At 63.7% G+C, this 52,200-nt stretch carries 47 protein-coding genes and 3 riboswitches (1 of these 50 only partly in view); of the genes, 28 read left to right on the top strand and 19 right to left on the bottom strand.

The features are described from left to right. Positions 1–350: 350 nt before the first annotated feature. Positions 351–3,596, top strand: coding sequence for an ATP-binding protein (locus IZV00_RS18600; RefSeq protein WP_196227075.1), 3,246 nt, complete (start codon positions 351–353; stop codon positions 3,594–3,596). A 71-nt stretch (positions 3,597–3,667) separates the two neighbouring features. Here IZV00_RS18600 and IZV00_RS18595 read toward each other — a convergent pair whose 3' ends face one another. Further along, positions 3,668–5,512, bottom strand: coding sequence for a CocE/NonD family hydrolase (locus tag IZV00_RS18595; protein ID WP_196227074.1), 1,845 nt, complete (start codon positions 5,510–5,512; stop codon positions 3,668–3,670). Between the two features lie 272 nt (positions 5,513–5,784). On the opposite strand from IZV00_RS18595, the gene IZV00_RS18590 reads away from it, so the two are divergent. Beyond that, entirely contained in the window at positions 5,785–8,103 is a 2,319-nt protein-coding gene (locus IZV00_RS18590) for a TonB-dependent receptor (RefSeq protein WP_196227073.1), read from the top strand. A 97-nt stretch (positions 8,104–8,200) separates the two neighbouring features. Here the strand turns inward: IZV00_RS18590 and IZV00_RS18585 are convergent, their stop codons facing one another. The 12 genes from IZV00_RS18585 to IZV00_RS18530 form a co-directional block, all read right to left on the bottom strand. Continuing rightward, positions 8,201–8,980 (bottom strand): enoyl-CoA hydratase-related protein, encoded by a 780-nt coding sequence (locus IZV00_RS18585; RefSeq protein WP_196227072.1) that lies wholly within the window; start codon positions 8,978–8,980, stop codon positions 8,201–8,203. Then, positions 8,970–10,040 carry an enoyl-CoA hydratase/isomerase family protein gene (locus IZV00_RS18580; RefSeq protein ID WP_196227071.1) on the bottom strand — a complete coding sequence of 357 codons (1,071 nt, stop codon included), beginning with the start codon at positions 10,038–10,040 and terminating at the stop codon, positions 8,970–8,972. The genes IZV00_RS18585 and IZV00_RS18580 overlap by 11 nt, the downstream gene beginning before the upstream one ends. 336 nt (positions 10,041–10,376) lie before the next feature. Continuing rightward, complete coding sequence (locus IZV00_RS18575; RefSeq protein ID WP_196227070.1) at positions 10,377–11,771, bottom strand: NAD(P)(+) transhydrogenase (Re/Si-specific) subunit beta; 1,395 nt, start codon at positions 11,769–11,771, stop codon at positions 10,377–10,379. A 3-nt stretch (positions 11,772–11,774) separates the two neighbouring features. Then, entirely contained in the window at positions 11,775–12,065 is a 291-nt protein-coding gene (locus IZV00_RS18570) for an NAD(P) transhydrogenase subunit alpha (RefSeq protein WP_196227069.1), read from the bottom strand. A gap of 279 nt (positions 12,066–12,344) precedes the next feature. Beyond that, positions 12,345–12,875 (bottom strand): bifunctional adenosylcobinamide kinase/adenosylcobinamide-phosphate guanylyltransferase, encoded by a 531-nt coding sequence (cobU, locus tag IZV00_RS18565; RefSeq protein WP_196227068.1) that lies wholly within the window; start codon positions 12,873–12,875, stop codon positions 12,345–12,347. Continuing rightward, positions 12,872–13,837, bottom strand: coding sequence for an adenosylcobinamide-phosphate synthase CbiB (gene cbiB, locus IZV00_RS18560; protein WP_443020084.1), 966 nt, complete (start codon positions 13,835–13,837; stop codon positions 12,872–12,874). The genes cobU and cbiB overlap by 4 nt, the downstream gene beginning before the upstream one ends. Beyond that, entirely contained in the window at positions 13,797–14,771 is a 975-nt protein-coding gene (locus IZV00_RS18555) for a threonine-phosphate decarboxylase (protein ID WP_196227067.1), read from the bottom strand. Before IZV00_RS18555 ends, cbiB begins: the two co-directional genes overlap by 41 nt. Further along, entirely contained in the window at positions 14,768–15,478 is a 711-nt protein-coding gene (locus IZV00_RS18550; RefSeq protein ID WP_196227066.1) for an adenosylcobinamide-GDP ribazoletransferase, read from the bottom strand. The genes IZV00_RS18555 and IZV00_RS18550 overlap by 4 nt, the downstream gene beginning before the upstream one ends. Further along, positions 15,475–16,041 carry a histidine phosphatase family protein gene (locus IZV00_RS18545; RefSeq protein ID WP_196227065.1) on the bottom strand — a complete coding sequence of 189 codons (567 nt, stop codon included), beginning with the start codon at positions 16,039–16,041 and terminating at the stop codon, positions 15,475–15,477. The genes IZV00_RS18550 and IZV00_RS18545 overlap by 4 nt, the downstream gene beginning before the upstream one ends. Further along, a complete protein-coding gene (gene cobT, locus IZV00_RS18540; protein ID WP_196227064.1) occupies positions 16,038–17,054 on the bottom strand; it encodes a nicotinate-nucleotide--dimethylbenzimidazole phosphoribosyltransferase in 1,017 nt (338 codons plus the stop codon). Before cobT ends, IZV00_RS18545 begins: the two co-directional genes overlap by 4 nt. Then, positions 17,051–17,458 (bottom strand): DUF1636 domain-containing protein, encoded by a 408-nt coding sequence (locus tag IZV00_RS18535; RefSeq protein ID WP_196227063.1) that lies wholly within the window; start codon positions 17,456–17,458, stop codon positions 17,051–17,053. Before IZV00_RS18535 ends, cobT begins: the two co-directional genes overlap by 4 nt. Before the next feature lie 160 nt (positions 17,459–17,618). Next, positions 17,619–17,806, bottom strand: a riboswitch (cobalamin riboswitch). Positions 17,807–17,854: 48 nt separating this feature from the next. Beyond that, on the bottom strand, positions 17,855–18,637 hold the full coding sequence (locus tag IZV00_RS18530; RefSeq protein WP_196227062.1) for a formate dehydrogenase accessory sulfurtransferase FdhD: 783 nt from the start codon (positions 18,635–18,637) through the stop codon (positions 17,855–17,857). A gap of 104 nt (positions 18,638–18,741) precedes the next feature. Then, positions 18,742–18,987, top strand: a riboswitch (cobalamin riboswitch). A gap of 171 nt (positions 18,988–19,158) precedes the next feature. On the opposite strand from IZV00_RS18530, the gene IZV00_RS18525 reads away from it, so the two are divergent. Genes IZV00_RS18525 through bluB form a run of 5 tightly spaced genes read left to right on the top strand, consistent with a single transcriptional unit; the run spans position 19,159 to position 26,179 of the window. Next, a complete protein-coding gene (locus IZV00_RS18525; protein WP_196227061.1) occupies positions 19,159–20,208 on the top strand; it encodes a HoxN/HupN/NixA family nickel/cobalt transporter in 1,050 nt (349 codons plus the stop codon). Further along, the gene (gene cobW / locus IZV00_RS18520; RefSeq protein WP_196227060.1) at positions 20,205–21,245 is read left to right on the top strand and encodes a cobalamin biosynthesis protein CobW; all 1,041 of its coding nucleotides are present in this window, start codon (positions 20,205–20,207) and stop codon (positions 21,243–21,245) included. The genes IZV00_RS18525 and cobW overlap by 4 nt, the downstream gene beginning before the upstream one ends. Continuing rightward, the gene (gene cobN / locus IZV00_RS18515; RefSeq protein ID WP_196227059.1) at positions 21,245–24,937 is read left to right on the top strand and encodes a cobaltochelatase subunit CobN; all 3,693 of its coding nucleotides are present in this window, start codon (positions 21,245–21,247) and stop codon (positions 24,935–24,937) included. The genes cobW and cobN overlap by 1 nt, the downstream gene beginning before the upstream one ends. After that, entirely contained in the window at positions 24,934–25,539 is a 606-nt protein-coding gene (cobO, locus tag IZV00_RS18510; protein WP_196227058.1) for a cob(I)yrinic acid a,c-diamide adenosyltransferase, read from the top strand. Before cobN ends, cobO begins: the two co-directional genes overlap by 4 nt. A gap of 1 nt (position 25,540) precedes the next feature. Next, positions 25,541–26,179 (top strand): 5,6-dimethylbenzimidazole synthase, encoded by a 639-nt coding sequence (bluB, locus tag IZV00_RS18505; protein WP_196227057.1) that lies wholly within the window; start codon positions 25,541–25,543, stop codon positions 26,177–26,179. Between the two features lie 113 nt (positions 26,180–26,292). Here the strand turns inward: bluB and IZV00_RS18500 are convergent, their stop codons facing one another. Then, positions 26,293–27,147: an alpha/beta fold hydrolase gene (locus IZV00_RS18500; RefSeq protein ID WP_196227056.1), complete on the bottom strand. Its 855-nt coding sequence runs from the start codon at positions 27,145–27,147 to the stop codon at positions 26,293–26,295. Positions 27,148–27,277: 130 nt separating this feature from the next. Next, a riboswitch (cobalamin riboswitch) is annotated at positions 27,278–27,501 on the top strand. 231 nt (positions 27,502–27,732) lie between these two features. On the opposite strand from IZV00_RS18500, the gene IZV00_RS18495 reads away from it, so the two are divergent. The 4 genes from IZV00_RS18495 to cobJ are packed head-to-tail and all read left to right on the top strand — an operon-like array spanning position 27,733 to position 30,882. Then, positions 27,733–28,788: a cobalamin biosynthesis protein CobG gene (locus IZV00_RS18495; protein ID WP_196227531.1), complete on the top strand. Its 1,056-nt coding sequence runs from the start codon at positions 27,733–27,735 to the stop codon at positions 28,786–28,788. Next, positions 28,788–29,417 carry a precorrin-8X methylmutase gene (locus tag IZV00_RS18490; protein WP_196227055.1) on the top strand — a complete coding sequence of 210 codons (630 nt, stop codon included), beginning with the start codon at positions 28,788–28,790 and terminating at the stop codon, positions 29,415–29,417. Before IZV00_RS18495 ends, IZV00_RS18490 begins: the two co-directional genes overlap by 1 nt. Beyond that, entirely contained in the window at positions 29,414–30,136 is a 723-nt protein-coding gene (cobI, locus tag IZV00_RS18485) for a precorrin-2 C(20)-methyltransferase (protein WP_196227054.1), read from the top strand. The genes IZV00_RS18490 and cobI overlap by 4 nt, the downstream gene beginning before the upstream one ends. Then, entirely contained in the window at positions 30,133–30,882 is a 750-nt protein-coding gene (gene cobJ / locus IZV00_RS18480) for a precorrin-3B C(17)-methyltransferase (protein ID WP_196227053.1), read from the top strand. Before cobI ends, cobJ begins: the two co-directional genes overlap by 4 nt. On the opposite strand, the gene IZV00_RS18475 is transcribed toward cobJ, so the two are convergent. Continuing rightward, on the bottom strand, positions 30,858–31,607 hold the full coding sequence (locus IZV00_RS18475; RefSeq protein ID WP_196227052.1) for a cobalt-precorrin-6A reductase: 750 nt from the start codon (positions 31,605–31,607) through the stop codon (positions 30,858–30,860). The two genes, cobJ and IZV00_RS18475, sit on opposite strands and share 25 nt — an antisense overlap. Here IZV00_RS18475 and cbiE point away from each other — a divergent pair. Genes cbiE through cobF form a run of 5 tightly spaced genes read left to right on the top strand, consistent with a single transcriptional unit; the run spans position 31,606 to position 35,987 of the window. Continuing rightward, entirely contained in the window at positions 31,606–32,808 is a 1,203-nt protein-coding gene (cbiE, locus tag IZV00_RS18470) for a precorrin-6y C5,15-methyltransferase (decarboxylating) subunit CbiE (RefSeq protein WP_196227051.1), read from the top strand. The genes IZV00_RS18475 and cbiE overlap by 2 nt on opposite strands. Continuing rightward, a complete protein-coding gene (locus tag IZV00_RS18465) occupies positions 32,805–33,161 on the top strand; it encodes a cobalamin biosynthesis protein (protein ID WP_196227050.1) in 357 nt (118 codons plus the stop codon). Before cbiE ends, IZV00_RS18465 begins: the two co-directional genes overlap by 4 nt. After that, complete coding sequence (cobM, locus tag IZV00_RS18460) at positions 33,158–33,943, top strand: precorrin-4 C(11)-methyltransferase (protein WP_196227049.1); 786 nt, start codon at positions 33,158–33,160, stop codon at positions 33,941–33,943. Before IZV00_RS18465 ends, cobM begins: the two co-directional genes overlap by 4 nt. Continuing rightward, positions 33,940–35,247 (top strand): cobyrinate a,c-diamide synthase, encoded by a 1,308-nt coding sequence (locus tag IZV00_RS18455; protein WP_196227048.1) that lies wholly within the window; start codon positions 33,940–33,942, stop codon positions 35,245–35,247. The genes cobM and IZV00_RS18455 overlap by 4 nt, the downstream gene beginning before the upstream one ends. Then, positions 35,244–35,987, top strand: coding sequence for a precorrin-6A synthase (deacetylating) (cobF, locus tag IZV00_RS18450; protein ID WP_196227047.1), 744 nt, complete (start codon positions 35,244–35,246; stop codon positions 35,985–35,987). Before IZV00_RS18455 ends, cobF begins: the two co-directional genes overlap by 4 nt. Positions 35,988–36,000: 13 nt before the next feature. Here the strand turns inward: cobF and IZV00_RS18445 are convergent, their stop codons facing one another. The 4 genes from IZV00_RS18445 to IZV00_RS18430 form a co-directional block, all read right to left on the bottom strand. Next, complete coding sequence (locus tag IZV00_RS18445) at positions 36,001–36,162, bottom strand: hypothetical protein (protein ID WP_230463429.1); 162 nt, start codon at positions 36,160–36,162, stop codon at positions 36,001–36,003. A 204-nt stretch (positions 36,163–36,366) separates the two neighbouring features. Continuing rightward, positions 36,367–37,908 carry a SpoVR family protein gene (locus IZV00_RS18440; RefSeq protein WP_196227045.1) on the bottom strand — a complete coding sequence of 514 codons (1,542 nt, stop codon included), beginning with the start codon at positions 37,906–37,908 and terminating at the stop codon, positions 36,367–36,369. Next, positions 37,905–39,218, bottom strand: coding sequence for a YeaH/YhbH family protein (locus tag IZV00_RS18435; RefSeq protein WP_196227044.1), 1,314 nt, complete (start codon positions 39,216–39,218; stop codon positions 37,905–37,907). The genes IZV00_RS18440 and IZV00_RS18435 overlap by 4 nt, the downstream gene beginning before the upstream one ends. Before the next feature lie 24 nt (positions 39,219–39,242). After that, a complete protein-coding gene (locus tag IZV00_RS18430) occupies positions 39,243–41,186 on the bottom strand; it encodes a PrkA family serine protein kinase (RefSeq protein WP_196227043.1) in 1,944 nt (647 codons plus the stop codon). Between the two features lie 346 nt (positions 41,187–41,532). Between IZV00_RS18430 and IZV00_RS21270 the strand changes: the two genes are divergently transcribed. The 12 genes from IZV00_RS21270 to IZV00_RS18375 form a co-directional block, all read left to right on the top strand. After that, positions 41,533–41,679, top strand: coding sequence for a hypothetical protein (locus IZV00_RS21270; protein ID WP_230463428.1), 147 nt, complete (start codon positions 41,533–41,535; stop codon positions 41,677–41,679). Positions 41,680–41,967: 288 nt separating this feature from the next. Then, positions 41,968–42,783 carry a universal stress protein gene (locus IZV00_RS18425; RefSeq protein ID WP_196227042.1) on the top strand — a complete coding sequence of 272 codons (816 nt, stop codon included), beginning with the start codon at positions 41,968–41,970 and terminating at the stop codon, positions 42,781–42,783. A 273-nt stretch (positions 42,784–43,056) separates the two neighbouring features. Beyond that, the gene (gene cpaB / locus IZV00_RS18420; protein WP_196227041.1) at positions 43,057–43,965 is read left to right on the top strand and encodes a Flp pilus assembly protein CpaB; all 909 of its coding nucleotides are present in this window, start codon (positions 43,057–43,059) and stop codon (positions 43,963–43,965) included. After that, the gene (locus IZV00_RS18415) at positions 43,962–45,116 is read left to right on the top strand and encodes a type II and III secretion system protein family protein (RefSeq protein WP_196227040.1); all 1,155 of its coding nucleotides are present in this window, start codon (positions 43,962–43,964) and stop codon (positions 45,114–45,116) included. The genes cpaB and IZV00_RS18415 overlap by 4 nt, the downstream gene beginning before the upstream one ends. Before the next feature lie 2 nt (positions 45,117–45,118). Further along, on the top strand, positions 45,119–46,279 hold the full coding sequence (locus IZV00_RS18410; protein WP_196227530.1) for an AAA family ATPase: 1,161 nt from the start codon (positions 45,119–45,121) through the stop codon (positions 46,277–46,279). Next, on the top strand, positions 46,276–47,610 hold the full coding sequence (locus tag IZV00_RS18405) for a CpaF family protein (protein WP_196227039.1): 1,335 nt from the start codon (positions 46,276–46,278) through the stop codon (positions 47,608–47,610). Before IZV00_RS18410 ends, IZV00_RS18405 begins: the two co-directional genes overlap by 4 nt. Beyond that, on the top strand, positions 47,607–48,506 hold the full coding sequence (locus tag IZV00_RS18400; RefSeq protein WP_230463427.1) for a type II secretion system F family protein: 900 nt from the start codon (positions 47,607–47,609) through the stop codon (positions 48,504–48,506). The genes IZV00_RS18405 and IZV00_RS18400 overlap by 4 nt, the downstream gene beginning before the upstream one ends. After that, on the top strand, positions 48,506–49,393 hold the full coding sequence (locus IZV00_RS18395; protein WP_196227038.1) for a type II secretion system F family protein: 888 nt from the start codon (positions 48,506–48,508) through the stop codon (positions 49,391–49,393). The genes IZV00_RS18400 and IZV00_RS18395 overlap by 1 nt, the downstream gene beginning before the upstream one ends. Beyond that, positions 49,390–49,998 carry a tetratricopeptide repeat protein gene (locus tag IZV00_RS18390; protein ID WP_196227037.1) on the top strand — a complete coding sequence of 203 codons (609 nt, stop codon included), beginning with the start codon at positions 49,390–49,392 and terminating at the stop codon, positions 49,996–49,998. Before IZV00_RS18395 ends, IZV00_RS18390 begins: the two co-directional genes overlap by 4 nt. Continuing rightward, positions 49,998–50,216, top strand: a complete 219-nt coding sequence (locus IZV00_RS18385; RefSeq protein ID WP_196227036.1) for a hypothetical protein — start codon at positions 49,998–50,000, stop codon at positions 50,214–50,216. Before IZV00_RS18390 ends, IZV00_RS18385 begins: the two co-directional genes overlap by 1 nt. Then, positions 50,213–51,973, top strand: a complete 1,761-nt coding sequence (locus tag IZV00_RS18380) for a TadG family pilus assembly protein (RefSeq protein ID WP_230463426.1) — start codon at positions 50,213–50,215, stop codon at positions 51,971–51,973. The genes IZV00_RS18385 and IZV00_RS18380 overlap by 4 nt, the downstream gene beginning before the upstream one ends. A 69-nt stretch (positions 51,974–52,042) precedes the next feature. Continuing rightward, positions 52,043–52,200 carry the 5' portion of a Flp family type IVb pilin gene (locus tag IZV00_RS18375; RefSeq protein WP_230463425.1) on the top strand. The gene runs 22 nt beyond the window's last position, so the window shows 158 of its 180 coding nt (coding positions 1–158); the start codon lies at positions 52,043–52,045; its stop codon lies beyond the right edge, outside the window.

Raw genomic sequence — 52,200 nt, 5'->3', positions numbered from 1 at the left:
TTTCCACATCCCCTCAGGGCCACTGGCATATTCCTCACCGACACTGGCTGCTGTTCCGCAGCGACAAATTGCGTAACGACCTGACTGTCGCGGACAGCGTCTCCTCTGCAAGTATGCTACCGTTAGGCATCCGCCCGCGAACCGCCTTACCTTTCCGTTGCGTTGCGACTAAAGTCAGGCAATGTTCCGGAACCGGGCAAGGATCGATACGGACCAATGACGGAGAGGCAACGGTGACGATGAGGCGATCATCCCTTGACGCGCGCAGCGTTCCCCCTCTTGGCGCACAGGAGATGCAGGCGCATCTAAATCAAGTGTTGATGAGCCCCGTCTTTGAACGCAGTCCCCGTATGCAGCGATTTTTACGCTATCTCTGCGAGGAGATGTTCGCGGGGCGTGGATCACTCCTGAAAGAATATAGTATTGCGCTAGGGGTTTTTGACAAGCCTCAGGATTTTGATCCCGGCACCAGCGCGACTGTCCGGGTTGAGGCAGGACGCCTTCGCCGCCTGCTGACAAGCTATCAGATCAACCATGGTCAATCCGACACCATTCAGATTATCATTCCTAAAGGAGGATATGTCCCAAGCTTCCAACGCAAGACGGAACAATCGGAAATTGTTGAGCGAGACGATGACGCTCCTGCAAAGGCTGCGACCCCGGATTTGCCTTCGCATATGGAACTGCGCAGGGTAACGGTCTTATCCTGCTCCTTCCGGTTAAGAGGCATTTCCCAACTGACGGCCGAGTTCCTTGAAGAATTCGACCGCTTCCACGCATATTTTTCCTCGATCGTGACGCAATTGGGCGGTGTCATGGAAAACAGCGCAACGGCCCGGCTCACCGTCTATTTCGGCTGGCCCACCTCGCTGGAAGATGCTTCGGGACGGGCCATGACGGCGGCAACGGAAATCATTGCCTATGCGCGGCGTGAACATGGAGGTAATTGTGAGGTCCGTGTGGCCATTGATACAGGCAGGGTTCTCTCACGACCCTGCCTGGAAAAGCCGCTGATATTGGGTGAAGTACCCACCATCGCTCTACAGATAGTCGATCACACGCCATGTAACGCAATTCTCGTTTCGGAAGAGACCCGCCAACATTCACGCACCGCATTTGAAACCATTCCGGCTGGAGCAATAGAAGGCGAGGATGGGCACCAAATTCTTCTTTGGCGTCTTCTGAGCCCTAGATCCACAACATGCTTTCTAGCAAAGCAAGATGCTCCGTCCGCCGACATCATCGGCCGGGGCGCTGAATTGGATCTTCTAGGCAACCGTTGGCTCCTGGCTTCGGCGGGAGAGGGACAATCCGTCATCGTCGAAGGCGAAGCGGGTATCGGCAAATCCTGTTTGTCCGAAGCATTGATAAAGAGGCTGCGGCCAAGGGGCTATCAAATTCGCCTGCAATGCTCTGCGCACCACAGCAACAGCGCACTTTATCCCGTTATCCAAATCCTCCGCCGGTTGTTGGCAGGGAACGATCCATCCAGCGCCGTATTGGGTCGATTTCTTGAGAGAGTCGGTCTGGACGGGCCGATCAACAGGGCGCTTCTTCAAACATTGCTCGCTCAGGCGGATGTGGACGAAAATATGGGGGGCATCCTTCCGTCGGCGAGTGAAAAGAAAGAGAAGACGCTTCAGCTTCTGATCGCCATCCTTTCTGCCTTATGTAACCGCAGACCAGTTATTCTTCTTGTCGAAGACATACATTGGGCGGATCCCACGACGCTGGAGCTGATTGGATTTGCCGCGTCGGCATGCCAGGATCTACGGCTCTACCTGCTGATGACGGGCAGGTCAGGGTGCGCGGCACTGTTTGGACCGGCACAACCGGTTACTGTTCTTCGTCTCACCCGATTATCCCGCCAGGATTGTAGCCGGATGATTGACGGCATTGCGGGGGATGCGGCGTTGCCAATCCCGACCCGGGACACGATTATCGACAAAGCCGACGGGGTGCCGCTCTATCTTGAGGAACTGACGAAGCTCCTGCTTGCCCAAAATGTTGGAAAAGGCGATCTGTCGACAGTGCCCGATAGCCTGAACGACCTGCTGGCATCTCAGCTCGGCTGCATGGGCTTTGCACGCCGGGTTGCGCAGGTGGCTTCCATAATAGGACGGGACTTCCCTGGCGAGATATTAAAAGCTCTGGTCAGTGATGAAGATCAGCTGGTGGCCGCTGCGATCGACCAGCTGCTGGCCGCAGGCATTCTGACGCGCGGCCGCTCCAACGGCAAAGGTCGATATGCCTTTCGACACGCGTTGCTCCGCGACGCAGCCTACACGTCGATGATGGACGCAGATCGTCAGGACCTGCATTCTCGAACTGCCGACATGCTGGTTGACTATTTCCCGGAAATCGCAGCCGATCACCCCGAAGTGATCGCTGGACATATGCGCCATGCGGGGCGTTTCGACGAGGCGGTATCCTTCTGGCTGGATGCTGGCCGAAAAGCAGCACAAAGATATGCCCTCGCCGAAGCAAGCGCGAACTATCGCGCGGCAATAGAAACCCTTGCATTGATTTCGCCAAGTATCGGACGAAGCGAACGCGAACTCGATGCCTTGTTGGAGCTGGGCGCGACTGTCCGGGAAGCGGAAGGCTATTACGCCCCGGACTTGAAGCAAATTTATGAGCGCGCGCATCTGCTGGCGAAGGAAGTCGGACGGCCTGAAGCACTAGCGGCTAGCCTGCATGGGCTTTGGACCGTGGCGGCGGGCCGTGGGCGATGGAAGCATGCTGACCTGTTGGCGATCGAGTTCGACCAGTTCATTCATTCGCTGGGACCAAATGCCCGCCTGGAAGCGGAAGGAGGGCGCCTGCTGGGCGCTGGAGCAGCATTTCGGGGAGACTTTGCCGCAGCCCGAACGCACTTCGAGCGCGTGGTCGCTGTCTATGATCCCGCGCAACACGGCCGCAGCTTCGGCTATGATCCCGGCGCGGCCTCCACGGCCTATCTTTCCTGGGTGCATTGGCACACCGGCAATCCTGATCAGGGTAGGCGAGAGGCTGAGCGCGCCTTGGCCATGGCGGAGGCCTTGGGTCACCCGCCAACTTTGTCACTGGTCCTTGTCTGGCTGCTCTTCCACGCGGTTTGCGAAAGGGACTACGACCGCATCCGCAGCTATAATGACCGGCTTCAAAAACTATGCTCCCAGCAGCTTTGCCGGTTCTGGCAACCGTTCGGACGAGCATGCCTGTCCTGGGCGTCGTTCCATTCGACGCGCGATCCAACTCATCTGGATCAGCTCCTGGTGCATACCAAGGCTTTTTCCGAACTCTATCTCACATCCTGCCTGCATCTGCTCGCCGCTGATATCTGCGACCAGATGGGCCTGTACGACAAGGGGCTGCACCATGCAGGCTTGGCCGCGACGTTCATGGCCGAACATGACGAGGGGATATGGGAAGCGGAATATTGGCGCTTGACCGGACAGTTGCACGCACGCTGGGGGCCGGACAAGAGCGAGGCGCAGCGTTGCCTGGAACAGGCGCTGGCCATCGCGCGTCAGCAAAACGCGGTCATGCTGGAACAGCGGGCCGTCGCCAGCCTGAAAGCCCTGTCGGGTGCGGATATCGGCCTGGTTGCCTGAGCTGCCGACGCCGGCCACGAAATTATGCCCGATGATCTGGGAGGCCCGCCTAGCTGCGGGATGATCCCCGGTCAGCCATAGGGCAGCAGGGACAATGGCATCTCTACAGGCGGCGCCTCCTCAACCGGAATGGGCCGGGTGTAAAATCGTCCGGTCTCGCCCGAGGGGAAGGGCGTCTCTATCCATTGCCTCGGTCGATCGGCAGGCACCACAGGCAACTCGATCGCCGATGGCCGTGCGGCATCGTGATGGATCGTCTGGCGCGCGATCCGATGATCTTTTGGAGCAGCGGTGGATAGGTCGAGGAAATCCTGGGGGTTCACCTCGCTGTTCGGATAATCGCTGCTGGAAATGACGATACGAACGCGGTGCCCCTTTTTGAACAGGTTGCTGGTTGGCGCCAGCTCAATCTCATATCTTTCGACCGCATCCGGCATCAGCCCTTCCGGGGCGGTGCGCGATTTACGATAGCGCGCCCGCACCATGCCGCTCGCCAGATTGTAGGAACGGCCGTCCGGAAACAGGTCGATCAGCTTCACGAACCAGTCGCAGTCCGTTGCCGACGATTGCGCATGGAGGATGACCCGGATCGCGCCCGTCACCTCCATATCCTCTTCCAGCGTCGCCGTCGTATAGACAAGAATATCCGGCCGATGGTCATTGGGCCGTTGATCCGCAGGGCCGCCGTGCAACGAATGCCCGCCCAGCGAAGGCACAGGATTAGCAGGATCGCTGACATAATGGTCAGCGGGTTCATCCGCGCCCGGAGCAGCCTGAGACAGCAGCCCGCCGCCCTCTGCGCCGTTCGCGTTACCGTCGCTGTGCAAGTAGAACAGCGTCGGCCGAGCATCTGGAAGCGGCCAATCCTGCTCGGCCCGCCAACGATTTTCGCCCATCACGTACAGCATGACCCGATGGTCGTCCCCGTCCCCCGCGACCCCCAGAAGGTGGCGGTCCATCCACGCCCCCATCATGGCGACGTCATCGACCAGTGCATCGGGGAAATGACAGAACATCCCGTTCGCGACGTGCCCCCATGGCCCTATGATCAGCCGCTGCCCCTGACGCGCCGCTTCAGTAGCGCCATGGCGAGAGATGTTGACGAACGCGTCCAGCGAATTGCGGTTGAACAGATCATACCATCCAGTGAAATGCAGGACCGGCACTTTGACCCGGTCGAACCGCGATGCTGCGTCATTCGTGGCGAAGAATTCCGGATTATCCCTGTTGTCGAGCCAAGCGTTCCAGAATGGCATATGCCGGTTGATGGGAACGTCCTTCAGTGCGTGCCCGCGCGCGATTTCGAATGCCAGATCTGGAGATGCCATTAACATTTGCGGGGCCGCAAAGCCGCTGGGCAGGCCGACCGCCCGAGCGTCGGCCTTGATCGCTGCGGTCACCTCCTCGCCCATCCGCGCCGCGGCGGTGAACGCCATGCCCATGGTCCAGCACAAGGCCGTGCTATCCATTACGCCCCCCTTGTAGACCCAGCCATTGTTGAACTGGCTGACGGCCGGGACCTGAACGAACGCGGCGTCGATCTCATTACCTTCGGCCTGAAGGTGCAGCAGCTGCGTCCCACCCATATAGGACTGGCCAGTAGTGCCGACCTTCCCGTTGCACCAACCTTGCTGCTTGATCCAGCGAACAGTATCAATGCCGTCCTGCCGTTCGCCCCACCCCTCATTCATCATCGGGTCGAACACGCCGCCCGACCCGTTCGTACCGCGCACATCCTGAACCAGAACCGCGTAGCCTCGCCGGGTCAGATAAGTGGCCGTGCCGAACGAACCCTGCACAAACAGCTTGTTATAAGGGGTGCGGATAACAATCACGGGATAACCGACATCCGGCTCCAACTGTCCCGACGCCATCGGCAGGTAGAGGTCGGCGGCCAGATCAACGCCATCGCGCATTGGCACGTCAAGGTTCCGGAAAACAGCTGTTTGCGCGGTTGTCAGATCCGATGGCACAATGGTCACTCCACTGGTTGAAGGGCGCAGCGGGCCGTATCCCAACCGATCGCTGTGTTTGCCCGATATACTCCTCCCAGACGCCGTTGAAACATTTCGGTTCGCTATCTAACCGTATGCTACTATCATCAAATGGCGCATTGGGAGAGCATTTCCGAAAGGCTCGGATGAGGCCTGAAGAATATGTCGGATAATGCATTGGAGGGGAATTGAATATGTCTGTCAGGAAGTGGGTTCTATTGGCCTCTGCGCCGCTGTTTCCGGCCATGGCCCATGCGCAAACCCCGCAGTCGGAGGACCAGACTTCGGGCGCGGGAATGCTGCAAGATATTATCGTCACGGCGCAAAAACGTGCCGAGCCACTGCAATCGGTGCCTGTTGCGGTTTCCGCTTTCAACAGCGAAACGTTGGAGCATGCACGTCTGGATAACCTGACCGGACTGCGCGGACTGGTGCCGGGGTTGACGATCAACCGATCCGGCGCGTCCGTGGACGTTCCCCAGCTTAGCTTGCGCGGCATGTCCATTCAGGATGTGCTGCCCAGCCTTGAATCCAGCATCGGCTTTACCGTTGACGGCGTCCCGATCGCCTTCCAGCGCGGATCGCTCATGGACGCCTATGACATTGAGCGGATCGAAGTGCTTCGCGGCCCGCAGGGTGTCTTGAACGGCAAGAACACGACGGGCGGCACCATCAACGTCATCCGCTCACGACCCGACCCGGCAGCCGACGCAACCGGCAAGGTTCGCTTCACCCTCGGCAGCTTTGGCGAAAATGATTATGAAGGCGTCATAATGGCGCCGATCGTCAATGACCTGTTGGCGGTCAAGGGCTCCATCACGGTGCGGAAAAACAACGGCCAGTTCAGAAATATCGTGACGGGTGGACGCAATGGAGATCGGGACGTGCGCACGTTCGGATTGGCCTTCGTCGCCACGCCAACGGACAAGCTCAACCTGTATCTCGCGCTGGATCGGGTAGAAAATGACAGCGACTTGCCGCCCTATTCCCAATTGCTGACGCCAAATCTGATCACCTACAAGGTGCCGGGTTATTTCGGCGGCGCGAACTCGCCTTGCCTTAATCCCTATACGGCGTCCATCTGCACGCCTCTCACCAAAGACAAGAATGTTGTCGAATCGAGGCCATTCCCCGGCTCCTTGCGGCTTAATGCCTTAACCGGCGAAATTTCATATCAGGCAACGGATGATATTCGGCTCGTCAGCCTGACCGGCCTTCGCGAGTTCAAGGAATATACGCTCGGAGACTATGACTCCACGCGCTTCGCCCTGGCGCGCAATGAGAGCAATTTGAAGGCACATCAGTTTTCCGAGGAACTAAGGTTCGAAACGTCTTTCAATGGCCCCTTCAATCTCGTCGGCGGCTTCTTCTACATGAACTATGAATATACCCAGAAAACCAACTTGTCGGTGGACCTTGCCGCCTTGCCTCCCATCGCCACGGGATTGCCCGATTGGCTGCCGCCGGGCTTTGCCTACCTCAATTCGGTGGATGCCTATGTCACCAACCAACATAACCGGTCGACCGCGCTATTCTTTCAGGCCGATTATGACCTGACGGACCAGCTTCGCCTGACTGTCGGTGGGCGCCAGACCTGGGACCGCAAGAAAACGCATTATGTCCTTTATTCGGCCGTGCCGGGAACGGTGCGGGACATGAGCGTTCTGGGACCGCTGGTGGGCGACGTCTCCGCTGGGGTGAGCTTTCAGAAGTTCACGCCAAAGGTCAACGTCCAGTATAAGTTCAATCCCGACATACTGGCCTATGCGAGCTACAGCCGGGGTTATAATACGGGAGGCTTCAGCGGCCGCACGGGTAACATTGTAACAGCTGTTCAACCCTATGACCCGGAAGTAATGGATGCATTTGAAATCGGGTTCAAAAGTGAACTCTTCGATCATCGTGTCCGCTTCAACATCGCGGCATTCCATAATATTCTCGACAACAAGCAAGAGAATGTTCTTCAGGTTGATGGATCGCGCCTATTGTCCAGCACCTTAAATGTCGCGAAGGCGAAATATACGGGGGTAGAGGCTGAACTGACCCTCGTGCCCACTCGGAACTGGACGATCCTGGCGACGGGCGGCTATCTGCACGCCAAATATTCAGAGTTCAGGGGCAACCTTGGGCAGGGGGACGCTGACCTGTCGGTACTCCGCCTGCGTCGCACGCCCAAATGGACTGCTGGCCTCGTTTCCGATTATACAATCGACGCCGGAACCGGGAAATTCGGCCTGAATGCTGCCCTATACTATACCTCACGATATGAGACGGACGCGTTGAACGATCCGCGAGGATCGATTCCCCCCGTTGCCCGAATGGATGTAGGCATCCGTTACGAACTGCCGGTCGGCGATGCCACCAAGTTGGAAATCTCCGGTTTCGTGAAGAATGTTACCGACAACACCACTTACGATGGCATTACATCGGGCGAGAGTCCGGGTTCATTGGTCGAGTTCGCGAACCCGATCACGGGCCGGACATGGGGCGTTTCCCTGTCCGCGCGCTTCTAAAACGGTTCGATCCGAAAGCTCGTGCCTGTCGCACCAAGTTGCGGCTGGCACGAGCCAGGGAGTTCTCCAACAAACAAGCCAGCGACTGATCGCCTGATCAGCGACCGCGCCACACCCCTGCGCGCTTCTCCACAAAAGCGCTCATGCCTTCTGCCCTGTCCTCGGTAGCGGTGAGGATCTGGAAAAGGCGCCGCTCGGTCAATATGCCTTGAGCCAGCCCCGTTTCAAAGGCGATGTTCACCATCTCCTTGTTCACCATTGCTGCCATTGGCGGCATCGAGGCGATGGCGGCGGCAGTTTTAAGCGCCTCTTCCAACAGCTGCGCGGCAGGCACGATGCGGCTTACCAATCCGGAACGCTCTGCTTCGGCGGCATCCATCATGCGGCCGGTCAGACACATTTCCATCGCCTTCGCCTTGCCCACGGCGCGGGTCAGGCGCTGGGAACCGCCCATGCCAGGCGCGACGCCCAACTTGATTTCGGGCTGGCCGAATTTTGCCGTGTCGCCTGCGATGATGAAGTCCGCCATCATCGCCAATTCGCAACCGCCGCCCAGCGCAAAGCCCTGCACGGCTGCGATCCACGGCTTACGCGTTGCCACCACGCCAGTTTGCCAGCCAGAAAAGAAATCCTCCAGGAAGAAATCCGCGGCCTGCTTCTCGACCATCTCCTTGATGTCGGCGCCTGCGGCAAAAGCCTTCTCACCGCTGCCGGTCAGCACCGCGCACCGTTGCGCCGGATCGGCATCATAGGCGGCGAATGCAGCGCTCAGATCCTTGAGCACCTGGCTATTGAGCGCATTGAGCGCTTGCGGCCGGTTGAGCGTGATTAGTGTGACGGCGCCATGCTGTTCGACGGTGATGGTTTCAAAGGTCATGAGAGATTTCCGTTTGAGGCAGAGGGGTCCATTCCTTGTCCTGCGGTAGAGGCGCAAAGAGACTATCTATCAACCTGTCATCAACCTCCTCTGGCGTGGCCGGGGACCATTTGGGAGCGTTGTCCTTGTCAAAGATCACCGCGCGCACCCCCTCGACGAAATCGGGACGGCGAATGATGTGGCAGGCCAGGCGATATTCGTTTCGCATATTGTCCGCAAAGTCAGTAAAGGCGGCGCCCTCCGCCAGTTGGCGCAGGGCGACCTTGACCGTTTGTGGCGACTTGGTTGCAAGCACCGCCAACTGCTTGTCCGCCCATTCCGACCCGTCCGCCCGGAGGGCAGCAAGGATATCCTCCAAGGCATCGCTCGCGAACAGGCGATCGATCCCGTCCCGCTGCGCCATCAACCGGGACTCCGGAGCGAGTTCATTTGCCTGATCGAGGATGGTCGAAACTTGAGAGGGATGCGTGAGGATTTCCGCCTTGAGCGCACCCAGCCTGTCAGAGCCGACATAATGGGTCGCAATCCCGATCGCGACGCAATCCGCACCATCCAGACGTGCTCCGGTCGCGGCAAGCCATGCGCCGACCCGTCCAGGCAGCCGAGGCAGAAACCAGCCTCCACCCACATCGGGGAAAAGGCCAATTCCGGTTTCAGGCATCGCGAAGGTCGTACGCTCCGTCGCAACACGATATCGGCAAGGCAGCGAGAGACCGACGCCGCCGCCCATCACAATCCCATCGATGAAGGCCACGATAGGTTTGTCGTAGACGAACAACAGATGGTTCATTCGATATTCGACGCGGAAGAAATGCTCGGCCGCTGCGCAGTCCGTCTTTGCGCTACTGGCGATAAGCGCGATGTCACCTCCGGCACAGAATCCGCGCCCTTCGGCATGGTCGATCATGACCATCCGCACCGCCGGATCGTCGCGCCAGTCCAGCAGCACCTGATTGATCGCCTCGCACATCTCCGGGGTCAGCGCGTGGATAGCCTTGGGACGGTTCAGCCGGATGCGGCCCACGCCATTTTCGACCGAGAGGATCAGCTGGTCTGTCATATCTTTTCCCTGCACTCGCGGAGCGTCTCCGATAATGATCGGGCGCGTGATCTGGCTGTGCTTCCCAGGACCGATATTCCAAAGAGCACAGCAGTAACGCCAATCGCCATGGAGTTGGTGCTGTCCATGCGCGGGCGCGATTGTGCAATCAACATCTCATATTCGCAAATTGGGTCTGCATTTTTGCAGCAATTGGCACGATCAACATCAATGACGCATCGCTCGACTGAGCAGCCGCTAGCGCAATACTTCTCCCACAGGCCGCGGGCGAACCCCTATGACAAAAGCCCGCTGCTTGGGGGCAGCGGGCTTTATCTTGTGCAGTTGAGTGGCGGTTCAGTGGAGGCCTGAGCCGCCTCCGCTGAGTTCCTTGGCGATGGAACCGACCATGTCCTTGGCGTCGCCGAACAGCATCTGGGTGTTGCTGTTATAGTAGATCGGATTGTCGATCCCGGCGAAGCCCGCGTTCATCGAGCGTTTGATCACGAACACAGACTTGGCCCTGTCCGCCTCGATGATCGGCATCCCCGCAATCGCGCTCTGCGGATCGTCGCGCGCCGACGGGTTCACCGTGTCGTTCGCGCCGATGATCACCGCAACGTCCGCCTGCGGCAGTTCAGGGTTGATGTCGTCAAGGTCGACCAGCTGTTCGTAAGGCACGTTGGCTTCGGCCAGCAGCACGTTCATGTGGCCGGGCATGCGGCCCGCCACCGGGTGGATCGCGAACTTGACGTCCACGCCCTTCCTGGTGAGCGCCTGATACAGCTCGCTGACCTTGTGCTGCGCCTGGGCGACGGCCATGCCATAGCCGGGGATGATGACCACGCTGCTGGCATTTTCCAGCTGCATCGCGGCTTCCTCGGCAGACGCCGAGCGTACGACGCGGTCGTCCTTGCCGCCCGCAGCGCCTGCGACCACCTTGCCGAAGCCGCCGAACATGACGTTGGCAAAGCTGCGGTTCATCGCCTTGCACATCACCAGCGCCAGGATGAAGCCCGATGCGCCGTCGAGCGCGCCCGCCACGATCAGCAGCTTGTTACCCAGCGCAAAGCCCATCGCCGATGCCGCAAGGCCCGCATAGCTGTTCAGAAGCGCGATGACCGTCGGCATGTCCGCCCCGCCGATCGGGATGACCAGCAATATGCCGAACAGCAGCGCCAGGCCGGCGAACAGCGGGAACAGCCAGGTCTGCGTCGGATCGATCGCGAGCATGATGCCGATCGCCACCGTCGCCAGCGCCACCGCGCCATTGACGATGCGCTGGCCGGGGAAAGAGACCGGACGGCTGCCCATCAGCTCCTGCAGCTTGGCAAAGGCGATGATCGAGGCCGTGCAGGTCAGGAAACCCAGCAGCATCTCGAACATCAGCGCCCACAGGATGAAGCCGCCCGCATATTCCGCATGGGCATGCTTGTAATATTCCGCCGCACCGATCAGGCCTACAGCCAGCGCGCCAAAGGCGTGGGAGATGGCGGTTCGCTGCGGGATCGCCGTCATCGGCATCAGCAGCGCCATCGGAATGCCCGCCGCCGCGCCCGCGATCATCGCGATGATGATCAGATTATAGTCCACCACCTCATGCTGGACCAGCGCGCCGACGATGGCGATGACCATGCCGATCTCGCCCGCGCGCACGCCGCGACGGGCGGTCGAGGGATGGCTCATCCACATCAGCGACAGGATGAACAAAGCGGACGCGACAATCGCCGCGAAGGGTACGAAGGCGTCCATCTGTTACTTCCCCCGCGGCTTGAACATCTTGAGCATGCGATCGGTGATCATGAACCCGCTCACAAGGTTCACCGTCGCGCAGAACACCGCGATGAAGCCCAGCGTCTTGGCCAGCGGCGTTGCGCCCGCCTCACCCGTGATCGTGATCGCCCCCACAATCACAACCGCCGCTATCGCATTGGTCAGCGACATCAACGGCGAGTGCAACAAAGGCGATACCTTCTTGATCAGCTGAAAACCAAGAAAGGCCGCCAATATGAAGACGAACAGATAATCTGCATTGAAAGCGTTCACTGACTTATCCCCTGTCCAGAAACCGCGATCTGATCAAACCCTGGCGATCTTCCAATTTCGCCTGGGTTCGGAGCATATTGCCCCTGCCATGATCGCTGGCTCCTATAAAATCCCTCCACGCATTATTGAGCGTGCCATATTGACCGAGTAGATCGCAGGCAAGCCGGTCAGAGCCATTTATCACGCCGTCGATTCGCGCAACGACTTTATTCGGCCTCTACGGCAAGCAGCGCTGTTGGCATCAGCGATTTTCAAAATGGCTTGCAGCCGCGTCCTTCTTCATCCGCCTTGCTTGAATGTCAGGGGCAGGCCAGCGGCGACAAACACCACCCTGTCGCAAGCGGCGGCCACATGCTGATTAAGCAGGCCCGCTTCGTCTCTGAAACGGCGGGCAAGTGCATTTTCCGGGACGATGGAGAGGCCGACTTCATTGGCGACCAGCACAATGGGAACGGTGCAGCCGGTGATGGCGGCGATCAGCTCTTCGCTCCACCGGGCAATGTCGTCGCCAGCCAGCAGCAGGTTGGACAGCCACAGGGTAAGGCAATCGACTAAGATCGGGCCAGCTAGCGTATGCGCGTGGGCATTCCGGATCGCGGCGGGCAGATCGATTGGGGCTTCGATCGTTCGCCAGCGCGCGTTGCGGCGGGCGCGATGCGTGGCGATCCTTTCGTGCATTTCAGCATCATACGCCTCGGCCGTGGCGATGTAGGTGATGACGCCGGGCAGGGCTTCGCACTGCGCTTCGGCATGGCGGCTCTTGCCCGAACGGGCACCTCCCAGCACGAGCAGCTTTTGGAAAGCGGTCATCGGCTGACACCTACGATCAGCGCCGTCGCGAGCCAGAGCAGCGCGCAGGCTAGGACGTAGAGCGCCAACGCGGCGCGGGCGACAGCGGGTGTGGCTTCGCCCCCTTCCCCGCCGATCCATGGCTTGGCATGATAATGGCCTTCATAGGCGATAGGCCCGGCAAGCCGGATGCCCAGTGCGCCCGCCATCGCCGCTTCGGGCCAGCCCGCATTGGGTGATGCGTGACGGCCATGGTCGCGCCAGAGGATGCGCCAGCCGCCCAAGCCCGCGACGCAGATCAGGAAGCCGGACAAGCGCGCGGGGATCAGGTTCAGCAAGTCATCGAAGCGAGCAGCGGCCCAGCCAAAGGCCGCAAACGGCTCCTCCCGGTGGCCGATGAGGCTGTCGGCGGTGTTGACCGCCTTATAGGCCCAGATGCCGGGCAGGCCGCCGATGAGCAGCCAGAAGAGCGGCGCAACGACCCCGTCGCAGAAGCTTTCGGCGAGGCTTTCTATCGCGGCCCGGGCAACGCCTGCTTCATCAAGGGTGGCGGTATCGCGTCCGACGATCTGGCTGACGGCGCGGCGGGCGGCGAAGAGATTGCCTGCTTCGAGAGCCTGAACGACGGGCAGGACATGGTCGTACAGACTGCGCTGCGCAAGTGCTGGCCATGCGGCAAGTGCGATCCCTGCCCAGGCCCAGGAGCCGAGTAAGTGGCGGATGAAGAATTCTACGCCCCAGCCTGCTGCGATGGCGGTCGCGAGGAGGAGTAGCAGCGTGACGATACCGCCGATACGACGGCGTATGGCGGTTAGATGAGGCCGATTCAGGCGTCGCTCGCAACCGGTGATGATCCGGGCGAAGGCTCCGACCGGGTGGCCGATACGGGCGTGCAATCGGACTGGCCAGCCTAGCACAGCGTCAAGAATCAGCGCGGCCAGCTCAACCAAGAGCTTCGTCCATCCGGGCCAGGGCGGCATCATCGGCGGGCAGACCGAAGCGGAGCCAATGAGGGTAATCTTCGAACGGGCGGGTGAGAATGGCGTGGCGCGCGAGGCGGTCGAACAGGGCGGCGGCGTTCGGCGTGTCGATCAGGCGGAATAGCGGGCAATCGCCGCGCGGGATAAAGCCGTGGCGGATAAGTAGTGCGTCAAGGCTGGCGGCGCGGGTCGTCAGGTTCGCGATCGTCTCGTCGATCCAGCGCTGGTCGCGATAGGCGGCGCGGCCGAACTCGATGGAGGCGGCGGATAAGGGCCAGTCTCCCACCAACCTGCGACAGGCCGCGACAATGACGGATGGCCCAAGGAGGAAGCCCAATCGCACTCCAGCGAGCCCAAAGAATTTGCCGAAGGAACGAAGGACGATCAGGCGACGGTGATCGGCGATCTCGCTGGCGATGCTGGCGCCGGGGATGCAATCAGCGAAGGCTTCATCGACGATCAGCCAGCCGCCTTCCCTTTCCTGTTGAGTTAGAAGCTGCTGCATTTGCGCCCGCATGTAGAGGCGGCCATCGGGATTGTTGGGATTGGCGAGCAGGAGGGCGGTGCCGGGTGGCGCATCTTCGGGTTGCTGCAACGGACGCGAGTTCGGGAAAGACTGCGCATGGGTTCGGTAGGACGGCAGCAGGTGACAGCCCGGTACTTGGATCAGGCGGCCAAGCAGGCGCAGGCCGGTTTCGCTGCCCGGCAGCGCGGAGATGTGATCGGGGGACACGCCGAAATGTGTGGCGGCGGCCTGTTCGAGATCGGCAAGCGCTGCGGGATCGGGGAGGGATTGCCAGTCCGGGGTGATCACGGCGGCACCGGGCCAGGCGAGTGGGTTTATGCCGGTGGAAAGATCGATCCAGGGAAGGCCAGTCTCATAATGTTGACGCGCCGCCGCCAGACGACCGCCATGCCAGTGGAAGATGTCACTCATCGCGCCAGTACCAGTGCGGCTAGCAGGCCGCTTTCGATAAGTTCGATCCCGGCGCCATGGCCATCGCCCGAAATACCGCCAATCCGGCTGCGCAGCCACCATCCCCAAAACGGGACGAGGATAGCGGCGGACAGGAGGGCAGGAATGATCAGGCAGAGAGCTACGGCCAGCATCGTCCAGCCGAGCAGATGCACCGGGCTGATGCTTTCGCGGAAGCGGCTGGCGAGGCCTTCATGGAGCGGCGGGAGCCAGAGGGTCCATGCCAGCGGGCCAATCCGGGCGACGAAAGGCACGGCGATGATCGCAATCGGCGCGACATGCTCCGCGCAGAGGCGCAGCAGGATCAGCTTCGCCAGCAGTTGCAGGACGATGGTGACGACGCCGAAGCTCCCAATATGCGGATCGGCGAGGACAGCGGACAGCTTTGCCCGGTCGCCATGGGCTGCCCCTGCCCCGTCAGCAATGTCGCCAAGACCGTCGAGATGCAGCGCCCCGGTAATGACGACCCAGGCGATGAGGCCAAGCAATGCCGCCATCCAGGGATCGACGAGGACGCCGATTGTCATGGCAGCGGCGACGGCGAGGCCGACGATGATGCCGGTCGCGGGAAACCATCGCATCGCGGCGGCGAAGTCCTTCTCTTCCGCCCGCACTTGCGGGAGCGGCAGGCGGGTCATGAGTTGCAGCGCAAGGATGAGGCGGGTCATGTTACAAGCCCGGTGATCTGCGCGCTGGCATTGTCTCCCGGCCAGACGCGCAGGCTGAGCAAGGCGCCATAGGGAAGGTCGATTGCCCAGGCCTGCTGGTAAGTGAAGCCACACAGCGCCGTCAGCGCGCCACGGATCGTACCGGCATGGGTCAGGACCAGCGAGGGCCGGTCGATTTCGCAAAGCGCCGCCTTTACGCGCAGGCAAAGGCTGGACCAGCTTTCCCCTCCCGGCGGAGGATGGTCGTCCGGGGATGACCAGAAACGGCCAATCTCCTCGGCAGGGAGAGCCGCGGGATCACTGCCCTCCCATGTCCCGAAGTGCAGTTCACGCCAGCGCGCGTCGACGTCGTGCGGCACCTGCCGGGCGGCGGCGATCAAGTTGGCCGGGGTGCGAGCGCGTGTCAGGTCGGAGCTGATCAGGCGGTCGAACGCAAGCGCGCGACATCGTTCGACGCATAGCTGCATGGCGGCAGGGTCTGGCGGCATGTCCATGTGACCGAGCAGAAGACCGGGCGTCTGTGGCGCTGCGTGGCGCATCAGGTGGAGCGTGAGCGGGCTCATAGCGCGTTAGCCACGGCGGCTTCGGCGAAGGTCGCCATCTGGTCGTGCGCGGCCAGCGCCGAGCGGATGAGTTGCGCCGCAACCGCCGCGCCGCTGCCTTCGCCGAGGCGCATGTCGAGGTGAAGCAAGGGGTGCAGGCCAAGCTTTTCGAGCAGCCGGGCATGGCCTGCTTCGGCGGAACAGTGGGCGGCGAGGCAGTGGGCCGTGATGGCGGGATTGTCGCGGGCCAGAGGGGCGATGGCCGCGCCGCAGATAAAGCCGTCGAGCAGCACCGGCACACGCATCATACGCGCGGCGAGGATGGCGCCTGCCATCGCCGCGATCTCTCGCCCGCCGAGACGGCGCAGCGTTTCGAAAGCGTCGGTGCAATTGTGAGCGTGCAGGGCGTGCGCTATCTGAACGGCCCGCGTCTTGCGGGTGAGGGCTGCTGCGTCGATGCCGGTGCCCCTCCCCGTCCAATCCTGCGCCTCGCCGCCGAAGGATTGAAGACACAGCGCGGCGGCGGGGGTGGTGTTGGCGATGCCCATCTCTCCGCTGAAGAGCAGGTCGCAATCCTGCATGACGACGGCGGCGCCTGCGTTCAGGGCGTCGAGGCATTCGACCTCCGTCATGGCGGGGGCTTCGCATATGTCGGCGGTGGGATTGTCTAGGGCGAGCGGGACGATGACCAGCTCGGCGCCGCAGGCGCCCGCAAGGGCGTTGATCGCCGCGCCGCCCGCCTGAAAATTCGCGACCATCTGCGCGGTGACGGAAGCCGGGAAAGCGCTGACGCCGCGCGCGGCGACGCCATGGTTGCCCGCGAAGATGGCGGCGCGGATGCGATCGGCGCGCGGGCGTTCGCGACCTTGCCAGCCTGCCATGAAGAGGGCGATCTCCTCCAAACGGCCGAGCGATCCGGCGGGCTTCGTCAAAGATGCCTGCCGCTCCGCTGCCGCTTCGATCGCTCCTGCGTCAGGTTCGGGGAGCGTGGCGAGCGCGGATTGAAAATCGGCACGATCCTGAAAGCGGATCATGTGCAGACGAAGCCTTCTGGCGGGGTGCGGGCGATGAAATGGCCCTTAACGCCCTGCGGCCATTCGGCGTAGCGAACCACGCCTTCTTCGCTGGCGGCGTGGCGCAGGGCGTAATCGAGGATCGCGCGCGCCGCATCCGCGTCCGGGGTGAAGTCGCCCAGCACATAGCCGACTTTGCCCGGCCCGCGCACATGAACAGTGCAATGACGCTGGCAGGCGAAGAGGCAGGGCATGTCCTGCACGGCAACCGCTTTATAGGCCGGGTCCTGCGCCTGAAGGTCGCGCATGGCCTCAACCAGCAGCGCGCCGCCGCGTTGTCCTGCCCCATCTTCCCGCTGATCGGCGGACAGGCGGCAGGTCGAGCAAACCACAACCGAAGCTCTGTTTTCGACCGCGCACAGCATCAGCGGCGCGCTTCCATAACCATGTGGACATGAAAGACCGTCGTCATGGTCCTCCCCGCAAAATCGAACCGCAAACGGCCCTGCCCGGCCGAATGGCGAGCAAGGCGGTGGCTGTCGTCCGCGAGGGGAACCCCGTTCGTCCGGCACACCCTGTCCGGTCGAAGAACGACTGCGGCAGGCAGGTCTCCTGGCTCACGGGTCGCTGCGCACCGGCCGCCTTCTCGGGAGATGCTCCCCCAATGGCTGCGTGGCCGGTCCACTCACCGCTTACAGTTGCAGGGGCAGCGCGGGCATTACACCCGACTTCCCTTTTGATCCCCGAGGGGAACCTGTCGCGGGGCTGCTGATAAAGAGGCGACGGCGCGTCCGCAAGCGGTAGATGGGAGCGGCGCGTCGTCAGTCGGGCAGGTCGCCCGCCGCGAGCACGGCATCGGGCCGCGCGAGCACGACGATCGGCAATCCGGCGCTGGCCGCGCGTTCGGCTGCCAGACGGGTCGGGGCGGAGATGGTAACGAGCAACGGGCAATTGGCGAGCGCTGCCTTTTCCACCAGTTCAAAAGAACAGCGGGAGGACAGCAGCGCGAAGCCGCCATCCCACGACAATTGCCGCAGCCGCATGGCCCCGATCAGCTTGTCGAAGGCATTGTGGCGGCCCACATCTTCATAGGCGAGGCGGATGGCACCATCCGCCCCGGCCAAGGCAGCGACATGGACCGCGCCGGTTTGCCGGTTAAGCGGCTGATGCGCGGCAAGATCGTGCAGGGCACCGAAGATCGCCTCCCAGCTCGCGTCCGATCGGGCAGTCACGGCAGGCAAGGGACGCAGCGCCTGTTCCAGATTTTCGACGCCGCACAAACCACAGGAGGAATCGGAGACGCGATGACGGACTCGGCCTAGCAGCCCCTCGATCCGGTCTTCCGGCAGCGTAGCCCGTGCGACCAAGCCCTGCTCCGTCGCATGGACATCGACGTCGAGCGGCGCGTCGGATGGGAGGACCAGCCGCTCGGCCAGCGCAAACCCCTGCACCAGTTCCGCAACGTCGGCGGGCGTCGCCATCAACACGGCATAGCCAACGCCGTTGAACTCGATCGCGACGGGCACTTCCTCCGCCAACTCGCGCGTCACGGGCGACGCCTCGCCGTCGGGGGTGATGCGGGTGAAGGAGAAGGGCGAAGACATAGGGTCGGTCTAGGCGGGCAATGCGCGCGCGGCAATATGGCGCGGGAGGCAAATGGACGCGGGCATGCAACTGCCGCTTCCCTTTGGCGGCCAAGCCATCTATGCACGGCCACGATCGCGCCGGTGCCTGAAAGGGCTTTAAAGGGAATGCGGTGCGGGCTGCTGACAAGGCGCCCAAATCCGCGGCTGTCCCTGCAACTGTAAGCGGTGAGCGAGACGCATATCGACCTTCCGTCACTTGTCGGAGGGTCAGCCACTGGGCCGGACGCTAAATCATGCGAGGCCTGGGAAGGCCATGTGTCGAGCGAGGACCCGTAAGCCAGGAGACCTGTCGGCGTCTGGTCGCTCTTGCTTTGGCCCAGGGGATGGCCGGGGCACGGTATTCCGTCTGAGCGACGCGTGCGGCGGGTCCGCACCGGCATGCGTGCCGGGCGCTATGATGCGTCCGTCCGGCGCGTGGTGTCGGCCGCTTTGCGGAGGTCCCGTCCAGTCTCGCCGACGCTGACGGGAGCCATGCTTTTATGGCCATGCAATTTCCGGCGCTGCGACGACGCGCCACTTTCATATTCGGCGCGTTGATCGCCGCCAACATCGCGTTGTGGCTGTGCGCCTCGCTGATCTTTGCGGGCGACACGATGATGCTGGGCACCGCCCTGCTCGCCTGGAGCCTGGGCCTGCGCCACGCAGTCGATGCCGACCATATCGCCGCGATCGACAATGTGACCCGTAAGCTGATGCAGGATGGGCAGCAACCGCTGACCGTCGGCCTTTGGTTCGCGATCGGGCATAGCGGGATCGTGCTGATCGCCGCCGTCGGAATCGCTTTCGCCGCCAGTGCGCTGAGCAGCGTGGAGGCGGCGGGCGAGATTGGCGGAACGATCGCGACGATCATCTCCGCCACATTCCTGTTCGCCATTGCCGCGATGAACCTGATGATCCTGCGATCGGTTCTGAAGACATTTAACCATGTTCGCAGCGGCGGCGCCTATGCCGATGAGGATATGGATATTTTACTGGGCAACCGGGGTTTTCTTGCCCGCCTGTTCCGGCCGCTGTTCCGGCTGGTCACGCGCAGCTGGCACATGGCGCCGCTGGGGTTCCTGTTCGGTCTGGGGTTCGACACGGCGACCGAAGTCGCCATCCTCGGCCTGTCTGCAGGACAGGCGGCAAGCGGGCTATCGATCGCGACGGTGCTGATCTTCCCCCTGCTGTTCGCGGCGGGCATGGCGCTCATAGACACGGCGGACGGGGCGCTGATGATGGGCGCCTATCAATGGGCGTTCGTGAAGCCAATCCGCAAGCTCTACTATAATATCACCATCACATCGGTGTCGGCGCTGGTCGCGATCGTCATTGGCGGGATCGAGGCGGCGGCGCTGCTGGGCGACAAGCTGGGCCTGACCGGCGGCGTCTGGTCGGTGGCCGCCGATCTGGGCGAGCATTTCAATAGCCTGGGCTTCTTCATCATCGGCCTGTTCGCCGCCTGCTGGCTGGTGAGCTGGTTCATCTACCGCTGGAAGCGCTTCGACGAGATCGAAGTACCCCTCTCCAATCAAGGACAGACTTTATGAGCAAGGTTCCTGCTACCGTCATTACCGGATTTCTGGGTGCCGGAAAGACGACGCTGATCCGCCATTTGATCGAGAATGCGGGCGGACGGCGGCTGGCGCTCATCATCAACGAATTTGGCGACGTCGGTGTCGATGGATCGCTGGTGAAGGGATGCGGCGATGAAGCCTGTCCGGATGACGACATTATCGAGCTGGCCAATGGCTGCATCTGCTGCACCGTGGCGGACGATTTCCTGCCTACCATGCAGCGGCTGCTGGACCGGGATGTGCCGCCCGATCATATCATCATCGAGACGTCGGGCCTTGCCCTGCCCAAGCCGCTGGTCAAGGCGTTTCAGTGGCCCGATATTCGGACGCGGGCGACGGTAGACGGCGTCATCGCGCTCATCGATGCGGACGCTCTGGCGGCGGGGCGCTTTGCGCATGACGAGGCGGCGCTGGCCGCCGCGCGGGCGGCGGACCCGACGCTGGACCATGACAGCCCCATTGAGGAGCTGTTCGAAGACCAGCTGGCTTGCGCCGATCTGGTGTTGCTGAACAAGACCGACCTGGTCGCGCCGGAGAAGCTCAACCAACTGGAGCAACAGCTGGGCGGCGAAGTGCGGCCCGGCGTCCGCGTCGTTCGCACCGCGCGCGGCGAGATCGATCCCGCCATCCTGCTTGGCCTGGGCATCGGCGTTGAAGAACATATCGACGCGCGACCGTCTCATCATGACGATGAGGAGGATCATGATCATGAGGATTTCGACAGTTTCGTCCTTGATCTAAACGAAATAGACGATCCCGCGCGGCTGCCCGCGGCTCTGGAGCGGGTCATCGCCGATCATGACATCCTCCGCTTAAAGGGCTTCATCGCAGTCGCAGGACGACCCGCGCGACTGGTCATCCAGGCGGTGGGGCCGCGCGTCCAGCATCATTTCGACCGCCAATGGCAGGCGGGCGAATCGCGTGCGTCCCGGCTGGTGGTGATCGGCCAGGCAGGATTGGATCGCGCCGCCATCGAAGCCGCACTGTCGGGACAGTTGGCGACCGCCTGATGCATTTGCTGACCGCCACGCCCGGCACCGTCTCCAACGGGGACGAAGCCATTGACCTTGGCCAATCGCCGGGCGACATCGTGCTGCTGACCGTGGCGGACAGCGACCTTGCCTGCTTCGCGAGCGCTGCGGCGATGCTGGGCGATGGCGCGCCTTCGATCCGGCTCGCCAACCTGCTGCAACTCAGGCATCCCTATTCGGTCGACCTATATGTCGAGAAGGTGATTGCCCACGCTAAATTCGTCTGCGTCGTCTTGCTGGGCGGCAAAAGCTACTGGCCCTATGGCATTGAGGAAATTGCCAATGTCGCGCGGGATAAGGGCATAGCCTTTGCGGCCATCGCCGACGGGCGGGAGGATGATCCGGAACTGCGGCTCGCCTCCACCCTGCGGCCTGCGACATGCGATCTGCTCAGGGATTATCTGCGGCAGGGAGGTATCGCCAACGCGATGGCTTTCCTGAAGACGGCGGCGGGGATCGCAGGGTTGGATGCGGGCTATGCCGACCCGCCGGTGCCGGTCGCAGACGCAGGGCTGTATTTGCGCGGTGTCGAACGTCCGGTGCTGGATCAGGTAAAAGCGGATTGGACAGATGGGCAGCTGACGGTGCTGTTCCTCTTCTATCGCGCGCTGCTAATCGCTGGGACGCTGGAAGCGGTGGACGCGATGATCGCGGGACTGCGCGCGGCGGGGCTAAATGTGATGGCCGTGCATGTGCGGGCGTTGCGCGAACCCTTTGCGCGGAATTTCCTCGAAGGGGTGATGGGCGCGGTGCGTCCGGATGTCATCCTGAACGCCACAGCCTTCGCCGCGTCCGCGCCGGGCGAGCCGCGCGCACCGTCGATATTGGAGCAGGCGGACTGTCCCGTCCTTCAGACGATGTTTGCCAGCGCTGAACAGTCGGCGTGGCAGGACAGCGCGCGAGGCTTGGGGCCGCGCGATCTGGCGATGCACATCGCCCTGCCAGAGGTGGACGGGCGGATCTTCACGCGCGCAGTCGCCTTCAAGGCGGTGGCGCGGTTCGACGCGCGCACCGAATGCAGCATCATCGTACCGCAGGTGCTGGCGGACAGAGTGCGCTTCGTTGCCGAGCTGGCTGGAAATTGGGCAAAGCTGCGTCGCACTCCGACAGGCGAGCGGCGGGTAGCGCTGGTGCTTGCCAACTATCCCAACAGGGATGGACGCATCGGCAATGGCGTAGGGCTGGACACCCCGGAAAGTGCGGCAGCGATCCTGGGGGCGCTTGGTGAAGCTGGCTATGCGGTCGGCGATGCGCCTACCGAAGGCGCGGCGCTGATGAAGTTGATGATAGGGGGCGAGGCGACCTGCGCGCTGCCGCTGTCTGACTATCGCACCGCATTCATGCGCTTGCCTGAAAGCGTTCGCCGAGCAGTGACGGACCGGTGGGGGGAGCCGCAGGACGATCCTTCCTGCAAAGGCGGCGCCTTCCAGCTGCGTGTGCATCGCTTCGGCCATGTCGCAGTCGCGGTGCAGCCTTCGCGCGGCTATGATGTTGATCCGAAGAGCAGCTATCATGATCCGGCGCTGCCGCCGCCGCACGCCTATCTCGCTTTTCACATCTGGCTGGCGCAGGAATTTGGCGTCCACGCGGTCGTGCATGTGGGCAAGCATGGCAATCTGGAATGGCTGCCCGGCAAGGCCATCGCGCTGTCGGAAAGCTGTTTTCCCGAAATCTGCGCGGGGCCGATCCCGCAAATCTATCCCTTCATCGTCAATGATCCGGGCGAAGGGACGCAGGCGAAGCGGCGCATCGGCGCATGCATCATCGACCATCTGACGCCTCCGCTGACGCGGGCCGAGACCTATGGGCCGCTCAAGGAACTGGAGGCGCTGGTCGATGAATATTATCTGGCGGCGGGGATGGACCCGCGCAGGTTGGAGACGTTGCGGCGGGACATATTGGCGCTGGCCGCCGCGCAGGGGCTGGACAAGGATGCGGGGGCGCAAGGGAGCGGCGATGATGCGCTGGCGGCGATCGACAACTATCTGTGTGAACTCAAGGAAATGCAGATCCGCGATGGGCTGCATGTCTTTACCCGATCGCCCGAAGGCGTGCTGCGCCGCGACCTGCTGATCGCGCTCGCCCGCTGCCCCAGGGGGTTGGACGAAGGACAGCAATCGCTGCTGCGAGCGCTGGCGGATGATCTGGCGTTGGCATTTGACCCAATCGACTGCGGGATGGGGGTGCCTTGGGAAGGGCCTAGGCCGGAGGTGCTGGGCGGTCTGACGATGGACCTCTGGCGCAGCACGGGGGATACGGTCGAGCGGCTGGAACTCTATGCCATGCAGTTGATCGACACAGGCGATGCCGCGCCGGGGCCGTCCAGCGCGCGCGTTCTGGAGGTGATACGCAGCGACCTTGGTCCCCGCGTGGATGCTTGCGGCGGGGCGGAGAAGGCTGCGCTGCTTCAGGCGCTGGATGGGCGGTTTGTGTTGCCCGGTCCTTCCGGTGCGCCGGCGCGGGGGCGGCCCGATGTGCTGCCGACGGGGCGCAATTTCTATTCGGTCGATACGCGCGCGGTGCCGACCGTCGCGGCGTGGAACTTGGGGCAGAAGTCGGCGGAACTGGTCGTGCAGGACTATCTCCAGCGCGAGGGGGATTATCCGCGCGCAATCGCCCTGTCGGCATGGGGCACGGCGAACATGCGTACGGGCGGTGATGACATCGCGCAGGCGCTGGCGCTGATGGGCGTGCGGCCGCGATGGGAATGGGCTTCGGGTCGGGTTGTTGGCTTTGAGGTGATGACGATCGCCGAGCTGAACCGGCCGCGCGTGGACGTGACGCTGCGTGTGTCGGGATTTTTCCGCGATGCCTTTCCGGAACAGATCGACCTGATCGACAGCGCTGCCCGTGCCGTCATGGCGCTGGATGAGCCGGACGAGGACAACCCGGCCGCCGCCCGTAATCGCGCGGAGGCCGCGGCGCTCATGGCGGAGGGGACGGCTGAAAAAGCCGCGCTGCGCCGCGCAGGCGCTCGCGTTTTTGGATCGAAGCCGGGCGCTTATGGCGCGGGTTTGCAGGCGATGATCGACGAGCGGCTGTGGCATGATCGATCGGATCTTGCGAACATCTATCTGGATTGGGGCGGCTATGCCTATGGCGGCGGGGTAGAGGGCGATGCGGAACGGGGATTGTTCGCACAGCGGCTGACCGAGGCCGACGCCCTCATCCAGAATCAAGACAATCGCGAGCATGACCTGCTCGACAGCGACGATTATTATCAGTTCGAAGGCGGGATCGCGGCGGCTGTCGAACATTTGTCAGGCCGCAAGCCGCTCAGCTATCATAATGACCATAGCAGGCCGGAGCGGCCCGTCGTCCGCACGCTGGAGGACGAGATCGGCCGGGTGGTGCGGGCTCGCGTCACCAACCCCAAATGGATCGCGGGCATGATGCGCCACGGCTACAAGGGCGCGTTCGAGATCGCTGCATCGGTCGATTATCTCTTCGCCTTTGCCGCGACGACCCATGGCGTGAAGGACCATCATTTCGACGCCGTCCACGCCGCCTTTATCGAGGATGAAGCGGTGCGCGCCTTCATGCACGAAGCCAACCCCGCCGCGCTGCGCGAGACTGCCGCCCGCCTCCACGAGGCGCTGGACCGGGGGCTGTGGCGGCCACGGTCGAACAGCGCGGCCATGCTCCTCGCCCAACTGAAGGACCCATCATGATCGAACGCACGCCGGAACAACATGCCGAAAAGATGAAGAAGAAACAGGCCGCCCATGACAAGATCATGGCGACCAAGACACAGGAAAAAGGCCTGCTGATCGTCCATACCGGCAAGGGCAAGGGTAAGACGACCGCCGCGCTCGGTATGGTCGTCCGCGCCATCGGCCATGGCAAGCGCGTGGGCGTCGTCCAGTTCGTGAAAGGCGCGATGACTACCGGAGAAAAAGCGGTGTTCGATGCGTTCCCTGATAATGTCACGTTCAAGCCCATGGGCGAAGGTTTCACCTGGAACACGCAGGACAAGACCCGCGACATTGCGCTCGCCCGCGAAGCATGGGACGAGGTAAAGCGGATGATCGCCGATCCCGCCTATGATATGGTGCTGGCAGATGAGCTTAATATCGTCCTGCGCTACGACTATCTGCCCGTTGATGAGGTGGTGGAGGCCGTGACCAACAGGGCCGAGATGAAGCATGTCCTTATCACTGGCCGCAACGCGCCCGAGGCTTTGATCGAGGCGGCGGACCTCGTGACCGAGATGACACTGGTCAAGCACCCCTTCCGCAGCGGCGTGAAGGCGCAGGCAGGGATTGAATATTGACATGAGCCGACCCGCCATCACCCCGATCGACAGCGCGCAGTTCGAGGCGCTGGTGCGGGCGCGGCGGGACATTCGCCATTTCAGGACTGATCCGATCGACGAGGCGGACGTCGAATGGCTGCTCAGCATGGCGCATCGCGCGCCGTCGGTGGGATTGTCGCAGCCGTGGCGTTTCGTGCGGATCGAGACGGCGGAGTTGCGCGAGGGGCTGGCGTGCCATGTCGACCACCAGGTGCGGGAAGCGGGCAAGGAATATGACGGGGATCAGGACCGGCTCTATCGCAGCCTGAAACTGCATGGGCTGCGTGAGGCGCCGGTATTGTTCGCCGTCTATTGCGACGATGGGACGGAGACCGGCCATCATCTGGGCGCCGTCACAATGCCCGAGGCGCGGCGCTATAGCTGCGTCATGGCGGTCCATACGCTGTGGCTGGCGGCGCAGACGCGGCGGATCGGCATGGGGTGGGTGTCGATCATGGAACCGGAAGGCGTGAACGCGATGCTGGATATTCCGGTTGGGTGGGAGTGTCTGGGGCTGCTGTGCCTTGGGCGGCCGATGAGCGAGGAAGATGTGCCGGAACTGGAGCGGCGGGGATGGGAGCAGCGCACGGACTGGCATTCGGTCGTGGTGCGGCGTTAGGGATTGCGCCCACACCCCTGCCCGTTCGGGCTGAGCCTGTCGAAGCCCACTCCTTCTTGAAAGAAAGAAAAGCCCTTCGACAGGCTCAGGGCGAACGGGGAGAGATTAGCTGTTCACCCCCGCAAGAAATCCAGAGCCAACGCTTCAAACCGGTCCTTGTGCTCGATCATCGTCCAATGGCCGCAGCGCGGAAACACGTGCAACTCCGCATTGGGGATGATGCGCATCGGCAACAGCGCACCGTCGAGCGGGCTAACCTTGTCATCCCGGCCCCACATGATCAGCGTCGGTGCCTGTATCCTGCCGAGATAGTCGATCCGCTGCGACACGCCCGGACCACTCATCGACTGGGCAATGAAGCCCAGCGCAGCGCGCGTGTACAGCTTGCGGCTGCTTTCCATCGTCACCGGCTCCAGCGCCGCCTTGTAGCGCATGTCGATCAGCTCATCGGTGATGATCGACTTGTCGTAGACCATCGATTCCAGCCAGGCGATGATATTCTCCCGCGTCGGGTCTTCGATGAAATCGACGAGGCGGGTCAGCCCTTCATTGGGAAAGGTCGAGGTGACGTTGAAGCCGATGCCGCCGATCGTGATGTAGCGCAGCACGCGGTCGGGATGGGACGCCGCCAGATGCCCGCCGACGATGCCGCCATAGCTGTTGCCCACGACATGGGCGCGATCGATGCCAAGGCCGTCCATCAACGCGACAACCGCGTCACGCGCCACGCCGACCGGGTCGCCATCCACCGGATCACTCTTGCCATAGCCGGGCGCGTCAAGAATGATGGTGCGGAAATGCTGGGAGAAGAAAGGCAGATTGCCCTGAAAATTGGCCCAGCCAGTGACGCCAGGGCCGGACCCGTGGAGCAGCAGCAGCGCGGGACCCGATCCGGCTTCATGATAATGGAGCCGTCCCTTATCCGTTTCCAGAAAGCGGCTGGTCGCTTCAAAGCTGAAATCGCTCATCTTGTCCTCTCCATTTGCTGTCTTTGATGACGGCCTAGCTTCGACGGCCCGCCGAGGCAAGGAAGCGGCCCTTGGCCACTTCCCTTTCGCCCGCATCCCTCCTATGAAGCGCATCGAGCCGGGTTCATCCCGGTTCATCGATCGCGCCGGTGCCCCGCAAGGGGCTTAAATGGGAACGCGGTGCGGGAGGGTTTCCTCCCTAATCCGCGGCTGTCCCTGCAACTGTGAGCGGCGAGCGAGGCATGGACCGGCCAGTCCCGAGAAAGGACGGCCAGCCACTGGAGCAATCCGGGAAGGCCCCATGCCAAGCTATGACCCGCAAGCCAGGAGACCTGCCGGAGCAAAGGTCGCTCTTGCCATGATCCAGGGGATGGTCACGGCTCGGTTCTCCGTTTGAGCGACGAATTTCGTGCGGCTGCGGCCGTGCAGGCGTGCGGCCTGTCCGCCTACCTGCGCATGCCGCCCGTGTGTCGTGGCGCTGGTGCGGGGAGTGCAGGAGCAATGCAGGAGCAGGCGCGAAGTGCCGACGCTGGCCCACGCCCGGCCCATCGCGTGCGCGGCTGGTGCCCGACGGCGTGGCGCCCGATGATGGCGGGCGACGGGCTGCTGGTCCGGGTGCGCCCGGCGCTGGGCCGGATGAGCCGGGCGCAGGCGGTAGGGCTTTGCAAGGCCGCCATCGCGCTGGGCAATGGCCATATCGACATCACCAATCGCGCCGCGTTGCAGATCAGGGGCGTGAACGAGGCAGGCCACGGCGCATTGATGGAGAGGCTCGTCGCGCTGGGGTTGACGCACGCCGATGCGGATCGGGACAGGCAGATTCCTGTCCTAATCAACCCCGACTGGTCGCCGGGTGACGATAGCGCCGTCATAGCCGCTGCCTTGATCGCGCGCATGGACGAGCTGCCCGACCTGCCCGCGAAGGTCGGCTTTGCGATCGATGCGGGGCCTGCTCCGGTGCTTAGCGATGTTCCGGCTGATTTCCGGATCGAAAGAGGGACGAGCGGCACGCTGATCCTGCGCGCTGACGGGCGCACGCATGGCGTGGCCCTGAGTGCAGAGGACGCGGCCGAGGGGTTGATCCGTCATGCCCATTGGTTCGTGGCCAGCGGTGGCGCGCAGGCGGGGCGCATGGCGCGGCATTCGGCCCCGCTCCCTAACGTAGCGACTAAGTCCCCTGCCCCCGCCCGGTCCTGCGCTGCCGCCCTGTCCGCTGCGCCCGGCCCTTTTCGTGCAGCGCCCTTCGGCAGGATCGAGGCGGCTGCGCTTCTTGCCGCGATGGAGCGAGGGACGGAGGCTGTCCGGCTTACCCCCTGGCGTGGACTGGTGCTGGAAGGCAGCGGCGCTCCGTCCGATGATCCGGCCGATCCGCGCCTTTCCGCCGATCGCTGTCCTGGTGCGCCAGCCTGCCCGCAGGCAAGCGTCGCCACGCGCGATCTGGCCGCTCGGCTGGCGCCGCATGTTCGCGGACTTCATGTTTCGGGTTGCGCCAAGGGTTGCGCCCGGCCTTCGCAGGCGGCGGTGGTCCTCACCGGGCGTGACGGGCGCTTCGACATTAGCCGCAATGCGTGCGCGGGTGCGCCGCCGCTGCAAACGGGCCTGTCGCCCGATCAGATACTCGCCCTCTTCGGAGCCAATTGATGCCGCATCTCTATGAAACCGACGGCGCGGAAATCTATCGCCAGTCCTTCCGCATGATCCGGGCTGAGGCGGCGCTCGACCGCTTTGCGGCAGAGGAAGAGCGGGTTGCCGTGCGGATGATCCATGCGGCGGGCATGGTCGGCCTCGCGCCGCATATCCGCTTTTCACCGGGTTTTGCCGGTTCGGCAATCACGGCGCTGGAGGCTGGCGCGCCGATCCTGTGTGACGCGCGGATGGTGTCGGAGGGGATTACGCGCGCGCGTCTGCCCGCTGGCAATGCCATCATCTGCACCCTGAACGATCCTCAAGTGCCCGATCTCGCCCGGTCAGTGGCGAACACCCGATCGGCGGCGGCGCTGGAGCTGTGGCGTCCCCATCTGGCGGGAGCAGTGGTCGCCATCGGCAACGCCCCGACCGCGCTGTTCCACTTGCTCAACATGCTGGAAGACCCCACCTGCCCGCGCCCGGCGGCGATCATCGGCTGTCCGGTCGGTTTCGTCGGAGCGGCGGAATCGAAACAGGCGCTGTGGGAGAGCCAGCCCGCCCCCTGCTGCATCGTCGAAGGGCGGCTGGGCGGCAGCGCGATCACAGTCGCGGCCGTCAACGCGCTGGCGAGTGCGGCGGAATGAGCGGGACGATCCACGGCGTGGGGCTAGGCCCGGGCGCGCAGGACCTGATGAGCGTGCGCGCCGACCGACTGATCCGCGAGGTGCGCCACATAGCCTATTTCCGCAAGCCCGGCCGTCACGGCCATGCGCGAAAAATCGTCGAGGGGCTGCTGCGCCCCGACGCGGTCGAATATGCGATGGAATATCCGGTGACGACCGAAATTCCAGTCAGCGATCCGCGCTATAATCAGTGCCTCTCCGCCTTTTACGCCGAATGCACCGCGCATCTGCATGAACTGGCAGCGGCGGGCGAGGATGTGGTCGTGCTGTGCGAGGGCGACCCCTTTTTCTACGGCAGCTTCATGCATCTGCACAGCCGCCTGTCGCCACTCGCGCCCGTACGGATCGTGCCCGGCATCACCGGGATGTCGGGCGCCTGGACCGCGAGCGGGACGCCGATCAGCTGGGGCGACGATGTACTCACGGTGCTGATGGCGACCCTGCCCGAAGAGGAACTGGCCCGCCGCATCCATGACAGCAATGCGCTGGTCGTCATGAAGATCGGCCGCAATCTGGCCAAGCTCCGTCGCGCAGTGGAGGCGGCAGGCAAGCAGAACTGCGCCTGGTTGGTTGAATATGCGACGATGGCGGATCAGAAGATCACCCCGCTGGCCGAGGCGGAGGCGATCACCAGCTATTTTTCCATCCTGCTGATCCATGGTCAGGGTCGGCGGCCATGAGCGGATGGGTTGCGGTAGCGGGCCTCGGCCCGGGCGCTGACGCAATGGCGACACCGGAGGTGACGCAGGCGCTGGCCGAGGCGACCGATCTGGTGGGCTATGCACCCTATGTCGCGCGGGTCGCGGATCGGGCGGGCCTTGTCCGTCATGCTTCGGACAATCGGGTGGAGCTTGAACGGGCCGCTCATGCGCTGGAGATGGCGACGGCGGGACGGCGCGTGGTGGTGGCTTCGTCCGGCGATCCGGGCGTATTTGCGATGGCTTCGGCACTGTTCGAGGCGTTGGAGGCAGGGCCGCGCGCGTGGCGCGCGATCGACATTCGCGTGCTGCCGGGGATCACCGCCATGCTGGCCGCCGCGGCGCGGGCAGGTGCGCCGCTAGGCCATGATTTTTGCGCGATCAACCTGTCGGATAATCTGAAGCCTTGGGCGCTGATCGAGCGGCGGCTACGCCTCGCTTCACAAGCTGACTTCGCGATGGCCTTCTACAATCCCCGGTCAAAGGCGCGGCCCGATGGCTTTGCGCGGACGCTGGATGTGTTGCGGGAGGAATGTGGCGGGGACAGGCTGATCCTCTTTGCCCGCGCGGTATCAATGCCGGAGGAGCAATTGCGGGTCGTGACGCTGGGCGAGGCAGAGCCAAAGATGGCGGATATGCGGACGATGGTGATCGTCGGGTCGAGCAGCACGCGCCTGATCAAAGGAGCGTCCCGCCCGATCCTCTATACGCCACGATGGGCCGAATGATCGATCCAAGCCAGCACATCGCTTATGTCATGGACGGCTTGCGCCTGCGGCAGCGCGGGCCGGTCGATCATGAGGACGGGCAGGCCCAGCGTTCGCGCCGCGTCAATCTTCGCGCGGGCGCCCTCCCCTCCGGCATTTTTGGCGACGATGAGGTCGATGGCATGCGCGCGCATCAGGGCGAGATCGCCGTCCAGCGTGAAGGGGCCGCGATCGACCAGCAGATGATGGTTCGGCAGCGCGGGCGGCGCTTCGGGCGCATCGACGAAGCGGAGCAGATAATGATGCTGTGGCTGGGCGGCGAAGGCTTCGACATGCATGCGGCCGAGCGCCAGCATGACGCGCCGGGGCGTGCCGTCCAACGCTCCGACAGCGCCCGTAATATCAGGAACATGGGTCCAGCGGTCACCCTCCCCCGCTTGCCATTCCGGGCGGGTGAGGATCAGATGGGCCACCCCCGCCTCTCGCGCGGCGGCGGCGGCATTGGCGCTGATCATCGCGGCGAAGGGGTGGGTCGCGTCGATGAGGTGGGTGAACTCGCCCTCCTTCAGGAACGCCGCCAATCCAGCAGCACCGCCAAAGCCGCCGACGCGCACCGGCACCGGCTGCGCGCGCGGGTTGCCGGTGCGTCCGGCATAGCTCAACATGGCGCGCTCACCGCGTTCGGCAAGGGCCTTCGCCAGCGCGCTCGCTTCGGTCGTGCCGCCAAGGATCAGGATGTGGCGCATGGTAGCTGAAGGTCCTTGGCTGACGATCATCGGCATAGGCGAGGATGGGGCGGCGGGCCTTTCCGACGTTGCGCGCACCGCACTGAAACAGGCTCGCATCATCACCGGGGCGCCGCGCCAGCTGGCGCTGCTGCCACCCCTTAGGGCGGAACGGCTGAGCTGGCCAGTGCCCTTTGAGGATGGCGTGGAGGCGCTGCTTGCCCGGCGGGGGGAGCCGGTGGTGATGCTGGCGTCGGGGGACCCATTCTGGTTCGGCGCGGGGGTGAGCATCACACGGCATTTGCGGCCCGAGGAATGGGTGTCGCATCCGGCGCCGTCGAGTTCTTCGCTGGCGGCTTCGCGGCTGGGCTGGGCGTTGCAGGATGTCGCCTGTCATGGCCTGCATGCCGCGCCATTTACGCGGTTGAGGCCCATGCTGGCGCCGGGGCGCCGTGCCGTCATACTACTGCGTGATGGGGCGGCGGTGCAGGCGCTTGGCCGTTATTTGGCGGAGGCGGGCTTTGGCGCATCGACGCTGCATATCATGGAAGCGCTGGGCGGGCCGCGCGAGCGGGTCCGGCAGGCGTTCGCCGAGCAAATCGCCTTTGACGATATCGCGCATCCCGTGGCTGTCGGAGTGGACGTGGCGGGGGGTGGCGAAGTGATGCCATGCGTCAGCGGACTGGCGGATGACTGGTTCGACCATGACGGGCAGATCAGCAAGCGGCCGGTGCGCGCGCTGACGCTGTCGGCGCTTGCCCCCCGGCCGGGCGAGACATTGTGGGACATCGGCGCGGGATCGGGATCAATCGCGATTGAGTGGCTGCTCAGCCATGCTTCGACCCAGGCGCTGGCTTTTGAGGCTGACCCAATGCGCGCCGCGCGGGCGAAGGGCAATGCGCAGCGGCTGGGCGTCGATCGGCTGACGCTGGTCGAAGGGCGAGCCCCGGCGGTGCTGGACGGACGGGTGCGTCCGCAAGCGATCTTCATCGGCGGCGGGCTCAGCGAGGCGATGATGGAAGCGATCATCGCCCTGCCCGGTGAGCGGACACGCCTCGTCGCCAATGCGGTGACGCTGGAATCGGAAGCGCTGCTGGCCCGATGGCAGGAACAGCTGGGCGGCGAACTGCTGCGGATAGAGATGGCGAGCGCCGCGCCGATCGGCACGCGGCGGGGGTGGAAAGCCGCCTATCCGCTGGTGCAGTGGAGCGTGACGCTATGATCGTCGCTGGCTTTGGCTGTCGCAGTGAAGCGAACGAGCAAGCCTTGCGCGCGGCGCTGGACGGACATGGCGCTGGCGTCACTGCACTGGCGACCTTGGCGCATAAGAAAGCGTTGCTTGCCCCCCTCGCCTGCACCTTGGACTTGCCGCTGATCCTGATCGATCCTTGCGCGATCGAGGGAATGGACACACCCACCCGCGCCAGCGCCAGTCTGGCGGCTTACGGCACGGGCAGCGTCGCCGAAGCGGTCGCGCTGACGGCAGCGGGGCCGGGCGCGCGGCTGATCGCCGCTCGTATCATTTCGCCGGATGGCCAAGCCACCTGCGCGCTGGCCCAAGGAATATCGCCATGACCGTCCATTTCATCGGCGCCGGGCCGGGAGCGCCCGACCTGCTGACACTGCGCGGCCGCGACCTGATCGCTGCCTCCCCCGTGTGTCTCTGTGCCGGGTCGCTGGTGCCGCGCGCGCTACTCGATCATTGCCCAGCGGGTGCGCGGATCGTGAACAGCGCGCCGCTGACGCTGGACGAGATCATGGCCATCATCGCAGAGGCGGACGCGGCGGGGCAGGATGTCGCGCGGTTGCATTCAGGCGACCTGTCGATCTGGTCGGCGATGGGCGAGCAGATTCGCCGCCTCAAGGCATTGGGCATCGGTTATACGGTGACGCCGGGCGTTCCGTCCTACGCGGCGGCGGCGGCTGCGCTGGAGGCAGAGCTGACTTTACCGGGGCTGGGCCAGTCGCTCGTCCTCACGCGCACGCCGGGGCGAGCGAGCGCCATGCCTTCTGGCGAGACGCTGGCGGCCTTTGGCGCGACCGGCGCGACGTTGGCGATCCACCTGTCCGTCCACAATCTGGCGAAGGTGGTCGCGGACCTCACGCCGCTTTATGGCAGGGATTGCCCGGCGGCGATCGTGTGGCGGGCAAGCTGGCCGGACCAACTCATCGTGCGCGGGACGCTAACCACGATAGAGGAGCAGGCGGCAGGCAGGCCGGAACGCACCGCCCTCATTCTCGTGGGACCAGTACTGGGCGAGGGCGATTTTGCGGAAAGCCAGCTTTATGCGCCCGGCTATGATCGGCGATTTCGGCCCGCAACGGCGCAATCGCGCTTCGCGGGATCGGACGAATGACGCCCGGCATCCTCATCGCCGCGTCCCGATCCGGGTCGGGCAAGACGGTCATCACGCTCGGCCTGCTCAGAGCATTAAAGCGGCAGGGCCTGTGCGTTCAGCCCTATAAATGCGGGCCGGATTATATCGACACGGGCTATCACCGGCTTGCGAGTGGCCGCCCGGCCTTCAACCTCGACAGCTGGGCGATGGATGCGGCGTTGCTCCATAGTCTGGCAGGTGAAGCGGCGGACGTGGAGCTGATCATCGCGGAGGGGGTGATGGGCCTGTTCGACGGCGCACCGGCGCGGGGCGCGAGCGGCAATGGGAGCAGCGCGGACATAGCGGCGGGGCTTGGCTGGCCGGTCATCCTGATCATCGATGTGTCGGGCCAGAGCCAGTCGGCCGCCGCCATCGCGCAAGGTTTCCGCATTCTGCGGCCGGACGTGCGGGTGGCAGGCGTTATCCTCAACCGCATCGCCAGCCCGCGCCATGAGGCCATGATCCGACAGGCGATGGAGGATATCGCCATGCCCGTGCTCGGCGCGATCCCGCGATCCGATGCCTTGTCCATCCCGGAACGGCACCTTGGCCTCGTGCAGTCAGGCGAGCAGCCAGAGGTTGAGCAAGCCATCGACATGATCGCCGATCTGGTCGAGGCGCATGTCGATCTTACGGCTCTTCAAGAGGTAGCCGACGCGGTGCCCGGCACATCAGCAGCCCGCTATCGCTGCCCGCCGCCGGGTCAGCGGATCGCGCTGGCGCAGGACGCGGCCTTTTCCTTTACCTATGCCCATATTTTGAGCGGATGGCGCGCGGCGGGGGCGGAGATATTGCCTTTCTCCCCGCTCGCTGATGAAGCACCAGACCCGCAGGCCGACGCTATCTGGCTGCCCGGCGGCTATCCCGAACTGCATGCGCCACGGATCGCCAATGCCACGCGGTTTCTGGATGCACTACGCAGCCATGCACAGGACCGTCCGATCCACGGCGAATGCGGCGGCTATATGGTGTTGGGACAGGCGATCATCGATGCGCAAGGGCAGTCCCATGCGATGGCGGGACTGTTGGGGCTGGTTTCCAGCTTCGCGGAGCGGCGGCTTCAACTGGGCTATCGACAAGCGCGGCTGCTGGCACCGATGGGCGGCCATGAGGCGGGAGCGGCCTTGCGCGGGCATGAGTTTCGCTATTCGACGATCGTCGAGCAACCCGACGAGCCGCTGGCCCATGTCGCTGATGCAACGGGCGCGCCTGTTGCCGCGTCCGGATCGCACCGGGGACGGGTGACGGGCAGCTTCTTCCACCTGATCGCGGGTGCCGCATGATCCGCTTATCCCTGATCGGCATCGGCACAGGCAATCCCGATCATCTGACGCTCGCCGCCATCCGGGCGATGAACGAGGCTGACCTGATCCTGCTGCCGCGCAAGGGAGAGGCCAAGTCCGACCTGATCGACCTGCGCCGGTCCATTTGTGCGCAACTACTGACCGGCCCGGCACGCATCGCAGAGTTCGACATGCCCACCCGAACGGATCAGGCCGCCTATGTCGAGGCGGTCATAGAATGGCATGACGCGATCGCCGCGCTCTGGATGGAGCAGATCGCCCTGCACCTGCCCGATGGCGGCACGGTTGCGCTGCTCGTCTGGGGCGACCCTTCGCTCTACGACAGCAGCCTGCGGATCTCGGAGCGGCTTGGCCCATCGGTCGAGATCAGCGTCGTGCCCGGCATCACCAGCATTCAGGCGCTGACAGCAGCGCATGGCATCTGCCTCAATCGGCTGGCCGATCCGGTGCTGATCACTACCGGCCGCCAGTTGCGCGAACGGGGCTGGCCGGGCGGCATACGCGATGCCGTCGTGATGCTGGACGGGCATTGCGCATTCCAGACGCTGGAGCCGGAGGGGCTGACGATCTGGTGGGGCGCCTATCTGGGCATGGAGCATCAGTCGCTGGCCCACGGGCCTTTGGCGGTGACGGGGCCAGCGATCATTGACCGCCGGGCACAGCTGCGCCATCGGCATGGATGGGTCATGGACGTATATCTGCTGCGCCGGGACGCCTGACGAAAGAAGCGGCTCAGGCGGCGTTGACGGTCAGCTCGATTACCGGTTTGCTGATCACCGGGCTAACTCCGTCGATCGTCCCCATCGCGGCGCGGCGGCGAAATTCCGCGGCCATTGCCTGATGCATGGTCCGCGCAGACGCATCGGCGGTTGTCGCCGCAAGCTGTTCGTGCATCCGGGCTCGTTCAAGACATTCTTGTGCATTGAGGGCATGAGTCATGAAAATGCTCTCCTGCTTCTTGTTGAGCGCTCCATGCATCGCAAGATGCGACCGATCGCTGGAGCCACTCGCGAAACGCGGCAGAATTTACGCTTTTCCGCCCTGCTTTGGAAATGGAATCTTCGGGCCGCCGGGGGCTGGCCGCCACGGCGCACCGCTTCAGCCGATCCAGCCCTGCTGCGGCTGGCAACGATGGCTTTTCAATTCCTTGCGGCTCTCGGCATGAACTTCGCTTAGCGCCACTTCATAACCCCATAGATTGGCAAGGCTTTGCAACACCATTGCCGCATCGGACGCATCCAGCACCACACCGTCGATGACCGCATGTTCCAGCATCAGCGTGCGGTCGCCCGCCAGATCGACATCCACCACCTGAATATCGGGCTCCTGCCGGGCAATGTCATGCTCGCGGGCCAGCGCGCGGCGGATACGGCGATAGCCGCGCTCATCATGAATGGCATCGACGCGCAGTTCCGACTCGCTTTCCTTGTCGATCAGCTTGAACAGGCGCCACTGGCGGATAAGGTGCGGGCTAAGGAACTGCGATATGAAGCTTTCGTCGCGATAATTGGCCCAGATATCCTTCAACACCTCCACCGGATCACGCGAACCGGCAATGTCGCTGAACCATTCGCGATCCTCCGGCGTCGGGTCCATGCAAATCCGCTCAATGTCGGACATGATGCCAAAGCCCAGCGCATAGGGATTGAAGCCACCGAAATGGCCGGAATCGAACGTCGGCTGATAGACGACGCCTGTGTGCGACTGGATAAACTCCATGAAAGCGCCATCGGTGATCCAGCCGCGATCGTGCAGGATCGTCATGATGCGATAATGGGTATAGGTCGCACACCCCTCGTTCATCGCCTTGGTCTGGCGCTGGGGATAGAAATATTGGGCGATCAGGCGGACGATGCGCAATATCTCGCGCTGCCAGCTTTGAAGCAGCGGCCCGGTCTTTTCCAGGAAATAGAGGATATTTTCCTGCGGCAGGCCCAGCGCGGCGCGGCGCTCGTCCGAGGGGACGGCAGCCGCCTTCGCGCCAACCGGCACCGTGCGCCAAAGATCATCATAGATACGGTCGCGATAGGCCTGGCGCTCCGCCTCCCGTTCGGCCTCCGCCTTCAAATCGCGGGGACGAATGCGCGGATAACGATGCACGCCCTGGTTCATCAACGCGTGAGCAGCATCCAGCACCCGCTCGACGGCGAGCTGGCCAAAACGCTCCTCGCAACTGGCGATGTAGCCTTTGGCGAACTCCAGATAGTCCAGAATGCCCTCCGCATCGGTCCATTGGCGAAAGACATAATTATTTTTGAAGAAGTGGTTATGCCCAAAGGCGGCATGAGCGATGACCAGCGTCTGCATGGTCGCGCTGTTTTCCTGCATCAGATAGTTGATGCACGGGTCACTGTTGATCACCAGCTCATAGGCTAGGCCACGAAGCCCTTTGCGGTAGAGCATCTCATTGGTCACGAACTGTTTGCCGAACGACCAATGTTTGTAAAATAGCGGCATGCCGATCGACGAATAGGCATCCAGCATCTGTTCGGCACTGATGATCTCTATCTGATTGGGATAGATGTTGAGCTTCATCTCCTGAAGCGCGATCGGCTCGATCACTTCATAGATGCGATTGATCAACGAGAAATCCCAGTCGCTGCCGGTGAACAGCGGGGCGGGTGCGCGCGCGCCCGTCAAGCGGGCGTCCTTTCACCCACGCCGCGCCGCTGGAACAGCTCACGGAACACCGGATATATTTCCCGCCGGTGTGACACCTTGCGCATGGTGAATTGCCGGTTCGCCTGACTGACGGGTGCATAGGCTTCCCAAAGCCCCGTGGTGGAGGTCGCAGCCTCGATAGAGGCGAACTCTTCCCGACCCACTTCCAAATAGGCGAAATATTGGCAGAAGGGCAGGATTTCATTCTGCATCAGGTTGGCCACGCGCGCATTGTCCGACGCCAGCGTGTCTCCATCGGAAGCCTGCGCGACATAGATGTTCCAGTCGCTCGGGCTGTACCGATCCTTCACCACCTCGATCAGCTTGTCGAGCGCGCTTGATACCAGCGTCCCGCCCGTCACCGTGCTGTAGAAGAAGGTTTCCTCGTCCACTTCGGCGGCACGGTCGGTATGGTGGATGAACACCACATCGACATGCTCGTAACAGCGCGACAGGAAGAGGTGCAGCAGCGCAAAGAAGCGCTTGGCGAGATCCTTCATATGCGCCGTCATGGAACCCGATACGTCCATCAGGCAGAACATCACCGCCTGAGCCACGGGCCGGGGGACAGGCTCGAAACGGCGAAAGCGTAGGTCAACAGGGTCGATATAGGCGATGAGGTTGCGGCGGCGAATGATCTGCACCCGCTCCTCCCGCAGCCTTTCCAGCGTCACGGCATCGTCGGGCAATGGCACCGCACGCCCCTCGATCTCGGCGATGGCCTCGTCAATCCGGCTAAGGTCGCGGCCACTTGGACGGCGCAGCGAGATGCGGCGGGACATGGCCTTCTGCATCGTGCGCGGAACAGACAGGTTGGACGGGTTTCCGATCGTGGAGTAACCCGCGCGGCGTATCCCCTCTATCTTGCCCGCGACCAGCTTCTTCTTGGCCATATCGGGCAGTTCAAGATCGTCGAGGAACAGGTCAAGAAACTCCTCCCGGCTGAGCGCGAAGCGGAAATCATCCTCATCCTCGCCCTCCCCCGCCTGTGCCCCGCCACCGCCGCCGCCACCATCGGGGCGCTTGATCCGGTCGCCTTCCAGAAACTCTCGATTGCCCGGCAGCACGCGTTCCCGGTCGCCCCCCTTTGCCGCGCGGTGCAGCGTCGGTTCGTGGATCGCGTCCCGGCGGATGGTGATTTCGCCTTCTCCGGCGAGGTCCTTGATGCTGCGGTCCTTCAGGCTGTCGCGCACCGCCTGACTGACATAGGCCTTCGCCCTCCTCAGGAACCGTTGCCGGTTGACAAGGCTCTTGCCCCCTGGGTTCAGCCGTCTGTCGACTATGTGCATGGTGGGCCAAGCGCCTCCATCTATTTATCCGGCCTGCTTGACCCTTATATACCATTCCACCAGCCGACGGACCTGCCGTTCGGTGTAGCCCCGCTCGATCATGCGCGCGACGAACTCGTCATGCTTGCTCGCCGTGTCGCCATCCTTCTTGGACCCGAAGCTGATGACGGGCAGAAGGTCCTCGACCTGGCTGAACATCCGCTTTTCGATGACTTCGCGAATCTTCTCATAGCTCGTCCAGCTGGGATTGCGCCCGTCATTACTGGCCCGCATGCGCAGCGCGAACTTCACCACCTCGTTCCGGAAATCCTTGGGATTGGCGATCCCGGCGGGCTTTTCGGTCTTGGTGAGTTCCTGATTGATGACCTCCCGGTCCAGAAGCTGCCCCGTGTCCGGGTCCTTGAAGTCCAGATCCTCGATCCACGCGTCGGCATAGGCGACATAGCGGTCGAACAGGTTCTGGCCGTAGTCGTTATAGCTTTCCAGATAGGCCTTCTGGATTTCATTGCCGATGAACTCTGCATAGCGCGGCGCAAGCTCGCCCTTGATGAATTCCAGATATTTGGCCTCGACATCGGCGGGGAATTGTTCCTGCCGGACCATCCCTTCCAACACATACATGAGGTGGACCGGATCGGCGGCTATTTCGCTGCTGTCATGGTTGAAGGTCGCCGACAGCGCCTTGAAGGCGAAGCGGGTCGATGTGCCCGACATGCCCTCATCCACCCCGGCGGCATCTCGATATTCCTGCATGCTCTTGGCGCGCGGATCGATCTCCCGCAGCATTTCGCCGTCATAAACGCGCATCTTGGAATAGAGATTGCTGTTCTCATGCTCCCGCAGCCGCGTGAGGACAGAAAAGCGCGCGAGCATGTCCAGTGTCCCCGGAGCGCAGGGCGCCTTGCTGAGGTCCGACTCCCTCAGCAGCTTTTCATACACATGTCGTTCTTCGGTAGCCTGCAAGCTATAGGGCACCTTGATAACATAAATGCGGTCGATGAAAGCTTCGTTATTCTTGTTATTCTTGAAATTCGCCCATTCCGATTCATTGGAATGCGCCATGATGATGCCGTTAAAGGGAATGGCCCCGATATTTTCGGTGCCGATATAATTGCCCTCCTGCGTCGCGGTCAGCAGCGGGTGGAGCATCTTGATCGGCGCCTTGAACATCTCGACAAATTCGAGCATCCCCTGGTTCGCACGATTAAGGCCGCCCGAATAGCTGTAGGCATCGGGATCATTCTGCGACAGCATCTCCAGCTTGCGAATATCGACCTTGCCAACCAGCGAGCTGATGTCCTGATTATTCTCGTCGCCCGGCTCGGTCTTGGCGATGGCGATCTGCCGCATACGCGATGGCATCAGGCGGATGACCTTGAACTGCGAGATATCGCCAGAAAACTCATCCAGCCGCTTGCGCGCCCATGGGCTGATCATGCCGGTCAGGCGGCGGCGCGGGATGCCGTAATTTTCCTCGATGAACGCGCCGTGCGTTTCCGCATCGAACAGGGCGAGCGGGCTTTCGAAGATCGGGCTGATCTCATCCCCGGCCTTCAGCGCATAGATGGGATGCGTTTCCATCAACGCCTTGAGCCGTTCCGCCAGCGAAGACTTGCCGCCACCGACCGGGCCGAGCAGATAGAGAATCTGCTTACGCTCCTCCAACCCTTGGCTGGCATGACGCAGGAAGCTGACGATATGTTCGATGGTCGCTTCCATGCCGTAGAAATTGGCGAAACTTTTGTATCGGCGGATGGTGCGGTTCATGAAGATCCGCCCGAGCCGTTGGTCGCGGGATGTGTCTATGATCTCCGGCTCGCCGATCGCCGCCAGCAGGCGTTCCGGTGCTGATGCATGCATCAAAGGATCATTGCGGCATCCCAGCAAATAATCCTCAATCGACATCTCGGCTTGACGCCGTTCGTCAAAATTCCGGGTGAAGCTCGAAAACAGTTCGCTTTTCGTCACTGACGACTCCCGCCGCAGTAGTCATGTTACGAATATAATACGCGCGAGCCCGCAAAAATAGTCCTACAAAATTGAATGAGTGTAAAAATTATTCCTGACCGTCCGGATATTTCAGGATAAGCTGCCTGCGGGACGCGTGCACCTTGGCCATGTGTGCGCCCCGCTGCAAACCTCTGTCGCAGCAAGCGGAGCGAGCCTCCTTGCTCCGCTCCCGACGCCTTACTTCTTACCGTTGCCGTTGCCCGAGCTTCCATTCCCGGAACTGCCGTTACCCGAGCTCCCGTTCCCGGAGCTGCCATTTCCTGAGCTTGCGCCGCCCGTCGTAGTCCCGCCAGTACTCGTCGTCGTGGTGCCACCTCCGCCGGTGCTGGAGCTACTTCCGCCGGTCGAAGAGCCGCCACCAGCACTCGATCCGCCGCTGGATGAGCTTGACGAGCTCGTCGAGCTACTCCCTGCGGATGATGCGAACAGGGCTACCTGCTGGTTCATCTGACTGCCTACCGCCTGCCCCAACAGCCAGGTCGCCCCGACCATCCCGCCACCGATGATGGCCAGCAAAAGCGCATATTCGGCAGCCGTAGCGCCTCCACGATCGCGCCACAGTCTTGAAGCTGAAAAGATTCCAGGCATGATGCTTCCCCCATTCGCCGATGCGCCTTCCCGGCGCACGGCGTTCACACCCGCCTTTGGATATATAACATAAATGCTATTAACCGCGATGGGCAAATAAGGGTATAAGAAGGCGACCATTTTCGCGGTCTTAAGAGCATGGAGAGGTGTGATGACATCCATTCTGCTCCACATTCACGACGATAGCGCCATGGAGAGCCGACTCCAGGCCGCCAGCGACATTGCCCGGGCGCTCGATGCGCATATCCACTGCGTACAGGTCACCTCCATGCCTAACCTTGTCGCCGGGGATCTTTACGGCGGGGCGTCCATCGCCCCCGCGATCATGGCCGAACTGCATCAGATCGATGCGCGCATGCGTGCGAAGGTGGAGGAACGGCTGCAACGCGAAGACGTGAATTGGGATTGGCGGCAGGTGGATGGCGACATCGTTCACGGCCTGCTTTCAGCGTCCGCCTTATGCGACTTAATGATCGTGACGCTGCCCGCTGGCCCTCGGCGGGAAATGAGCGATCCATTGCATCTCGCCGCCGATCTGGCGATGGGCGGCCGCACGCCGGTCCTCGCCGTGCCGGAGGACGCACGGGGCATGATGATCACGGGCCGGGCGCTCGTCGCCTGGGAAGGATCGCGCGAGGCGTCGGCCGCGCTCCGTCTGGCCGTGCCGCTGCTGAAGCATGCCGCAGACGTGGACGTTGTGACCGTTGAGGAGGTGGGCAAATACCCCTTCCCTGCGACCGATGCGCCCGAATATCTCTCTCGCCATGGCGTCAAGACGCAATTCCATACATGGCCGCAGGATGGCCGCACGGTGGAGGCAACGCTGAAAGCCGCGATCAATGTGCTGAAGCCCGACTGGATGGTGATGGGCGCATTCGGGCACAGCCGCTGGCGCGAACTCGTCTTTGGTGGCGTAACCCGCACGATGCTGCGCGAGGCGCATGTTCCGCTGTTGCTGGCGCACTGAAGAGGGCGCAGCGAAGCTCCGATCCGGAGAGATTGCGCCAAATTGAACCTTTCACGGGGTTGGGCACACGCAAGAAAAGCCCTTGCGCACGCCGCGCCACGCAAATTCGGGGCAAAGAAGTTAACGCCGGGCAATATTTGCCCCTCCGGTCCCATCAAATCGGCGGCATCTCCAGTCCCCTCGGCCGCCGATAACGCATAGATTCCCCGAAGCTACAGGATCTTGCCTCCACACGGAGCGATTTGCGTGGACGCAAGATCAAGGGGGGAATTGATGCAATTGGGGTGGAAAGCCAGGATCATGATGGTTGCAGGCATGGTTGCCGCCATGCTGTTCCTGCTGCTGGGCGTGCGTGAAATGCAACGGTCATCAGCCGCGACGGTCCCGATGGCCCGGTCGGCGGCGGACAGTCGATCCCCCCAACCCGTCATCCTTGCATCCGCCGCCCGCCCGATCCGGACAGGCGAGACAATCACCGCCGCCATGATCCGCAATGCAATAGCTGACCCCACTCGCCACCCGACTGCCGCGACGCCCGCCGAACTGATAGGCAAGGTCGCCGCCCGCGCCATTGCCGCAGGTGCGCTCATCCCCCGGGACGCGGTCGGCGGCGAGGAAAAGCTCGCGATCCGCGTGCCCGTCGGCATGCGGGCGATCAGCATCGACACCACAGCGGAAATCGCGGTGGCGGGCCTCGTCCGCCCCGGCGACCGCGTGGACGTACAGGTCGTCTATCCCGGCGCCGACGCCATCAGCGGCGCGCGTGGCGCAGGCCGCAGCCGCGCCCAGACGTTGTTGCAGATGGTTCAGGTCCTCGCCGTGGGCGACACCGTCCTCGGCACCGCGCCAGCATCCGGCACCAAGGAGCAGCTGTCCTCTCCGCCGCCGCCCGCCCGAACCGTGACACTGGCACTCAATCCCCGTCAGGTCTCCATCCTATCACTGGCGAAAAGCACGGGCGCGCTCACTCTTTCCCTCCGCAATCCGGTGGACAGCGAGCAGGTGACGGTCGCACCAGCCAATTCCAACGGTCCTGATCCCGCCCCGCTCGCCCAAGCCCTACCCGCGCGCCCTGCGCCCGTGGCCGCACAGGCCCGCCCCGCCCCTGCCCCCCGCCAACCAATCGAGCTGGTCATCGGCGACCGCCGCGAAACCATCTATTCGGGGAGCGCCCGGCGTTGAAACTCATCCTCGCCCTCGCAGTCGCGCTCGCCGCAGCACCTCCCGCCCAGGCGCAGGATCAAAGGTCGCTGTCGATCCAGCAGAAGCGCACGCTCACCTACCCCCGCCCCATTGGCCGGATAGAAGTGGATCGCGACGACATCATTTCGGTCACCGCGCCAACCGCCCGGTCCTTGAGCGTCACCGGAATAGGCGCAGGCACCACCACAATCAGCATATTTGGCCGCGACGGGTCACTAATGGCGGAAACGCGCTTTGCCGTTTCGCCCTCCCCCGCAGCCGCGCGGGAGCCGGGCGCGGTCATGAGTCCCCGCATCGTCGCAGGCGAGCAGGTCGTCGCCGTCGATGTCCAGTTCGCCGCCGTGTCTTCCTCCACGCTCAAGGCTTTGGGCTTCAACTTCTCCAAATTGAGCGGCGACATTCAAGGCGCGGTCGTTTCCCCCAGCAGCTTCAAGAGCGCCAGCTTCTCGCCCGGCGGCTCCTCGCTCGATGCCAGCGTGCCGATCCAGAACGCCTTCAACCTGTTCCTGTCCGCCCCCAATCGCGGCATCAACGCGGTGCTGAGCGCCCTTTCCTCCAACGGCCTGTCCGAACTGCTGGCCCAACCCACCCTGCTCGTCCGCTCGGGCGAACAGGCGAGCTTCCTTGCCGGGGGCGAAATCCCCGTGCCGGTGCCGCAGGCGTCGGGAAACGGCAACGCCATCTCCATCCAATATAAGGAGTTCGGCGTCCGCCTGTCCGTCACCCCCTTCGTCCTCTCCCCCGACCAGATCGTGCTGAAGATCGCGCCGGAGGTCAGCGAACTCGACTATAATAGCGGCGTCCAATTACAGGGCTATGTCGTGCCCGGCCTGCGCCGCCGATCGGCCGAAACCACGGTCGAACTGGGTAGCGGCCAGAGCTTCGTTATCGCGGGCTTAAGCTACTCGAGCCAATCGACCACACGAGAAAAGACGCCGTTGCTCGGCGACATCCCCGTGATCGGCGCCTTCTTCCGCCGACAACAGACGCAGAAGGAACGGCAAGAATTGGTCATCGTCGCCACCCCCCGTCTGGTTGGGCCGGTACAGGCCAAGGATGTGCCCGCACTGCCCGGATCGCTGCTCGACACCAAAGACCCTGTCGTCCCCTTCGGCGTGGTGAGGCCATGACGATGGCGCGCATCATCCTCCTGTCGGTCGATCACAGCCTCGCCACCCGGATCAGCGAAGCCATGCAGGGCCGCGCGGCCGTCGAGCTGGCACAAGCAGTCACGCCGGATATGGTTGAAGGCCCCTGCGTCATTCTGGTGGATCGGGACGCGATCCCTCCGGAACGCTCGATAGCAACAGCCCTGTCCGCGGTGGCCGAAGGCGCGACCGGACGCCCGATCGTGCTTGTCACCGGCGAAACAGGTGCCGACGAGATATTACACGCCATCCGTTCCGGCGCCGACGATGTCATCCCCCGCGCGGCGGAGGGTGACGAAATCGCCGCCATTCTCGGACGCCTCCTCAACCGCTCGACCGCCGATCATGGCAAGGGCGGACGGCTGACCCTGGTCCTTGGCGCGGATGCGGAAGCCACCGCGATCGTCGCCACCGACATGGCGGTCAGCCGAGCCCGCGCCGGTTCCTCGACGCTATTGATCGACTTCACCATGCCGACCAGCGCGGCCGAGGCCTATCTCGACCTGCCAGTCAGCTACGGCATCGCGTCGGCCATTGCCGACATAGAGCGCCTCGACGCAAGCCTGCTGTCCAGCGCCCTCGCCCGGCATGATCCGAGCGGCCTGATGCTCCTCACGCTGGACGGCGGCTCAGGAACGGAACCGGCCGGGATAGCGCCTGCCGACATAGCCGCGCTCGTCCGCCTGTTGCGTGCCTGCTGCGGCGACCTCATCCTCTGCGCGGGCAGCCTGCGCCATCCGGGCCTCCTGCGCACGCTCGCCTCGCTCGCCGATCGCATCGAGCTGGTCTGCGCGCAATCCATCCGCGAGATGGACGCCTGCCGCCGCCTGCTGGAGCGCATAGGCGACGATGAGGCAAGCCTGTCACGCACACGCCTGCTCGTCTGGGATCATCAGCCCGCCATATTGCTGGACAGCCGCCGCATGGCCGACATCCTGCGCACCAGCAGCACCCTCCCGCTCCCCATCGACCAAGTCCGCCTGCGAAATGCCCTGAACGCGGGCCGCCCGCTCGCCATGGAGGCTGCGCCCGACCGCTACATGCGCGCGATCCGCACCGCCTGCGGCATCGAGCCGCAGCGATCGTCCAAGAGCCTGGAGCGTCTCCGCCGCCTCCTCCAGCGCCAGGTGGAACCAGCGGCATGAGCCTGCTCTTCGACACCAGCCTGCCACGCGGCACGGCACGCCCCGCCCCGGTAGCGCAACCAGCCGCCCAGCGGATGAGCGACAGCTATCAGGCCGTCATGGCCCAGACCTGCGCGCAAGTCATCGAACAGCTGGAAGCACGCGGCAGCACCGCCGAAACGCTGGGCGCCCGTGCCCTCCGCGCCGAAATAGAACAGGTCATCACCAGCCGCAGCAGACGCGGGCAACTTGCCCTCAACGCAGCAGAACGGCTGCTGCTGATCGAGGATGTGGAGGATGAGGTCGCCGGGCTCGGCCCGCTCGCGCCGCTGCTGCGCGATGGCAGCATCGACGACATCATCGTCAACGGCCCCGGCACCATCTATGTCGAACGCAGCGGCCTGCTGGAGAAGGTGGACCGACGCTTCCGCGACGACGCGCATCTCATGAACATCATCCAGCGCATCGTCGGCCCCATCGGCCGCCGCGTGGATGAAGCCAGCCCCTATGTCGATGCGCGCCTTGCCGATGGCTCGCGCGTCAACATCGTCATCCCGCCAGTGGCGCTGGACGGCCCTATGCTGTCGATCCGCAAGTTCCGCATGCAGGCGCTGGGCATAGAGGATTTCATCAACCGGCAGGTGATGAGCGCCGAAATGGCCGCCTATCTGGCCGCCGCCGTCCGGTCGCGGCTCAACATCCTGATCTGCGGCGGCACGGGCGCGGGCAAATCCACCCTGCTCAACATGCTGTCCCACTTCATCAGCGACCGCGAACGGCTGATCACCATAGAGGACGCCGCCGAATTGCAGTTGCGGCAGGACCATGTCGTCCGATTGGAAACCCGCCCGCCCAACGTCGATGGCAACCGGGAAATCAGCGCGCGCGAACTCGTCCGCAACGCCCTGCGCATGCGTCCCGACCGCATCATCCTGGGCGAGGTGCGCGGCGTCGAGGTGGTGGAGATGCTGCAAGCCATGTCCACCGGCCACGACGGATCGATGGCGACCCTCCACGGCAACTCCCCCCGCGATGCCTTTGCGCGCCTAGAAATGCTGATGGGCTTTGCCGGGGTCCAGAATGACATCCGCGCGATCCGGCGCTTCATCGCCAGCAGCGTGCATGTCGTGGTGCATATCCAGCGCCTGTCGAACGGCAGCCGCCGCGTCACCGGCGTGACGGAAGTCACCGGCGTCGAGGGCGAAGCCTATTCCTTCAACGAACTGTTCAGCTTTCACGAACAACCCGCCATGTCCGGAATGGGCGAATTTCGCATCCACTCGCCCCGCCCATTTTTCGAACCCCGCCTGCGCGACTATGCGCCCAGCCCCCTCCGGCAGAGCATAGTGTGAAGGCCACAGCGTTCCTCCTGCTCGCGCTTTTGACGCTCGCGGCGGCGGCTTCCCCCCTGCTCGCCATGCGCGCGCGGGAGCAGGCGCGGCTGTCGCGACGGCTGGCGGCAATCGCACCCGGTGATGCCCCCGCGTCGCGCCAAAGCGTCCGCCTGACCGTCCCCAGCCTCGCGGCGCCACTGCTGGCCCGCGCGCAGCTGGAGATCACGACGCGCGCCATAGGCATCTTTGGCGGCTGCATGGCCCTGCTCACCCTCGCCACATTGCTGACCGCCGGTCCGGTCGCGACGGTGATCCTGCTGCCCCTCCCGCCAGCCATAATATTCCTCTGGATCAAGGCGCGCGCTCAGCGCCGCGTAAACGCCCTTATCGAAGCACTCCCCTTCTACATCGACGCCGTGCGCCAGATGCAGGCCGTCGGCAGCTCCCTGCCCCAGGCGCTGGAACGATCGCTCACCGACGCACCCGGCATCGTCCGCAGCTATCTCGCGCCAGCCGCACGCCGTCTCGAACTCGGCGCCCCGGTCAGCGAGGCGATGCAGCAGCTCGCCGACCGACTGCGCGTTCCTGAAATGTCGATGCTGGCCGCCGCGATCCGCACTAATATGCGCTATGGCGGCCCCGTCAGCGCGGTGCTGTCGAACCTCTCCGCCATCCTGCGCGAACGCATCCGCATCGCCCGAGAGCTGAAGGCCGCGACGTCCGAAGCAAAGGTCAGCTCCCGCGTCCTGATCGCCATGCCGCTCGTCGCGATGGCGCTGCTGATGGCGTCCAACCCCGCCTATATCGACTTCTTCCTCGACGATGCGCGCGGGCACCGGATGGCATTCATCGCCATCGGACTTCAGATCGCAGGCATGCTGGTCATGCGCCGGGTGATGAGGCTCGCCTTCTGATGCCCTCGGCCTTTTTCCTCGCCTGCCTCCTCATGGCGCTCATCGGCATTGGCATAGCGCTATTCGGCGGCCGGATGCTGATCGCCGACCAAAGGCTAGAAGCACGGCTCGCCCGGCTTGCGCCAACGAGGCAAGCCAAGCCCGCGCTGCGCCTACCCACCATCCTGGGAGCTGAGGGCCGCAACCGGTCCACCCTCGAACGCCAATTGCAGCTAGCGGGCTATCAGGACCCCCGCGCCATCAACCACTTCCTCTGGCTGCGCCTAGCCGCAACCCTGCTAGCCGCGCTGCTGGCCGCTCTCCTCTGCCGCATCCTCTGGCACGGCTGGCTATCACGCCCGATGCTGATCGTCATCGCCGCAGGCCTCGCCTTCGTCGGCGCGCGCCAAGCTCTGAACCTGCTCGCATCCGGCCGAGCCAGGAAGATCACCGCCGAATTTCCCTTCCTGCTCGACCTCATGCTGATGATGCTGGCAAGCGGCGTATCGCTCGACCAATGCTTCCGCTCGATCGCCCGCGACGAACAGGTAGCGGTGCCGCACCACGGCCAACTGATCGCCCTGCTCGTCACCGACCTCGACCGGGGCATGCGCTACGAACTGGCACTCGACCGCTGGGCCTCACGGGTAGCGGTCAGCGGGGCGAAAGAACTCGCATCCCTCTTCCGCCAGGCCATGTTCCAGGGGATAGAGCTTGCCCCCGCCCTGCGCGAATTCGCCCGCGAATTCACCCAGCGCCGCGTCGCCCGCGCGCGCGAAGCAATGGGCGGCATCACCGTGCGCATGGTCGTGCTGATGATCCTCTTCTTCATGCCCGCCCTCTTTATCGTTCTGGGCGGGCCGCCGGTCGTCGCCATCCTGGACACCTTGCGGGCGAGCGCGCGATGATGTGGCTCCTCCCCCTGCTGCTCGCCGCCGCCGACACGTCCGGTTCGACGCGCAGCCTCTATCTGCAACTCATCCATCAGGCGCGCGCCGATGGCAGGCCACGCGCCGCCATCGCCTATCTGGACGATTTCGACCGCCGCTATCCCGGCGACCGAGACGCCCGCATCCTGCGTGTCAACAGCCTGCTCGACCTGGGCGACCTCGATGCAGCCGAAGCAGCAGCCGCAGCCCTCCCCGACGGCGGCGGCAGCGCGGTGCGCGGCCATCTGCTTGCCGCACGCGGACGCTGGGCCGAGGCCATAGCGCCTTACAGCCTCGCCGTTCAGGCAAGCCCCGCCGATCCCATGCTCCGCAACGCCCTCGGCTTCGCGCAGCTACGCGCGGGGCTAGCGGCGGAGGCGGCGGAGAGCCTGCGCGGCGCGCTGGACCTGTCGCCGGGAACGCCAGTGATCCGCAACAACCTCCTGCTCGCGCTAAAGGCGGCCGGTCAGAATGCCGAGGCGGAAGCCCTCCTCTCCACCATCCGCGATGAGCCTCAGCGTGATGCCCTCCGCCGCCAGATCGCCGCGCAAGCCGCTCGCCTCCCTGCACCAAAGGACCGCTGATGCTCTACCTTTGCCTCCTGTCGGCCGCTGCCCCCACGCTCCCCCAACCCGATCAGGCGCGCCGCGTCATCGAATGGCAGCTACGCTCACCACCCCGCACCCCGGAAAGCACCGGCCTCAGCGCGGAAGAAGCAGAGGTCATTCGCAACCGCTATCTGCAATCCATCGGGCAGCGCCTGCCCCGCTCCGCCGATCACGACGCGCCCGCCTTCCCATGATGCTGCTCCGCCGCCTCCATCCCCTGTGGCACGACCGGCGCGCAGCCGTGGTGCCGATGGTCGCGGCATTCGGCGCAGTGCTGGTCGGCGCGATGGGCTTCGCCCTCGACGCGGGCCTCTATTATGCCGGGAGCCGCGACCTGCGCGCCGCCACGGAAAGCGCCGCCCTCGCCGCCGCCATGTATCCAGCGCAGGCAGAGGCGCGCGCCCGCGACAGCCTCAGCCGCAACGGCTATGATCCCGCAATCCTGCGTTCGGTGGAGCTTGGCCGCTATTGCGCCGACGCGGCCCTTTCCGCGCCCCAGCGGTTCGACGCCAGCTTCACCCGCTGCCCCGGCAATGGCCAGCCCAATGCCATCCGCATCCGCACCGGCAAGCCCAGCCGTCAATTCTTCACCCGCGCCCTGGGTGGCGCCAATCCCATCCCCGAACTCGCCGTTACCGCCACCGCCGCGCGCATCGACGAAGCGGGCGTCGGCGTCAGTTCTGGCATCCTCACCGTCACCAATTCGCTGGTGAACAGCGTCAACGACCTGCTCGGCGGGCTCCTCGGTATCCAGTTGCAATTGGGAACCAGCGACCTCCAGTCCCTGATGGGCGGCTATGTCGATGCGGGCCGCTTCTTCGACGCACTTGCGCAGCGCGTCGGCGAAACGGGCACCTATGGCGCCCTGACCAGCCGCAGCGTGGGATTGCGCGACCTGATGCTGGCGGCGGCAAGCGCGGCCGACCAACCGGCCACCGCCGCCACCCTGACCCTGGTCGCAGGCCGGGTGAACAACAGCTACTCCGTGCCATTGCAGGGCCTGTTCGGCCTTGGCGTATGGAAGAACATGCCCGTCGGCGAGGCGGACGAGCAACCCGGCCTGCGCGCCGGACTCAACGCCTATCAGCTTTTCGCCTTCGCCGTTCAGGCGGGCAATGGCAGCATCGACCTGTCCGACGCCATCAGCCGCGTCGCTTCTGGCAGCACGATCCGCCTCGCCGCTGTCGCCACCGGCCCGATCGACCGGCCCCGCTTCTCGTTCGGACCAGCGGGGGAAACCAGCGCCAGCACATCGGCGCTACGGTTGCAGCTGAACCTTGGCCTCAACCTCAACATATTGGGGATCGGCGTCGAATCCGTCCCCCTGCTTATCGACGTCGCCGCAGCCCGTGCGGACGTCAGCGCGATCGATTGCGCCAACACGGCGGAGCAAGCGCGCGACAGCCGGGTGAGCATTCTCGCCACCTCCGGCCTCGTCAACGCCTATATCGGTCAGGCGCCCGCCAACGCCATGAGCCGCCCGATGCCGCCGCTCTCTGCCGACGATATAGCCCCCGCGCGCATCCTGAACGTCCTCAACCTCATCACCGCTGACGCCCGCGCGGTCGCGCAGCCGGTGATGGGCAATAGCGGAACGCTGCTTTTCGGGCCGGGCGGTCAGGGGACGATCGGACGCCCCGGCACGCCCGGAATACCCGCCACCATCGGCAACGGGTCGCAGACGGGACCGCTGCTGACATCCCTCACCAACAGCCTCAGCGACGCAAACGGCCTTCAGGTGAAGGCGCTCAACCTCTGCATCTGGCCCGTCTGCGACGCAAGCGCCACGCGGTCCCAGCTGCTCGGAGCCATCACCACGCCGCTGGCGGCGCTCATCGGCACCACCGCCGACCCGCTGCTCGACAATCTGCTCGCCGCGCTCGGCATCCAGCTTGGCCATGCGACCGTGTGGGTCACGGGCGCCCGCTGCGGGGTGCCGGTGCTGATCTAGGGAGACTGGCGACGCGATCCCCCTCCGCGCGCCGCCCGTTCCGACCGGAGGGATTTGAGGAGAAAAACGATGATCATCGATATGGCACGAAAGTTCATGAAGCGGCTAGTACGCGACCAGAAAGGCCTCACCGCCGTGGAATATGCGGTGCTGGGCGGCGTGGTCGTAGCCGCCATCTCTGCACTAAGGGGCGACTTTACCGCAGCGCTGGACGGCGCCTTCACGTC

This window comes from Sphingobium sp. Cam5-1, from assembly GCF_015693305.1.
Classification (GTDB): Bacteria; Pseudomonadota; Alphaproteobacteria; order Sphingomonadales; family Sphingomonadaceae; genus Sphingobium.
This window is presented reverse-complemented; position numbering and strand designations above follow the sequence as displayed.

Excerpts from the sequence above, each read along its gene's own strand:
- IZV00_RS18600 (WP_196227075.1), top strand. The coding sequence starts at position 351 with ATGCAGCGATTTTTACGCTATCTCTGCGAGGAGATGTTCGCGGGGCGT.
- IZV00_RS18595 (WP_196227074.1), bottom strand. The coding sequence starts at position 5,512 with ATGCGCGATGGCGTTGATCTGGCCGCCGACCTCTACCTGCCGATGGCG.
- IZV00_RS18590 (WP_196227073.1), top strand. The coding sequence starts at position 5,785 with ATGTCTGTCAGGAAGTGGGTTCTATTGGCCTCTGCGCCGCTGTTTCCG.
- IZV00_RS18585 (WP_196227072.1), bottom strand. The coding sequence starts at position 8,980 with ATGACCTTTGAAACCATCACCGTCGAACAGCATGGCGCCGTCACACTA.
- IZV00_RS18580 (WP_196227071.1), bottom strand. The coding sequence starts at position 10,040 with ATGACAGACCAGCTGATCCTCTCGGTCGAAAATGGCGTGGGCCGCATC.
- IZV00_RS18575 (WP_196227070.1), bottom strand. The coding sequence starts at position 11,771 with ATGGACGCCTTCGTACCCTTCGCGGCGATTGTCGCGTCCGCTTTGTTC.
- cobU (WP_196227068.1), bottom strand. The coding sequence starts at position 12,875 with ATGACCGCTTTCCAAAAGCTGCTCGTGCTGGGAGGTGCCCGTTCGGGC.
- cbiB (WP_443020084.1), bottom strand. The coding sequence starts at position 13,837 with ATGATGCCGCCCTGGCCCGGATGGACGAAGCTCTTGGTTGAGCTGGCC.
- IZV00_RS18555 (WP_196227067.1), bottom strand. The coding sequence starts at position 14,771 with ATGAGTGACATCTTCCACTGGCATGGCGGTCGTCTGGCGGCGGCGCGT.
- IZV00_RS18550 (WP_196227066.1), bottom strand. The coding sequence starts at position 15,478 with ATGACCCGCCTCATCCTTGCGCTGCAACTCATGACCCGCCTGCCGCTC.
- IZV00_RS18545 (WP_196227065.1), bottom strand. The coding sequence starts at position 16,041 with ATGAGCCCGCTCACGCTCCACCTGATGCGCCACGCAGCGCCACAGACG.
- cobT (WP_196227064.1), bottom strand. The coding sequence starts at position 17,054 with ATGATCCGCTTTCAGGATCGTGCCGATTTTCAATCCGCGCTCGCCACG.
- IZV00_RS18535 (WP_196227063.1), bottom strand. The coding sequence starts at position 17,458 with ATGCTGTGCGCGGTCGAAAACAGAGCTTCGGTTGTGGTTTGCTCGACC.
- IZV00_RS18530 (WP_196227062.1), bottom strand. The coding sequence starts at position 18,637 with ATGTCTTCGCCCTTCTCCTTCACCCGCATCACCCCCGACGGCGAGGCG.
- IZV00_RS18525 (WP_196227061.1), top strand. The coding sequence starts at position 19,159 with ATGGCCATGCAATTTCCGGCGCTGCGACGACGCGCCACTTTCATATTC.
- cobW (WP_196227060.1), top strand. The coding sequence starts at position 20,205 with ATGAGCAAGGTTCCTGCTACCGTCATTACCGGATTTCTGGGTGCCGGA.
- cobN (WP_196227059.1), top strand. The coding sequence starts at position 21,245 with ATGCATTTGCTGACCGCCACGCCCGGCACCGTCTCCAACGGGGACGAA.
- cobO (WP_196227058.1), top strand. The coding sequence starts at position 24,934 with ATGATCGAACGCACGCCGGAACAACATGCCGAAAAGATGAAGAAGAAA.
- bluB (WP_196227057.1), top strand. The coding sequence starts at position 25,541 with ATGAGCCGACCCGCCATCACCCCGATCGACAGCGCGCAGTTCGAGGCG.
- IZV00_RS18500 (WP_196227056.1), bottom strand. The coding sequence starts at position 27,147 with ATGAGCGATTTCAGCTTTGAAGCGACCAGCCGCTTTCTGGAAACGGAT.
- IZV00_RS18495 (WP_196227531.1), top strand. The coding sequence starts at position 27,733 with ATGATGGCGGGCGACGGGCTGCTGGTCCGGGTGCGCCCGGCGCTGGGC.
- IZV00_RS18490 (WP_196227055.1), top strand. The coding sequence starts at position 28,788 with ATGCCGCATCTCTATGAAACCGACGGCGCGGAAATCTATCGCCAGTCC.
- cobI (WP_196227054.1), top strand. The coding sequence starts at position 29,414 with ATGAGCGGGACGATCCACGGCGTGGGGCTAGGCCCGGGCGCGCAGGAC.
- cobJ (WP_196227053.1), top strand. The coding sequence starts at position 30,133 with ATGAGCGGATGGGTTGCGGTAGCGGGCCTCGGCCCGGGCGCTGACGCA.
- cbiE (WP_196227051.1), top strand. The coding sequence starts at position 31,606 with ATGGTAGCTGAAGGTCCTTGGCTGACGATCATCGGCATAGGCGAGGAT.
- IZV00_RS18475 (WP_196227052.1), bottom strand. The coding sequence starts at position 31,607 with ATGCGCCACATCCTGATCCTTGGCGGCACGACCGAAGCGAGCGCGCTG.
- IZV00_RS18465 (WP_196227050.1), top strand. The coding sequence starts at position 32,805 with ATGATCGTCGCTGGCTTTGGCTGTCGCAGTGAAGCGAACGAGCAAGCC.
- cobM (WP_196227049.1), top strand. The coding sequence starts at position 33,158 with ATGACCGTCCATTTCATCGGCGCCGGGCCGGGAGCGCCCGACCTGCTG.
- IZV00_RS18455 (WP_196227048.1), top strand. The coding sequence starts at position 33,940 with ATGACGCCCGGCATCCTCATCGCCGCGTCCCGATCCGGGTCGGGCAAG.
- cobF (WP_196227047.1), top strand. The coding sequence starts at position 35,244 with ATGATCCGCTTATCCCTGATCGGCATCGGCACAGGCAATCCCGATCAT.
- IZV00_RS18445 (WP_230463429.1), bottom strand. The coding sequence starts at position 36,162 with ATGCACGAACAGCTTGCGGCGACAACCGCCGATGCGTCTGCGCGGACC.
- IZV00_RS18435 (WP_196227044.1), bottom strand. The coding sequence starts at position 39,218 with ATGCACATAGTCGACAGACGGCTGAACCCAGGGGGCAAGAGCCTTGTC.
- IZV00_RS18425 (WP_196227042.1), top strand. The coding sequence starts at position 41,968 with ATGACATCCATTCTGCTCCACATTCACGACGATAGCGCCATGGAGAGC.
- cpaB (WP_196227041.1), top strand. The coding sequence starts at position 43,057 with ATGCAATTGGGGTGGAAAGCCAGGATCATGATGGTTGCAGGCATGGTT.
- IZV00_RS18410 (WP_196227530.1), top strand. The coding sequence starts at position 45,119 with ATGGCGCGCATCATCCTCCTGTCGGTCGATCACAGCCTCGCCACCCGG.
- IZV00_RS18405 (WP_196227039.1), top strand. The coding sequence starts at position 46,276 with ATGAGCCTGCTCTTCGACACCAGCCTGCCACGCGGCACGGCACGCCCC.
- IZV00_RS18395 (WP_196227038.1), top strand. The coding sequence starts at position 48,506 with ATGCCCTCGGCCTTTTTCCTCGCCTGCCTCCTCATGGCGCTCATCGGC.
- IZV00_RS18390 (WP_196227037.1), top strand. The coding sequence starts at position 49,390 with ATGATGTGGCTCCTCCCCCTGCTGCTCGCCGCCGCCGACACGTCCGGT.
- IZV00_RS18385 (WP_196227036.1), top strand. The coding sequence starts at position 49,998 with ATGCTCTACCTTTGCCTCCTGTCGGCCGCTGCCCCCACGCTCCCCCAA.
- IZV00_RS18380 (WP_230463426.1), top strand. The coding sequence starts at position 50,213 with ATGATGCTGCTCCGCCGCCTCCATCCCCTGTGGCACGACCGGCGCGCA.